This is a genomic window from Virgisporangium ochraceum, from assembly GCF_016863655.1.
GTDB classification, from domain to species: domain Bacteria; phylum Actinomycetota; class Actinomycetes; order Mycobacteriales; family Micromonosporaceae; genus Virgisporangium; species Virgisporangium ochraceum.
The window spans coordinates 1-57671 of record NZ_BOPH01000039.1 but is presented as its reverse complement, the minus strand read 5'-3'; the positions used below and the strand labels follow the sequence as shown (position 1 = coordinate 57671).

The window sequence follows — 57671 nt, the reverse complement described above, 5'->3', positions numbered from 1 at the left end:
TGATCGGCTTGACATGTTAGCGATAACAAGACCTTGGGGGAAGCCGTCTTGACGCTGTCCGACCTGTACCCGTCCCCGGTGCTGCAAGACATCGAGCGGCTTCGAGGCGAGGTCTGCCGCCTGCACGCCGAACTCGTCCGCTGGGGACTGGTCACGTGGACCAGCGGCAACGTCTCGGCCCGCGTCCCCGGCGCCGACCTCCTTGTGATCAAACCGTCGGGCGTGAGCTACGACGAGCTGACCCCGGAGACCATGGTCGTCACCGACCTCGAGGCCAACCTGGTCGACGGGCGGCACTCCCCGTCGAGCGACACGGCCGCGCACGCCTACGTGTACGCCCACATGCCCCACGTCGGCGGCGTCGTGCACACCCACAGCCCTTACGCCACCGCGTGGGCGGCCCGCGGCGAACCGGTCCCCTGTGTGATCACCGCGATGGCCGACGAGTTCGGCGGCGACATCCCGGTCGGTCCCTTCGCGCTCATCGGCGACGACTCGATCGGGCGCGGCATCGTCGAGACGCTGCGCGGCCACCGCTCGCCGGCGGTGCTGATGCGCCAGCACGGCCCGTTCACGATCGGCGCCTCCGCCCGGTCCGCCGTCAAGGCGGCGGTGATGTGCGAGGACGTGGCCCGCACCGTCCACTTCGCCCGCCAGCTCGGCCCGGTCCAGCGGCTGCCCGAGCAGGCCATCGACTCGTTGTTCGAGCGTTACCAGAACGTGTACGGCCAAAGGTGAACCGTGCTCCACAGACACCCCGAGATCCGGAAGGGACTGCCCGTATGAGTCTTCAGGACACCGCCGCCGAGGTGTGGTTCCTCACGGGAAGCCAAGGACTGTACGGTCCGCAGACCCTGGAGCAGGTGGCAGACCAGTCCCGGGAGATCGCCGCCCGGCTCGCCGACAGCGCCGACATCCCCGTCCGGATCGTGTGGAAGCCGGTTCTCACCAGCTCCGCCGAGATCCTGACGGTGGTGCGCGAGGCCAACGCCGACCCGGCCGTCGTCGGGGTGATCGCGTGGATGCACACGTTCTCGCCGGCGAAGATGTGGATCGCCGGGCTCGACGCGCTGCGGGAGCCGTTGCTGCACCTGCACACGCAGTCCAACGTCGAGCTGCCCTGGGCCGAGATCGACATGGACTTCATGAACCTCAACCAGGCCGCGCACGGCGACCGCGAGTTCGGGTACATGCAGACGCGCCTCGGCGTGGCCCGCAAGACCGTCGCCGGCCACGTCGTCGACCCCCGCGTCACCACGCGGATCGGCGCGTGGGCCCGGGCCGCGATCGGCTACGCCGCGATGCGCTCGCTCAAGCTCGCCCGGTTCGGCGACAACATGCGCGAGGTCGGGGTCACCGAGGGCGACAAGGTCGAGGCGCAGCTGCGGTTCGGGGTGTCGGTCAACAGCTACGGCGTCAACGACCTGGTCGACGCCGTCGACGCGGTCTCTGACGCGGCGATCGAGAAGCTCGTGGCCGAGTACGACGACCTCTACACGGTGGTCGATGCGATGGGTCCCGACGGCGCGCGCCGCGACTCGCTGCGGTACGCCGCCCGCATCGAGATCGGGCTGCGCGAGTTCCTGACGAACGGCGGCTTCAAAGCGTTCACGACGAACTTCGAGGACCTCGGCGGGCTGCGCCAGCTGCCCGGCCTCGCCGTGCAGCGGCTGATGGCCGACGGCTACGGGTTCGGGGGCGAGGGCGACTGGAAGACGTCGGTGCTCGTCCACACGCTCAAGGCGATGTCGGCCGGCAAGCCCGGCGGCACGTCGTTCATGGAGGACTACACCTACGACCTCACGCCGGGCCGCGAGCGCACGCTCGGCGCGCACATGCTCGAGGTCTGCCCGTCGATCGCCGCCGGCACGCCGTCGTGCGAGATCCACCCGCTGGGCATCGGCGGCCGGGAGGACCCGGTGCGGCTGGTGTTCGACGCCGAGCCCGGACCGGCGATCGTCGTCGGTCTCATGGACCTCGGCGACCGGTTCCGGCTGGTCGCCAACGAGATCGAGGTCGTGCCACCGGCGCAGCCACTGCCGAGGCTGCCCGTGGCCCGCGCGGTCTGGCGGCCCGAACCGGACCTCCCGACTGCCGCCGAGACCTGGCTGATGGCCGGCGGACCGCACCACACCGCGCTCTCGCGCGCGGTGACCACCGAGGAACTGCACGACCTCGCCGAGATGACCGGCACCGAACTGGTCGTCATCGATGCCGGCACCACCACCCGCCGCTTCGCCGACGAACTGCGTTGGAGCCAGGCGTACCACCGACTCGCGCGGGGGTTCTGACACCCTCATACAAGGAGAGGACATGCGATCCACCCGCAACCACGTCCTACGCTCCATCGTCGCCGTCCTGCTTGCCGCTGCTGCCGTTTCGGCGTGGTCGTCGCGATGATTCCCTGCGTGGTGCTGTACGTCGTACTGCAGCGCTTCTACGTCAGCGGCCTGGTCGCCGGCGCCATGCGGGGGTAAGGAGAACAGATGACAGCGGCACCCGTCGTCCCCCGGTCCACCGACCACACCGCGCTGCGGCCGCTCGGCCTCGGCGAGGTGCGGCTCACCGACGGTTGGTGGGCCCGGTGGCAGCGCGACAACCGCGACGCCACCACCCCGCACGCGCTCGCCTGGCTCGAACGCGACGGCTCGGTCGAGAACCTGCGCCGCGCCGGCGACGGCGCCACGGGCGGGAAGCACCGCGGCTTCTGGTTCAGCGACTCCGACGTGTACAAGACGCTGGAGGCGATCGCCTGGGAACTCGGTCGCGCGCCGTCGGAAGGGTTGAGCCGGTCGGTGGCCGAGCTTACGGCCGTCATGGGACGCGCACAGCAGGGCGACGGGTACATCAACTCCTACGTGCAGGGTGGCCACGAGAAGCGGTGGGAGGACCTCACCAACGGCCACGAGCTGTACTGCATCGGGCACCTGATCCAGGCCGGGGTCGCCGACCAGCGGGTCACCGGCGGCGGCGAGCTGTTCGAGGTCGCGAAGAGGGCCGCCGACGTGGTCGTGCGCGACTTCGCCGACCACCGGCGCCCCGACACCGACGGCCATCCCGAGATCGAGATGGCGCTCGTGGAGCTGTACCGGGTCACCGGCGACCGGGCCTACCTCGGCCTGGCGCAGCAGCTCGTCGACGTGCGCGGGCACGGCGTGCTGGAGCCGCACCACTTCGGTTCCGCGTACTTCCAGGACGCCACCCCGGTGCGCGAGGAGACCACGGTCGTCGGGCACGCCGTACGCGCCCTGTACCTGCTGTGCGGCGTGGTCGACGTCTATCTGGAGACCGGCGAGCGGGCCCTCCTCGACTCCGCCGTGCGCCAGTGGGAGTCGTTGCACGCCACCAAGATGTACCTCAACGGCGCGGTCGGCTCGCGCTTCGAGGGCGAGGCGTTCGGCGACGAGTACGAGCTGCCGCCCGACCTCGTGTACGGCGAGACGTGCGCGACGATCGGCAACGTCATGCTGTCGTGGCGGCTGCTGCTCGCCACCGGCGAGAGCCGTTACGCCGACTCGATCGAGCGCTCGCTGTTCAACCTGTTCGCGGCGAGCACGTCGGTCGACCGGTGCGGGTTCTTCTACAACAACCCGGCCCAGCGCCGGGTGAAGCGTCCCGCCGCACCCACCGACGGCGAGCGGCCCACGCGCGCCGACGCGCCCGGCACCCGGCCGCCGTGGTTCGCGTGCGCCTGCTGCCCGCCCAACGTGATGCGCACCGTGGCGAGCCTGGGCGCCTACCTGGCCACGGCCACCGGCGACGGCGTGCAGGTCCACCAGTACGTTCCGGCCACCGTCGACGCCGGCCCGGCCACGCTGGAGGTGCGCACCCGCTATCCCCTCGACGCCACGGTCGAGCTCCGGGTGGCCACAGTGGACAGTCCCGAGTGGACACTCGCGCTGCGCGTGCCGCGTTGGTGCGCCGGCGCGACGGTCACCGTCAACGGCGAGGCGGCGGAACCCCTTTTCCGCAAGGGATATCTGGAGCTGCGCCGGTCCTGGCGGGCCGGCGACACCGTGGTGCTCACGCTCCCGATGCCGCCCCGGCTCACGGTCGCGCACCCCGCGGCCGACGCGCTACGCGGCACGGTGGCGATCGAACGCGGCCCGGTCGTCTACTGCCTGGAGAGCACCGACCAGGAGGAGTGCGTCGACCTCAACCACGTCGAACTGCTGGTCTCCCGCCCGCTGGAGGAGCACCTGCGCACCGACCTCCCCGGCGGCGAGACCGTCACCATCACGGCGACCGGCCTCGCCCGCGACGACTCGGCCTGGTCGGCACAGGGCTGGGCCACGCTGGGCGACGAGCCGTCGGCGGAGGGCCGCGAGGTCACCCTGACCGCGGTCCCGTACCACCTGTGGGCCAACCGCGGCCCCTCGGTGATGCGCGTCTTCGTCCCCGCCCGGAAGCTCTAGCAGGAGCCCGGCCGTCGTGCCGATGTCACCGGCCGCACCCAGTCTCTCATGGGCGGGTGCGGCATGGTCAGCGCGAACGCGACCACCGCTTTCCTACTCTGCAGCCAGGGTGTCGAGGACCTGCTGGCCGAACTTGGCCAGCTTGTTCTCGCCCACACCGTTCACAGTGGACAGTTCCTGCAGGGTCGACGGGTTCAGCGCCGCGATCGCGCGCAGCGTGGCGTCGTGGAAGATGACGTACGGGGGCATGCCCTGTTCGCGGGCGACGCCCGTGCGCCAGGCGCGCAGCTTCTCGAACAGCGGCGCGGCCTCGGCCGGCAGGTCGACCGCCGGCGCGGCGCCCTTCGGCTTCGAGGTCTTCGCGGCGCCGGGACGGGTGACCTCGCGGCGCATCATCACCTTCGACTCGCCGCGGAGCACCGACGCGCTGCGGTCGGTGAGCACGAGCGTCCCGTAGTCGCCCTCGACGGACAGCAACCCCTGCGCGAGCAGCTGGCGCACGACGCCGCGCCACTCCGGCTCGCGCAGGTCGGCACCGACGCCGAACACGCTGAGCTGGTCGTGGCGGAACTGGGTGACCTTGTCGGTCGTCTTGCCCATCAGGATGTCGATCGACTGGCCGGCGCCGAACTTCTGACCGCGTTCGCGCTGCAGCCGCAGCACCGTCGACAGGAGTTTCTGCGCGGCGACCGTGCCGTCCCAGGCCTCGGGCGGCTGCAGGCAGGTGTCGCAGTTGCCGCACTTCTCGTCGGTCTGCTCGCCGAAGTAGCCGAGGATCTGCGCGCGCCGGCACTCGACGGTCTCGCACAGCGCGAGCATCGCGTCGAGGTGCGCCGACATGTTGCGGCGGTGCGCGAGGTCGCCCTCCGACGTGTCGATGAGGCGACGCTGCTGCACCACGTCCTGCAGCCCGTAGGCCAGCCACGCGGTCGAGGGCAGGCCGTCGCGCCCGGCGCGCCCGGTCTCCTGGTAGTAGCCCTCCACCGACTTGGGCAGGTCGAGGTGCGCCACGAACCGGACGTCGGGCTTGTCGATGCCCATGCCGAACGCGATCGTCGCGACCATGACGATGCCGTCTTCGCGCAGGAACCGCGACTGGTTGCGCGCACGCATGCCGGAGTCGAGGCCGGCGTGGTACGGCATCGCCCGGATGCCCTGCTGCACCAGGAACTCCGCGGTCTTCTCCACCGACGCCCGGGACAGGCAGTAGACGATGCCGGACTCGCCCGCGTGCTCGGCCTGCAGCAGCCCGAGCAGCTGCTTCTGCGGGCTGTTCTTCGGCACGATGCGGTACTGGATGTTGGGCCGGTCGAAGCTCGCCGTGAAGTGCCGGGCGTCGCCGAGGTTGAGCCGCTGCGCGATCTCGGTGCGCGTCGCGACGGTCGCCGTCGCGGTGAGCGCGATCCGCGGAACGTCGGGCCACCGCTCGTGCAGCATCGACAGCTGCAGGTAGTCGGGACGGAAGTCGTGGCCCCACTGCGACACGCAGTGCGCCTCGTCGATGGCGAAGAGCGCGATCTTCGCGCTGTCGAACAGCTCCTGGGTGGCCCGCACGCTGACCCGCTCGGGCGCCACGTACAGCAGGTCGAGCTCGCCGTTGCGGAACGCGTACTCCATCAGGCGCCGCTCGTCGGGGTCCTGCGTGGAGTTGAGGAAACCGGCGCGCACGCCGAGCGTGCGCAGCGCGTCGACCTGGTCCTGCATCAACGCGATCAAGGGTGAGACCACGACCGCGACGCCGGGACGCACGAGCGCCGGAATCTGGTAGCAGAGCGACTTGCCGCCGCCCGTGGGCATGAGGACGAGCGCGTCGCCGCCGCCGATCACATGGTCGATGATCTCGGCCTGCTGGCCACGGAAGCCGGCGTACCCCCAGACCCGGTTGAGGACCTCCACCGCGGTTTCCACCCGGCAGATCCTACGGCGCGCGCCGCCACCGCCGCGGGCCGCCGGGGGTCGGGCGACATTATTGGACGGACGAAAGCTCGCGAAGTACCCCAGGCAGGTCGGCGAGCATGTCGATCACGGGGCCGGACCAACCGGACAACGTGTCGCGGAACTCGACCGTCCGGAACACGGTCATGCCGACGCCCGCCGCACCCGGCAGCTCCCCGTCGGCGCCGTCGCCGACGAACACGCACTCCTCCGGCACGGCGCCGAGCCCGGCGGCGGCCAGCCGGTAGACCGCCGGGTCGGGCTTGGCCAACCCGACCACGCTGGAGAAGATCACCACGTCGAACCGGCTGGCCAGCGGCCCGGACGGCCACGCCTCGGCCGACTCCGCCGTCGCGTTGCTGAGCACGCCCAGCGGGTGCCCGTCGGCGCGCAGCCCGTCGAGCACGGCCAGGGTCTCGTCGGACACCAGCTCGAACAGCCGCCTCGGCAACGACCGCCGCAGCTCCGCGGCGGTCGCCACCTGCTGCGCCGTGGCGTCGATCCCGAGCCGGCCGGCCATGATCCGCACGGTCTCGGCGACGCCCCAGCCCACGAGCCGTTCCGGCCACGACTCGCGGTACACCCTCAGCAGGTCGGCGGGGGTGACCCCGAGGAGGGCGGCCATCTCCCGCAGCGCGCGGTCGCGCTCCTCGTCAGCGCCGTCGATCAACGTGTTGTACAGATCGAAGATCACGGGCTGTGGCATGCCGACCATGCTAACCGGGCCCGCACCTTAGGCTGGCGGCATGAGGTTCAGCGGCGAACTGCAGGCCACGGGCGGTAACACGACCGGGTTCCACCTTCCCGACGCGTTCGTCGGGGAGCTGGGTGGGGGCGGACGCCCGAAGGTCGTGGTGACGGTCAACGGGTTCACGTTCCGCAGCTCGATCGCCCGGATGGGCGGTGGGTACTGGCTGGGCGTCAGCGCCGAGCGACGCGCGGAGGCCGGTATCACGGCCGGCGACGTCCTCGACCTGGACATCGCCCTCGACGCCGCCCCGCGCGAGATCGAGGTACCCGGCGACCTGGCCGCCGCCCTCGACGCCGACCCGGCCGCCCGGGAGTTCTGGGCCACGATGTCGTACAGCAACCAGCGGTGGCACGCCGAACAGATCACCGGCGCGAAGAAACCGGAGACCCGGGCGGCGCGCGTGGCGAAGTCGGTGGCGATGCTCCGCGACGGCCGCGCCCGCTGACCGTCTGCCCTGTGCGCCGGCCCACCGCGTTCCGCGCGGAAGGCCGGCGCACGGACCTCAGCAGCCGGCCTGGGCTCCCCGCACCGTGTTCGGTGCGCCGAAGTCCTTCACCGATGCGCTGTTGCCCGAGCAGCTGAGGGCACCGGTGACCTGGTTGCCCACCATCACCGGACCGTACGGCCCGGCCAGACGCGAGTACCGCTCGTTCGCGGTGACCTGCGTGTTGCCGGTCAGCACGACCGCGCCGTTGAACCGGTTGCCGGCGAGGGTCACGTCACGTGACGTGCCGCTGACCGTGCTGTCGCGCATCACCAGCGACGCGCCGGGACGCACCGTCACCTGGCCGGTGACCTGCGCGTTGGTCAGGCACGTGACGCCCGTCGACACGGTGACCGAGGGCTGCCGGCCGGTGAGGGTCCGGGTGCACATGGGCGACGACCCGGGCAGCACGGTCGCCCGGTAGCTCGCCGCCGGCCCGAGGTTGCCGGCCGCGTCGATGGCCCGGTGCTCCACGGTGTGCGTCCCCGGCCTGGTTGTCGGCCGGGTCGAGCCACATGTCCCAGCCGCTGACCCGGCGTCGTGGCTCAGCCGGTGACGGCTTCGAGGTCGCGGATGATCTCGGACAGGACCAGCGGGTCGAGGCGGTCGGCGCCCGGGTACAGGCTCACGTGCGTGATCTTCTGTTCGGGCGCGAAGTTCACGTTGCCGACGATCATGCCCGGGTCCATGCCCAGCGTGGCCGTGGTGCCGTCGGGCAGGTCGAGCTGCCAGTAGCCCTGCCAGCCGGCGTCCTGCGGGTGCTGGCGTTCCCAGCCGCTGCGTTCGAGTTGCAGCAGGCGCACGGTCTCGACGACGCGGCCGGCGAAGCGGTCGAGGTCTCCGGACTCGTCTCCGGGCGCGAGCCGGTGCACCTCGCGTGCCAGTTGGGGGAACGGCGGCAGGATCTCGTAGTCGGCGAAGAGGTCGGCCCAGGCGGCCAGGTCGGCACCGAGCAGCATCGGATGGGCGACCGAGACGGTGGCCGTGTCGGGCAGGGTGACGGGCTCGTCGGCGACATCGGCGAAGGTGCGGTCCTCCGCCACACGGATGGCGCCCGTGACGGTGCCGGCGTCGGGGCCGGCCCCGTCGTGGACGAGCCAGACCAGGCGCCGGACCACGTGCACGAGGAGGGGGTGCGCGACGAACAGCTCGCGGAACTCCCGCACCGACCACCGCCGCCGCGTGACCATCGCCCGCTCGAGCCGGTGGATCTGGTCGGCGGCGACCGCGCGCACGTCCTTCTTCAGGGCCGAGAACCGTTGACGGGCCGCCGCCGCCAGGTCGGCGTCGTCGGAGGCGGCGGGCTTGGGCAGGTCCTTGCGGCGGTTGCCGGCGCCGTCGACGACGTACGGCTTGAGAAGCTCGTCGAAGCGCACGCTGAACTGCCGCGGACCGAAGTCGAGCGTGAGGCCGCCCGACCCGTCGAGACCCAGGTCGGGGACGAGGCGGTCGGCGAGCTGTTCGGCCGTGAGGCCCAGGGCCTCGGCCACCTCGTCGATCTTCTCGGCGGCACGGTCGCGCAGCGCGCGGAACTTCACTTTCTGCGCGATGCCGTTGAGGTGGATCAGGGCCACGTCGGTGCCGATCGCGGCCAGGACGTCGAGCCCGGCGACCGCGCGGGAGTGCCCGCCCTCGCCCGGCCACGCCCGGATCACCGGCGTGAACCGGCGGACCGTCTCGTCGTCGCCGAGCAGGCCGAGCGCGTCGAGCACCCAGCCGTCCTTCGCCGGCGACCCGGATGCCTGCCACAGCCGGAACAGCGCCCACGCGAAGCCGGCCAGGTCGTCGGGTTCGGCCGCAGCCCGCACCTGCTCGATGCCCGCGTACGGCTCGCTCAGCCGCGACATCGCCAGCATCGTGAGCAGGTGACCGGCGGCGGCGGCCGGCATCACCCCACCGGCACGCAGCCGGACGCGGGGAAGCGCCGCCGGATCGGCCCAGACCGGCACCACAGGCACCCGGGCCGGCAGGATGTCGACCGGATCGGTGCCGAGCAGCGTGTCGATCGCGGCGACCGCCTGCCCGCCGTGCGCCGCGGCCGCCGCGCGGACCCCGTCGCCGTGACCCGCCGCGGCCAGTGCCCGGAGCGCGTGCTCGGCCTGGCGCCGCCCGGTGCCCGGCTTCGCCAGCGCCGCCGGGACGAGCGTGCGCGCCGACACCCCCGCGTGCCGGACGAAGTAGGCGTGCCCGGTGGCCCGCACCGACTTCAGCCGGCCGAACCAGTCGGCCATGAGCAGCACGATCTCCGGTGACCCGAACGGCAGCAGCGCCGCCGCGCACGTGACCGGCTTGCGCTGGGCGAGGTCGAGCAGCACCGGCAGGGCGTCGACCTCGAACCGGGCCGCCAGCCGCGGTGTCCAGTCGCCGGCGCCCCACGTGTTCGGCACCCGCCACGCGCCGATCAGCGGCCGCGCCAGCTCCTCGGGCGCCCGCAGGAAGAACGCCTGCGCGTCGTACCAGCTGGCGGTGCCGGCCCGGACGTGCTCCGCCTGGGTCTCCCACGGCAGCCGCCGCCAGCTCTGGAACCGGTCGGTGGCGAGCCACTTGTCGCGCTCGCCGGGCAGCCACCGGACCGTGGTGGGCTCCACGGGCGCGGGGACCTCGACGACCACGGGCCTGACGGCGGAGCGCCGACGCAGCCAGGGCGGATCGGCCAGCACCGGCGGCAGGCTCGCGGCCGGAGCGTCGACCACCCCCTCGCCCTCCGCGAGGATCTTCTCGACCCGCGCCCGCGCGTCGGGTGGCAGCGTGGGCGCGAGCTCCGCGGCCAGCTCGGGGAACCCGGAGACGTGCGTGCGCAGCAGCTCGACGACCGGCCGGCGCCCGTCGGCGGCGAGCAGCCGCAGCCCGCGCCGCGGGAACCGACGGGCCGCGTCGAGCACCGCCGGCCGCACGAGCGTGTCGTCGGCCCGCTCGACCAGGTGCCGGAACGCCTCGTCGCCCGGCAGCACCGCGAGGGCCGACGTGAGCCGGCGGCGGAAGTCCGTACGCGAGTGCTCGTAGTCGAGCCATTCGGCCACGAGGCCGGCCGCCGCCGGTCCCATCGCCTCGACGACCGTGGGGAGCACCGGCTTGCGGTACTGCACCCACCAGGGCTGCACCAGGTCGTGGATGGACTCGACGTGGCCGGGCGTGGAGACCGCGTACATCAGGGTCGACGCGAGGTCGGCGGCGCCGGCGGCACCGACCGCCGCGCAGTCGTCGGAGACCCAGTCGACCCGGTCGGGCGCCAGACACGAGGTCGCGACCCGCCGCACCAGGCCGGCGCCGCGCGCCCCCTCGAGCGCGGCCACGACCCCGGCATATTCGGCCTCGGGCAGCCCGGCGAGGAGGACGCGCAGCCGGAGTGCCCCGCCGAGGATGAGCTCGGTGTACCAGTGGTTGGCCTGCGCACCGGGCACGTACCACCGCACCGGCTGATGGAAGGCGTTCTGCCGCGGCTGCCCCTGCGCCGGCGCCGCGACCTGCTCCAGCGACATCGACATCATCGCCGCGAACGCCTCGGCGGCGAACGCGGGCCCGGGCGCGGCGAACCACGCGTCGGCGAAGACGGTGAGCCGGTCGCGGTCCTTGTAGCTGGTGTACCGGATCGCCGCGACGGCCACGGCCGCCGCACCGAGCGGGCTGATCCGGCCGTCGAGGTACGCGAACCCGGCCTCGGCGATCTCGGGGTCGGTCTCGGGGAAGCCGAGCGTCTCGCGGAGAACCCGGTCGCTGCCGGCCAGCACCGCGGCGGCGCCGGCAGCGGCGGTGGGCGCCGGCCCGACCGGACGGACACCCGGGCTGCCGCGCCGCGGAACCCTGCTGCGGTACCAGGAACTGGGAACGACGAACGCGTCCTCATCGACCGCCATGGTCACCCTCCCCCGATTCGGTGTGCCGTCACGGTACTGAGAGCCACCGACAATTTCCGTCCCGCGCGGTGGCGTGGCCTACGCGCGCGACGGCGCCACGGTGTCGGCGCCGGGCTGACCGTTCTGCCGGCAGGTCGGCGCCCACACCCGTCGCCGACGAGCGCCAACCCGTGAGGACGCACCCAGCAGCCGGGCGGCCCGTCAGAACGCGCGTACCAGCAGGACCACCCCGACCGCGACCGCGAAGCATACGATGATCCAGCGCAGCACGTCGCTGCGCAGCCGCCGGGCCATGCGCGCACCGCTGTATCCGCCGACGATCGTCGCCGGTGCGACCACCGCAACGGCCAGCCAGTCGACCGGGCCGAAGATCGAGAACACGACCACCGTCGTCAGGCCGACCGTCGTCGAGATGACGTTCTTCAGGGCGCTGATCCGCGCCATCGTGTCGGCGATGACCAGGCCCAGACCGGCGACGGCCATCACGCCCATCGCCGCGCCGAAGTAGCCGCCGTAGATCGTCATGCCGGCGACGATGCCGTGCATCGCCAGCGTGCGGCGACGGGGTGACAGGTCCTGCGGGTGGCCGACCACGGCACGCAGCCGGTTCTGGAACGCCAGGATCGCCGCCGCCCCGAGCACCAGGAACGGCACGATGTAGTCGAACGCCCGGGCCGGAGCGAGGAGCAGCAGCGCGCAGCCGACGACCCCGCCGGCCACCGCCGTCGGGATCAGCCGCCAGACCGCCCCACGCCGGTCGCCCATCAGCTCGGCCAGGTCTTTGCGGGTCCCATATGCACTTGCCGCATATCCGGGGACCACCGACAGCGAGTTCGTGACGTTAGCGCTCACCGGCGACAGGCCGGTGGCGATGAGCGCCGGGAACGTGATCAGTGACCCGCCGCCGGCGAAGCCGTTGACGATGCCGGCCGCAACGCCGGCGACGATGAGCAGGACGACGTCGGTGGGTTCCATCGCCCGCCGACGTTACCCGTAGACCTTTACAATGATCCGGCGACGGACGAGTTGGCCGGGCGACCGCGTCGGTGCCGCGAGGTGCCGCCGAGGAACGTCCGGGCTCCACAGGGCAGGGTGGTTGTTAACGGCAACCCGGGGCGACCCGCGGGACAGTGCCACAGAGAACAGACCGCCGTCCCTGCCTGGCGGGGGCGGTAAGGGTGAAACGGTGGGGTAAGAGCCCACCAGCACCCCGGGCGACCGGGGTGGCTAGGTAAACCCCACCCGGAGCAAGGCCAAGAGGACCGCAAGGTCTGCGCAGGCGATCGAGGGCTGCCCGCCCGAGTCTGCGGGTAGGCCGCTGGAGCCTGTCGGCAACGGCAGGCCGAGATGGATGGTCGCCAGCCCACGGGAGTGGGCGACAGAACCCGGCGTACAGGCCAACTCGTCCGTCGCTCTCCTGGCCTTGGGGTTGTGACGGTGCTTGACCTGCGGGTATGGGCTTTCGTCGTTGGCTGACGTTGGTCACTGTCGGTCCTCCTGGGACGTCCTGAGCGCGTCCTGACGTCCTGGAGACGTCCTGATCTCGGGGCTTCTCGGACTCCTCCGCATCCCCCGATCGATGCCGGCTCCTGCGGTGGCCGGTCGGGGTCAAGGGTGGCCGCAGGCCATCGGCGTGCCGACGCGTAGCGCCCTTGACGCTGGCTGGTCGCCGTGGACGATTCGGCTTCGGGGGATGCCTTTCGGCGGCCTGGTCCTCGTCGACCTCGACGGTGGTCGACCCAATCGTCTCGGCGGCAAGCCGCGGAGCGGTGCGGCAGCGATCGCCCCGAGCTCGTCGTGGGCCGCCGATCCTCGCGATCGACACGGCCCTGCCAAGTGGGGCCGGGCGGCCGGCGCGTGCGCGGCGGGCCGAAGGTCCAGAGCGCGGCGCGCCGAGCCGGTTCCGGCCGCGCCGCGCTTGCGCGGCGCCTTGATTCTGAAGAGGCAGATTCGGCAGTTTCCAGACCCACGAACGGCCTTGACGTCGTCCGCAGTTAGCCCCCGAATCGTATGGCGGGCTTCGGAGCCCTGTAACCTCGCGAGTATTCTGGAATTCGTTGATAACGAATTTACGAAGTTGCGAGATCAGCTGTCCGCACATAAACGCGAGGTAGAAGACGCGGTCAATAACAATGAGCTAGCAGTTGAAATTGACCAGGATTCACTAGCTTCGTACGTGCTGAATTCAAAGACCTTGTTGCGTATAGAGAGTCGAATTGCAAAGGCGACCAAGCAGCGACTCCGTAGCAGAGTGCTTCTGTACTACATCTCCGATCGCGTCGACGAGCTGCGAATGATCGATCTCCATCAGATTATCGACCTCGATGCTACTCTTGCTGCCGAGGGGGAGCTGCTGTGGCGGTTCGCGCGGAACTGGATGCTAAGAGCGGACTTTCAGCAGTACCTTGCTGAGGAGGGCGATGATTTGGTCGCTCGCGGAATCGGGCTTTTTTATCTTTTTCTCCTGAGGATCACTCAAATGCCCGATAAGCCGGCACTCGCACAGCTGCTTGAGTCGAAAATGAACTTCAACTTGAACGAGTTGCGGGATGCACGCATAGCAGCAGAGTCCGAAGTAACGTCACCAAGTTGACAACGGCTACCCACATGCTGACTCGAAGCCTGGGTGCATGGTGCGACGCTGCCGACGTGGCGATGGTCGGCGAGTTCGTGTCGCGTGGGGATGCCGGATTGGACCGAGTCCTGAAGATACACTTCACGCGGCTGCCCGAATCGAGTGGCACATCTTGGCGGAGCCGGAAGGTCCGGGTGCGTTGACGCTTCGGTCGCTGCGTCTCGACGGCAACCCTCGTAAGGAGTACACCGTCGCGAAATTCGGCGAGACGCTGACGTGAATCAACCCTTTCCGATCGCGATCGATACCCAGCGTTGCTCAGCCGTCGGCAGGACATGACGTCCTGGCGACGTCCTACGGCACTGCCGGGAGTAAGTTTTCGCAGGCAAAGCCGATCTACTCGGGAGAACCCGGCGTACACGCCGACTCGTCCGTCGCGCCCTTCGAGGGCGGCGTTGACGGGGGCCGGCTGTGGGAGCATGGTCGAGGAGGTGAACCGCCGATGAGTGTCGCCGTACTGGATCCGCACCCGGGGCCATGGACCGAGGCCGAGTATTTTGCGCTCGGCGAGACGCCCAACCGGATCGAACTCTTCGACGGGAGTCTGGTCGTGAGCCCCGCGCCGAGTAAGCGGCACCAGCGGCTGTCCATGGTCCTCGCGTACACGCTCGACCGGGCCGCCGAAGCGGCCGGCCTCCTGGCGTTTGAGGCGGTCAACCTCCGGCTCGGCCCCGACCGCATCGTCATCCCGGACCTGGTGGTGGCCGACACCGACACCGAGGGCACATTCATCGAAGCGGCCGAGGTCGTGCTGGTCGGCGAGATCGTGTCACCGGGCAACGCGGGGAACGACCGGCTGCTGAAGATGCAGCTCTACGCCGCCGCGAAAATCGAGTGGTACCTGCTCGTCGAACCCGGCCAGACCGGCGCGGCCACGTTGCGGCTGCTGCGACTCGACGGCGACCACTACGTCGAGCACGTCACCGCCGGGGCCGGCGAGACGCTAGCGGTCGACTCGCCGTTCGCCTTCCTGGTCGAGGTCGACGACCTACCGTCCTGACGTCCTGGCCGCGTCCTACGGCGGCCGTCGGCGGAAGTATCCGCAGGTCAGCACGCTTGAGCCCGGGAGAACCCGGCGTACAGGCCAACTCGTCCGTCGCTCACCTGGTCCCGGCTTCTCCTGGTCCCTCGATCTGCGGGTATGGCTCTCCGTTGTCGGCTGAGGTGGTCGATTTCAGTCGTCATTCGACGGCCCACCGACGGCCCGACGGCCCAGAGACGGCCCAGAGACGGCCCCATGATCGCTTTCCATACCCCTCCGCATCCCCCGATAGATGCCGGGTCCTGCGGTGACCGGTCGGAGTCAAGGGTGGCCGTAGGCCATCGGCGTGCCGACGCGCAGCGCCCTTGACGCCGACTGGGCGCCGTGGACGATCGCGGCGTCGGGGGATGCTGTCGTCGGCCCGGTCCTCGTGGACGTCGACGGCGATCAACCCGTCGATTCGGGGGCAAACCGCGGAGCGGTGACCTCGGGCCCTAGCTTCCGGAACGTGCCGTAGGCCCGGCGCTGCTGGTAAGACCGGCTGATCACGATGACCGTCTTCGGCTCGATGCCCTTCGCCGCGAGCAGCTCGCGCGTGAGCGTGACGTTCCCGGCCGTCGTCCGGGAGGCGGTCTCGTTCAGGATCTTGCCGTCGGGCACGCCGTGCTCCAAGGCGTACTCGCGGTAGCTGACCGCCTCGTACACCCACAGGTCGGCCGCGATCACACTCGACGTGGACGCTCTCCAGCGTCGTAGGTAGGCCCGACGGCCCAGCGACGGCCCAGCAAAGATCAACAGTGACGTCGCGGCAGGTCTGTGCCGGTCGGAAGGGCAGGACCCGGCGTACACGCTGGCTCGTCCATCGCCCATCCGCCACGGATCCGTGCGATCCGTGGCGGGATCCCGGATGTGGGACGCTTGTGTGAGCATCCGTCTGGAGGTGGGGAGCCGATGACCGCAGCCGTACTGGACCATGTGGGGCCGTGGAGTGAGGAAGAGTATTTCGCGCTCGGCGAGACCTCCGATCGGATCGAACTCTTCGACGGGAGTCTCCTGGTGAGCCCGGCACCGACCATGCGCCACCAGCACGTCTCACGCCGGCTGGCGCACCTGCTCGACGCCGGTGCCGACAGCGCCGGGCTATGGGTGTTCGAGGCGATCAACGTGCGGCTTCAGAGCGGACGAATCTTCATTCCGGATATCGTGGTCACTCCGGTCGAAGAAGGCACAATGGTCGACGCAGCGGACGTGGCGTTGGTCGGAGAGGTCGTGTCGCGCGGGAACGCCGGGTCAGACCGGGTACTGAAGATGCAGCTCTACGCGGCGGCCCGGATCGGGTGGTACCTCCTCGCCGAGCCCGAGGGTCCAGGCGCGGTAACGCTTCGATTGCTCCATCTCGACGGCAACAACTATGACGAGCACGCCGTTGCGAAGTACGGCGAGACGCTGACCGTCGATCAGCCCTTCCCGATCGAGATCGACACCCGGGCCCTGCTCCGCCGTCGGTAGAGCTCGACGTCCTGGCGACGCCGTACGGCGGATCCGGCTGGTAGCAATGATGTTCTTCGGCACCGCCATCTGGCGCCGGTGGGTCGACGAAGACCCGGCACTGTTTGCTCATGAGCCTCGCCCACCACGCAAATAGACGGGCATCTGTGATCTTGTGGTCACGGCCGTGGTCACAGAGATCCCCTCACGTATGGACATCTCAGCTGTCGTGCGACCACCACCGTAGGTCCGTTCTGCGGTGACCAGGGCGGCGAACCGGCTGCGAGGGTGTCCCACCAGGCCGTGTCGACGTCCTGGTCACCGGTGGGGCGGTAGGTTCTGGAGTCCCTCGGCAACGTTGATCCGTTGGCGGCGGAGTCCGGCGACTTCGGCGTGGATGGCGCGGATCCGCTGGTCTTCGCGCTCCTCTCGTTGCTCTCGCTCACGCCGCACCGGCGCACGACTGGTGACCTTCGCCGACCGCGGACTCGCCGCGCCCGACGTGGCCCGCCGAACCGAGGTCGTCGTACAGGAGGAATGGGCCCGCCATCTCGGCCGCCACAACACCGCCCGCCTGCACCAGATCCTCACCCACCTCCGTGTCCAGCGCGGCGCCGAGACGCCATCGCGGGTCCGCTTCCCGTTGCCGCAGGGTGCCGTCGGGTTGCGGCGGACCGCGCGACGGGCGTCGCATCCGCATCGGCCTCAGGTCGGCGTGGGCTGCGGCCGATGAGTGGCCTGACGCCGACCGGCGTCTGAACGATGTCCCCGATTGGAGCCAGGGTGAGGTGGACCCGTGCCGGTGCCGGCGGGGGCCCGGGTGGCACGAGGCGGGCCGGGTGCGATCCAATCCTGCTGGTGCTGCTGGGGCTGGCGCTCGCCACGGTGCCGTTCTTCCTGGCCGGCCTGGGCAGCAACCGGTCGTCGTGGCTCATCCAGACCGGTCTTGACACCGCGATCGTCGCTTTCTCCCTCCGGCTGATGCCGCTGGGCCGGGAGCCGGCCGGACGCCGGTTCTGGCGGTCGCTGGCCCTCGCGGGCGCGCTGTGCGCCACCGGTGACGGGTACCAGACGGTGCTCGTGCTGCACGACCCGCAGCACGTGAACGCCAGCCTGGTTCAGACGGCGTTCGTCGTCGTGGCAATGGGCGTCATGGTCGTGACGATGCTGCGCCATCCGCTCGGCACGGTGGGCCGGCAGCGGCTGCGGGTGTTGCTGGACGCCGCGACCGTCCTCGTCGCGGTCGGGGTGTTCCTGTGGTACTTCCTGCTCGCCGGCCGGCTGCACAGTGACCGCATGACCGACCGGTACGTGGCCGCGGCGACGTCGATCATCATGCTGATCACCGTGTTCGGTCTGCTGAAGCTGATCTTGAGCGGCACCGCGCCGTTCACCAGGGTGGCGGGCCTTGCCGGCGGCATCGGCGTGTCCGGAAGCGCGCTCGCCACGTCGATCGGCCCCGTCCTCACCGGCGGTTCGAACCCGCGGCTGATGTTCGTCATCCAGCTCCTGCCGTGCATCCTGACCGTGGCGAGCCTGCGCATGCAGGAGTTGCACATGCGGCGGCGGGACGGGCGGCCGGAGTCCCGGCGCCGCCGGTACAGCCGCCTGCCGTACCTCGCGGTCGTCGCCACACAGATCCTGATGGTCGTGGCGCTCTTCGCCGCCGAGCCGGGCGCCCGGGTGTGGGGTGTGGCCATCGGCGTCCTGATCATCACCGGGCTCGTCCTGAGCCGTCAGCTGACCGCCTTCCAGGACAACGACCGGCTGCTCACCAGCCTGGACCAGAGCATGCTGGAGCTGCACAGCCAGAAGGAGTGGTTCCGCTCGGTGGTGCAGCACGCGTCCGACGTGACGCTTGTGGTCGACGACCGGGGCGCCGTCTCGTACGCAAGCCCGTCCGTCGCAAAGGTGCTCGGCACAACGCCCGAGGACGCTGTCGGCATGCTCGTCCACGAGCGTGTGCATCGAGATGACCTGCCCGTCATCGGCGAACTGGGCGAGCGTTTGGCGGCCGAACCGGGCTCGGACGCCTCCGCGCGGGTCCGGCTGCGCCACATCGACGGCACGTACCGTTGGCTCGACATCGTCGGCGTCGACCTGCGGGACAACGCGAGCGTGCGCGGCTTCCTCTACAGCGCGCGCGACGTCACCGAGGCACACGAGTTGCAGGAGGAACTGCGCCACCGGGCGACCCACGACGCGCTGACCGGCCTGGCGAACCGCGCCCTGCTCGGCGAGCGGCTCCGCGCGGCCGCCGGTACCGAAGAGGTCAGTGTCCTCATCATCGACCTGGACGGGTTCAAGCAGGTCAACGACATCTATGGTCACCACGTGGGCGACGAGCTGCTGATCGCCGTCGCGCGGCGGCTGACCGCGTGCACCGTCAGCACCAGTCCCGGCGGCACGGTCGCCCGACTCGGCGGCGACGAGTTCGCGGTCCTCCTGCCCGAGGGCTCGGCCGCGCAGGCGCTGCGGCTCGCCGCCACCGTCAGGGACAATATCGGCGACCCGGTCGAGGTGGCCGGCGAGCGGCTGCTCGTCGGCGCCAGCGTCGGCATCTCGACCGGACCGGCCGACGACATGGAGCGCCTGCTACGCGACGCCGACGCCGCCATGTACGCCGCGAAGAACGACCGCAAGGCGGCGGCCTCCGCTTGACCGGGCGCCGCCGCAAGCCGCCCGTTACCGAACCGACCGGATCAGGGCGGTAACCGCGTCAAGATTCCGGAAGTTTCGATCGGCAGTGGGTGAGTGGGTCGGATGCGGTCCGAACAGCTCCGTCGTTCCTGGCTGGGGGTGTCGGTGGAGGGCTGCGGGCGGGCACGGCGTCTCTAGGCTGGCGGTGGGGGTGGCCGATGCGGCATGCACGGAGGACGAGGGTGGCGCGGTGGCGAGAGTCGCAGGCGTTGCGGTTTTCCCTTCTGGGCCGGCACGCGTGGGCGATCGCGGACGCGGACGAGGCGGTTGCGTTGTGGCGGCCGGTCGCCGGGCAGCACCCAGCGGCAATGGCGCGGGCGGTTGCGGTTCGGGCGTGGTGTCTGCATGTCAGGGGACGTACGGCCGAGGCGGCACGCGATGTCGAGGAGTGTCTGGCGTTCTGCGATCGTGCCGGCGCCGGTGCCGACGCTGTCGACCTCGCCAAGGTCGTGTCGCTGCTCGATCGGGTGGATCGTGCCGAGGCCGCGTTGGCGCTGGCCGACCGGTTGCTGGCCGACGCCCTGAGGGTTGCCCAGCCGGCGTCGACGGAGCCGATGCTGGCCTACGGCGAGCTGATGCTCCGGCATGGTCGCCCGGTGCAGGCTCTGGATGCGTTGCGCCAGGCGTACGCCGCGGCCGCCTGGTGGTCGTCGCCACGGCTACGGGCGAGCGCGATGCTCTTCGAAGCCCTCGCTGCAGCTGGACGCATCGAGGAACTGGAGGAGCACACGCGACGTGATCTGCCGCTGATGGCGGGTAACGCCCTGGTCAGCCTTTCAGGTCGGCGCCTGTACATCCGGGTGCTCGAACTGTTGGAGCACCACCACGTCACCGTGGTCGCGGCCATACCGGCGAAGCTTGCGAAGCAGCGACGCAAACTGCTTCACCAGCGGCGCCGCTGGTGGGTACTCACGGCGGCCCTCGCGGTGGTCACCGGCAACCCGCGGGCGGTGCCGGATCGGCCGTGAGAGACCCGGCCGACGGACACCGGTCGCGGCGGGCGCCCTCGCCCGCCTGGCGCGGGCCGAGGCCGACGTGGAGCAGCACCGCGGATCCGATGACGCACGCACGCTGTCACAGGCGTGGGGCGAACCGGCCCGCAGGGCGACGACCGCGGTCCGCGACGCCGACCTCAACCTCCGCCCGGCCCTCGCCGCCGTGCCCGCGCGGTGCGTCAGAGCAGGCCGCGCCTGGGGTTGTCGGGCTCGACCGTCCCGCTGCCGGAGTAGCGGTCGTCGACCGTGTACGTGACGTCGGCGGTCTGGTTGTTGTCGACATCCTCGTAGACGGTATGCGTGTGGGTGGTCGAGTCCAGCACGACCCGGTCCATGTCGCCGTCGCCGTCGGTGTCCACCGCGTAGCCCAGATTCGGCTCAGGGTCGCCGAACGCACCGCTGGCTTCCGTCACGACGACCGGATGCCCCTCCTCGAGCGGGTAGGTCGTGATCCGGTCGATGTCACCGTCACGGTCGACATCCTCGATCACCATGTCGATCCGACCATCGTGATCGCGATCGACGTACATCTCATCCGGGTCGGCGTACCGGTGCGCAGCGTCGTCGCCGGGATCGAACTCACCGGACGGCTCCGCGAAAAAGTCGGTCACGCGATCAAGGTAGGAGGTGCCGGCACCAGTATCGGCCAACGGTCCAGAACCCGACGGAGCGGGCCGACCCCGAGCAGGCCAGCGCCGCCACGTCATAACGCGCGACGCCGCCGGGCTCCAGGCTGTACGCGGCGGACGGCTACTGGCGCGGGCCGATCTGGGCCCCGGCCACGCTGCCGAGCGAGGACGGTCTCCACCGGGCCGGCGAGACGGGTCCCGCCGATGACATCAGTACCCGGCGCCCAGTTACGCATCCACCGACACGACCGGCTGGGCGGCCTCTTCCACGGATACCACCATGCCGCCCGAACTGTCCGCATCACATCTTCCGCACCCGCAGGGCTGGCGACCGGCCCACAGCTTGGCGGCCTCGTCCGCCGGCACCGGCGGCGAGAAGAGATAGCCCTGCGCGTACCGGTAGCCCAGACCCCGGAGCAGCGCGGCCTGCTCGACGGTCTCGACACCCTCTGCCACCGCGTTCAACGCCAGTGCGTTGGCCATCTGGATGACCGCCATGGCCACAGCCTCCTGGCGAGCCACCGTCGTGATCGACTCCACGAACGACCGGTCCAGCTTCAGGGTGGTCACCGGGCAGGTCAGTAGCAGGCCGAGCGACGAGGACGCGGTACCGAAGTCGTCCAGCGCCAGCATCACCCCGAGGTCGCGCAGTGCGTGCAGGGCCGCGATCGCCCTCTCGTCGTCGAAGACAGCGGTCTCGGTGACCTCGATGCTCAGACAACGTGCGGGCAGTCCCGACTCGGCCAGCGCAGCGGCGACGTCGGCCACGAAGCCCGGCTCCCGCAGTTGGCGACCGGCGACGTTCACCGCCATCACGAGATCATGGCCGGCCAGCTGATCCCGCCACCATTCGGCGGCCCGACGGCACGCCTCGCCCAGCACCCAGCGCCCGATCGGCACGATCAGACCGGTCTCCTCGGCCAGCGGGATGAAATCGGCCGGCGAGATCAGCCCGCGCCGCGGATGCCGCCACCGCACGAGTGCCTCGGTACCGAGGAGCCGGCCGGTACCGAGGCGCACGATCGGCTGGTAGACCACGGACAACTCGGCGTTGTCGACCGCCGCGGCGAGCTGTGTGGCCAGGTCGGCGGCGTCCTGGATGCGCTGCCCCATGTCAGCGGTGTAGCAGACGTAGTGTCCCTTGCCACGGTCCTTCGCGGCGTACATCGCGATGTCGGCGTCGCGCAGCAGTGAGTCCCGATCGTCGTGCTCGTCGGCGCTGGCCACCCCGATGCTGGCCTGAACCATCAGGTCGTGCCGGAAGACGTGCACCGGGCGGGCCAGCGCGCTCAGGATCCGCTGCGCGACCTGCTGGGCCTCGGTGCCGGAAGCGCCCCGGAGCAGGACCGCGAACTCGTCGCCACCGAGCCGGGCGACCAGGTCACCGTCGCGTGCCGCCTCGCGGATGCGATTGGCGACGGACACCAGCAGCGCGTCGCCGGCGGCATGCCCGAGCGTGTCGTTCACGATCTTGAAGTCGTCGAGGTCGATCAGGAGCAGCGCGACCTCGACCGGGCGCCGGGCCGCGCCGAGTGCCGCCGTCAGCTGCTCGGCCAGCACCGTCCGGTTCGCCAACCGGGTCAAGCCGTCGAAGGACGCCTGGTCGCGCAGCTTGTTCTCATGTCGGCGCAGCTCGCTCAGGGCACCGTCCAGCCGATTGATCAAACTGACGTTGTCATGGAAGGCGACCAGTTGCCGGGCGGCCACCAGGCCGGTCAGCACGATCGTGCCGAGGACCACTCCCCACAGCCGGGTGGTCACGCCCTGCGGCAGGATGGCGATCAGAGCGCCGAAGGTGACCGCGATGACCCCGTAGGGCAGAAGGCTGTACGGCTTTCGCGGCCGCGGCGCCAAGTTGCCCGCATCGGCCCGCGCCCGCAGGTCCTGAATGCGCACGCCGACGACCAGCAGCGCCGCCGGCAGCATCCGGACGGCGAAGGCACTGGCCGAGATGAACGGATTGGGATCTTCGGAGCGCAGGAATGCGGCCAGGCCCTGGATCAGCGTCGCGGCGGCCATCGGCGCGGCGGCCGCGGCGACCATCGGCGCCGATCCGGTCAGCACCATCTTGACGGCACCGAACGCGGCGACCAGCACCACACTCGATCCGATCAGCGGCACGACCAGGTCGCCGTTGTCGGCCTGCGCAGGCCCGATCGCGAAGCACCAGACGAGCACCACGCCGCCGACGAACACCACCGCGCCGTCGAGCCAGAACGCCAACCGCTCCCGCCCAACCGCCGACCCGTGCGCGTTGATCGGGTAGCGCAGCATGTTGATCACGATCGCGGCGAGCGCGACGATGAACAGGCCCGTCTGCGCCGCGCCGCCGTCGAGCGTCCGGACATCCGGATGCAGCGCGGTCAAGAAGGTCTGGATGACATCGCCCACCGTCCACATGACGGTGGCGACGGCGAATACCGTCCAGAATCCCCGGGCCGGGCCGGTGGCGACGGCCCGGACCCGCCAGGCGGACCAGCACAGTACGACATCGAGCGGCACCTGCAGCGCCCACAGGAGCAGGACGCGCGGGTGCAGGCCACCGCCGCCGAGCATGAACCAGGCGGAGGATGCGGCGACGAGCGCGCTCACGCCGAGCAGGACCGGATCGCGATACAGCCTCGACCCGTACGCATGCCCGGTGGAAGACGGCGCCTGAGGCTCGCGCGGCGCAAACACGCGCACGATCACCTCCTGACCGTCAGCCGGCGCTCGCGGCAGCGCATGTACCGACCAATCGGCCCTGGCGCCGCCGCGTTGAGGAGAACCGCGCAGAACTGTCGGCGACCGGGACCGCCCGGCCGATACACCGGCAGATGTGGGCTGGAACCCGCGGGATGGGCGGAAGATGCCCGTTCAGGCCAGTCTGCGTCGAACAAGGCTTCCGGTTGCGGAATGTACGGTCCTGGACCGGCCCCCGGCCGGTGGCCCGCCGGTGCGGGCTTGTACTTGACACACGTCAATGGGCGCGCGCATGCTCCGCTAAATCAGTTTAGCGAACGGCGAAGGGGAAGGCGATGGCGCTTGCTGGGCGGCTTGTGGCGGTTGTTACGGCCTTGACATTGGCGACATCGGGCGTTGCCTACGGCAGCGGTCGCGACGACGCAGGCGCGAATGAGGGGATCCGGAGTATCACCCCGATCACGACGGTCTACACGTACGGCCAGAAGGTATCCGCGGTCGCGGTCGAGTACGGGGACGTGGTCAACCCGCGGGAGTTGGACAACTCCACGTTCTCCGTGCAGGACACCCTCTACAACTTCCGGTTCAACCCCATCGAGGACCTACCCGAGCTGACCGACCGGCCGGTCGTCCGTACGTACGTCAACACCACGGCCGCCACCCGCGCGGACCATCGCTCGGTGCCGGGGCGGTACGTCATCGTCGAACTCGATCCGAACCAGAACGCCGGCTGGACGGTCATCGTCTCCAAGTGCCCGACCTTCCTGTGCACGGTGAAGGTGAACCCGGACCTGCCGACCCGCGTGGTGCAGCGCAGGAACGTATACGGCCAGCCGCGCTACGGCGCCGGCAGGGGTCCGGTGCTGGCCAAGGCGGCGCCGGGCACGTCTCGCAGGGCGACCGGGAAGGCCGTCAATCAACTCGTCGACGAGTTCCGGTACGGCTCGTACCTGTCCGGCGGCATGGTGCTTCCCTACCACTACCACCTGCCGAAGAACTACGACCCGGCGAAGAAGTACCCGCTGATGCTCGTGCTGCCCGGACACGGCATGGGCTGGGACGGCGACAACCTCCTCGTCCAGGTGGCCGCCGACATCCCCGCGACGGCATGGCTGCAGCCGAAGTGGACCGGCGGCAACGAGGACGTCATCGTGCTGGCACCGCAGAACCAGCGTGTGGGCGGCCCGGCCGAGGCGGACCTGCTGGTCAAGATGCTCGACCAGTTCCTCACGGACTTCGCCGTCGACAGGCGGCGGGTCTACGCCACGACCGTCTCGTACGGCTCGCAGTTGGCGTGGAACGCGTTCGCCAAGCGGCCCGACCTCTTCGCCGGCGGCCTGGTCACGGGCGGCTTCGCCGTCAACGCCGGGCAGGCGGCCGCGATCGCGGCGGCGGAGATCCCACTGTGGGTGACGCACGGGGTGCACGACCACCTGCTGAACATCAGCCTGGCCCGCAACACGCGGACGCTGTTGACCGACGCGTACGCCGCGCGGGGCAAGACACCGGAACAGATCGGGACGCTGCTGCACTACACCGAGTACGAGGACGCGGCGTTCTCGTTGCCGGACTACCACGCCGCCTACGGACCGACCTACGAGGACGGGGCCGCCCTCCGGTGGCTGCTGGGCCGGAGCAGGCCTCAGGCCTGACTATCCACACTGGACAGAGTGCGCCCGCCCGGCGTGCGGGCGACAAGACCCGCCGCCGGGTGGTAGCGAACGGGTACCGGATCGCTGAGCTCACCGACGAACGCGCCGTCGACCCCGTCGAGAAAGCCGATGACCGACCAGCCTCCGTCGACGTCGGTCACCAGGCGGGGCGCGTAGAGGTGCGGATCCGCGAAGGGCCGGGCGGCGCCGACGTCCCAGGGCCCGGTGACGGCCGGACCAGGTGCGACCCAGATGCGGTGTGGCGAACTCCCGGCATTGGTACAGAAGAGCAGAATCGGCTCGCCGTCGACGACGGCGACCTGCGGGACCTCCAGGTGGCCGAAGCCGGCCGGCGCGGAGACCGGTGGCCCGACGGTCCAGTGGAGCAGGTCGTGGGAGGTGGCGTGGCCGACGACGCCGCGACCGGCGGCGGCACCGGCGGCGGCCCGGGCGGTGAGGACCATGTGCCAGCCGTCGCCACCCGGATCCGGAAACACCCACGGGTCCCGCCACGCCTGTTCGTACCAGACGCTCGGATCGAACAGCTCGTACCAGGCCGGGTCGGCTTCGACCAGCGGCTGGCTGCCGTAGCGGTGCCAGACGACGAGATCGTCGGAGATGGCCAGCCCGATCCGTTGCACGAGGCCCCGCTCGGCCCGGCTGATCCCGGTGTAGAACATGTACCAGCGGCCGTCGGGGCCGTTGACGGTGCAGCCGGTCCAGACCGCCAGGTCGTCCCAACTCGGCGAGTCGGCGGTCGTGAGCGCGTCGGGCAGCAGCCGCCAGGAGCGCAGGTCGGTGGAGATCGCGTGCCCGATCGTGGCGCGGTGGTGGCGGCGCTGCGGGTCGAGCAGCGCCCGCGACGCGCGCAGGAAGAACGCATGCGAGGCGCCGTCGCGGTCGCGGGTGTACCAGCTGTCCCACACCCAGTGGTCCGGCAGTCGGAGCATACGCGGAAGGTACCAATTAAATCGGTTTAGCGCGATGACGGAGGCCGGTCAGGCCGGCGCGGCGACGGACCTGCGGCGCCGCAGTGACATCGGCACGAGGGTGGTGCCGGTGGTCTGCCCGTCCAGAAGCAGGTCGACGGCGCGTCTGCCCATCGTCTCGTGGGGCAGCGCCACGGTTGACAGGCCGGGGCGCAGCCACGCCGCGATCGGGTCGTCGTCGAAGGAGACGACCGAGATGTCGTCGGGCACGATGAGCCCCGCGTCGGCGAGTGCCTGGTAGGCGCCGAAGGCGAGGCGGTCGTTCATGCAGACGACTGCGGTGGGGCGCACCGCCCTGCGCAGGAGGGATCGCATGGCGGTATAGCCGTGTTCGGGCAGCCACTCCGGACAGGACGCCGCGCGCAGGAGCTTGGCGCCGACGTCGGCGAGCGCAGCACGGATGCCGTTGAGCCGGGCGTCGGCGGCGAGCGACACCTCCGGGTCGGTCTCCTTGAGCTGGTTGCGGCCGATGACCGCGATGCGGTCGCGGTGACCCTGGGACAGCAGGGCGGTGGCCGCGGTGCGCCCGCCCCGTTCGTCGTCGGGCAGCACGCAGGGCAGGCCGTCGGCGCTGGTCGCGTTGAGCAGCACCACCGGGCCGGCGTGCAGGGCCGCCGGGACGGTGAGCCGGCGGGTGGCCATCGCGGCGTAGATGACGCCGTCGACCTGGCGGTCGAGCATGGCGTCGATCGCGTGTTTCTCGAAGGTGGCGTCGCCCTGTGTCTCGGCGATGAGCAGGACGTGGTCGTGCTCGCGGGCGGCGTCGAGCGCGCCCCGGATCATCCCGCCCGCGAAGCGGGTGGTGGCCACGATGTCGGATACGAACGCGATGGTGGCGGTCTTGCGGGTACGCAGGCTGCGCGCGGCCACGTTGGGGCGGTAGCCGAGTTCCTCGGCGGCGGCGAAGACCCGCTGGTGCGCCTCGGCCGAGAGGCGGGTGCCCTCCCGGCCGTTCAGCACCAGCGAAACGGTGGTCTTGGACAGCCCTGCGCGGTGCGCCACGTCCGCCAGCGTCACCCTGTCGTGTGCCATCGATCCTCCGATCAGCGGCAGCCGCCCCGCCGTCCGCTCCCATCATGATGCGGTGCGGGCGCGGGGTGAAAGCCGCGACAGCACGGTACGCGGCCCACCACCCGTGGCGCCGGGTCGGTGCCGTGTGAAGCGGCCGTTTCCGGTCCGTTGCCAAAATGCTCCTTGACACCGGTGAATGCCGCGACCATGCTCGTGCTAAATCAGTTTAGCGACCCTAGCCCCTCGTTGGGCGGCACCGCGACAGGATGCTGGCGATCCGGTCCGGCAGGTTCATCGTGCGACGACCGTCGACGCTGTCGAGCGCGGATCAGGCATCCGGAGTCAAGCGCCGTGGGTGAGTCGGCGGGGTGCGGCACAAGCAAGGAGCCATAGATGCCTGGATACAGAGCAAGGCGGGGCTTGGCGCTGGCCGCGCCGCTGGTCGCCCTGGCGATGGTCGCGGCGTGCAGCGCGCCCGGTGCGGACAGTTCGCCGTCGGATCAGGCCGACGGCGCGGTGAGCACCGAGCTCGGCAGCGAGCAGGTCACGCTCGAGATGTACGCCGAGACCGGCTTCCCCTTGGCGAAGGCCCTGGCGGACGAGTTCACCAGGCAGCACCCGAACGTGAAGTTCAACGTCCGCGAGGACCAGTTCACGGTCATCGTGGAGAACGCGCCGCGGGTGATGGCCTCGGACAACGCGCCCGACATCATCCGGCTGCCCACGATGGTCGACCTGGTCAAGGACGGCCTGCTGAAGAACCTGGACCCCTACTTCACGGCCTACAAGTGGTCGACGTTCCCCGCGTCGCAGCTTGAACAGCTGCGGGTCGGCGAGGGTGGGCGGCCGCGTGGCACCGGGTCGTTGTACGCGATGGGGCTGGGTTACAGCGTCACGGGCGTGTTCTACAACAAGCAGCTGGCACAACGCGTGGGCATGACGCAGCCGCCGGCCACCGTCGCGGAGTTCGAGGAGCTGCTGGCCGAGGCCAAGACAGCCGGTGTGCAACCGATCATGCAGTTCAACAAGAACACCGCCGGCATCAACTTCCCGCACCAGGCGCTGCAGAACCAGTTCGGCGACCCGGCCCAGATCGCCGACTGGATCTTCCAGAAGCCGGGCGCCACGTTCAACACCCCGGCCGCGCTGAAGGCCACCCAGACGATTCAGAAGTGGGCCCAGTCCGGCTACTTCCCCAAGGACGCGAACGCCATCGACTACACGGCGATGATGGGCGAGTTCCAGAAGGGCAACGGGCTGTTCATGTTCAACGGCGACTGGGAGTCGGCCAACCTCGACAAGGCGATGGCGGGCAACGTCGGTTTCTTCCTCTTCCCCGGCGAGTCGGCGGGCGCCAAGCACGTCGCGATGTCGGCTCCGAACACGTTTGGCATCAGTGCCAAGGCCAAGAATCCCGACGCGGCGGCGTTCTTCCTCAACTGGGTGCACACCGACGCCAAGGCCCGCGAGATCACCGTGAAGGTCGGCGGTTCCAGCCCGGGCGGCCCGTCACAGCTGACCATTCCCCCGGCCGCCGATGGCACCGTGCTGGCCGCGACGCTCAAGGCCTCACAACAGCTCGCCGCGGAGAACGGCGCGGTCGACTTCACGGCCAACGCGACCGGTGCCATCTTCGCCTCCGCGATCACGCCGGAGATGCAGAAGCTCATCGCCGGGCAGCAGACCCCCGAGGGGTATGTGAAGGCGGTGCAGTCCGAGTACGAGAAGGAACTCTCCCGGTGACCTCACCCGTCGTGCGGGTCCGCCGTCGCCGGTGGACCCGCACGGTCCGGTGGAGCGGATGGCTCTGGGTGCTGCCCGCGTTGCTGATGTACGCGGTCTTCGTGCTGCGTCCACTGGCGCTCACATTCCAGTACTCGCTCTACCACTGGAACGGCATCGGCGTGGCCCGCTGGGCGGGCCTGGACAACTACGTCACCGTCTTCACCGACCGCGACCTCCTGAAGATCATCGGCAACGCGTTCGTCCTGATCGTCTTCTTCAGCCTCATCCCGGTCGGTATCGGCCTGGTGGTGGCCACGCTGGTGCGGCGGATCACCAGCGGCCCGTTCGGCACGCTCGTCCGCACGGTGCTGTTCCTGCCGCAGGTGATTCCGCTCGTCGCGGCGGGCATCGCGTGGAGCTGGCTGCTGTCCACGTCCGGTCTGGTCAACCAGGTGCTCGGGGCGGTCGGCCTGGGCGGGCTGGCGCGGGCGTGGCTGGGCGATTTCGACACCGCCCTGTCCTCGGTCGGAGTGATCGGTGCGTGGGTGCTGACCGGCCTGTGCACGATCCTGCTCGTCACCGGCATGGCCAAGATCGAGCCGTCACTCTACGAGGCGGCCCGCATCGACGGCGCCGGCCCGGTACGCGAGTTCCTCGCGGTCACGCTGCCCGGCCTGCGTCAGGAGATCGGCGTCTGCCTCACCGTCACGGTGATCGCGGCGCTGGCCACCTTCGACATCGTGTACATCGCGACCGGCGGCGGCCCCGGCCTGCAGACCACGGTGCCCGGCCTGGAGATCTACCGCCTCGCCTTCGCCCAGCGCCAGGTCGGCCTCGCATCGGCCCTCGGCGTCGTGCTGATGGTGCTCGTTCTCGTGTGTGTGCTTCCGATCGTGCGGCTCACCCGGGAGGACAGGGGATGAACCTGAGCCGTCGCGAACAGTTCACCGGCCGCGTGTTCCTGATCGCGCTGGTCGTGGTGACGCTGCTCCCGTTCCTCAGCATGCTGTCGGCCGCGCTGCAACCGCGCGGCACCGTGCCCACCGGGCTGGCCTGGCCGAGCGACCCGCAGTGGGGCAACTTCGTCGACGCGTTCACCGTCGCGAACATGTCGGCACTGCTGCGTTCCAGCCTGCTCATCGTCGCCGGCGTCGTACCGGTCTCCGTGCTCATCGCCACCATGGCCGGCTTCGGCCTCGGCCACCTGCGCCTACCCGGCGGCCAGTTCGTCTTCCTGCTCTTCCTGCTCGGCCTCACCCTCCCCTTCGAAGCCGTCATCACCCCCATCTACTACCAGGTCGACGCCATGGGCCTGCTCAACACCCGATGGGCGATCATCCTGCCGCTGATCGGCCTGTACATGCCCTTCGCCGTCTTCTGGATGCGCGCCCACTTCATCAACGTCCCCCAGGAACTGTCCGACGCCGGCCGCGTCGACGGCGGCACCACCTGGCAGCTGTTCTGGCGCGTCCAGATCCCCCTCGCCCGGCCCGCGATCGCCTCACTGACCATCCTGCTGTTCCTCTGGACCTGGAACCAGTTCCTGCTCGCCATCGTCCTCGTCGACGACCCGGCCAAACGCACCATGGCCGGCGCCCTCGGCGCCTTCCAGGGCCAATGGGGCACCGACCAGGTCCTACTCTGCGCCGGATCCCTGCTCATCCTCACCCCGACACTCATCGTCTTCCTCATCTTCCAGCGCCAGTTCATCAAGGCGCTGCTCCAAGGATCGGTGAAGGGATGAGCACATCGACCGACGCGGGTACAGCCGTTAGCCGATCCCACCCCCACGTGCGGAGGAGTGTGTCCAGATGAGACAGGCGACCGGAAGGCGCTGGCTCAGGCGTGCGATCTCGTTGCTCACGGCCGTATCACTCGGTGCCGCGGTCACCTCGCCGGCCGCTGTGGCCGGCAAGCCACGAACGGTGGAAGGCCCCACCGTCAAGGCGGACCGCCGTTCACCGACCGGATACACCGTGACGTTCGTCTACCGCAATCCCCACGCCACGCGGGTCCGCCTCGCCGGAGACCTGACCCTGCTCGACCTCGCCACCGCCAACACGCGCTACCAGCCGGAGGAGTGGCAGCCCGGGCGCTACCACTCCGGCGGTACCGAGTTCCTCAGAGACATGACCAGAGACCCGAAGGGATACTGGTCGGTCGCGGTACCGCTGCACGCCGGAGGTCTCAGCTACTGGTACCGGGTCTGGGACCCGACCCGGGGCTGGGCGAACAAGCGCATCTGGGACCCGGCCTCGGCCAACCCGCGCCCTCCGGGCGAGTCCTCGTTCCGCGTCCGGAACAACGATGTTCTCGATGCCGTATACGTGCCGTACGCCAGGAAACAGAACGATCCGGTGCTGAAGGCCCGCGCGGACTACGAGCTTCCGACCGCGGACCGCTCGAAACGTGGCAAGGTCACCTACATCCCCTACACCACGATTCTGGGTGACAGCGGACACTACCTCGGCGTCTACCTACCGGCCCGCTACGACGCCCACCGCGCGGAGCCCTACAAGGTCGTGTACCTCGCCCACGGCATCTTCGGTGACGAGACCGACTTCATGGTGCCCGCGAATGTCCCGAACATTCTCGACAACATGACAGCGAGGGGCGAGATCGAGCCCACGGTGGTTGTCACCATGGGCAACCACTTCACGGGTACGGGCCTGGACTTCGCCTCCTACAACCAGGCCAACGCGGCCGACAACCTGGTCCGGACGATCCTTCCCCTCATCGAACAGACCTACAACGTCTCGACCACGCGTGAGGGGCGCGCCTACGGCGGGTTCTCCTACGGCGGGATGACCGGAGGCGTCGTCATCCGGAACTACCCGACCACGTTCGGGTACTTCGGCCACTTCTCCGGCAACCCTTCCCTCACGTCGCAGGACTACGACAACGTCGCGGACGCGATCGGTTCGGACAAGCTGTTCGTCTTCCTCGGCAACGGGGTCTTCGAAGGAGCCCCCGAGGCCCAGAACGCCATCGCGAACAACTTCAGGTCCCGGGGCATCGGTGCCGGGACGGCCCAGGTCCGCGGCGCTCACGACGGGATGACGGCGGGCCAGTTGTTCACCATCTTCGCCCGGGACTACCTGTGGTCGGGGTCGGCCCCGTGCCGGTGACGCCCGCCCGCGCTCGTATTCACCACGCCGCTTTCGAGACCCGGGCACTCCTAGGCTCCCCCTGGAACGACGGGGATGGGGGCAGGCATGGTCGGAGTGCGCGCGATCCTCGCGATGCTCCTTGCCATCGCGTTGCTCACGGCCTGCTCACCTGGAAGCGACGAGCCGGGCAACGACGGGCCTGCCGAGGGACCCGACCCTCCAGTTCACCGTCATCCGGCTGGACGGGGGCTACGGCCCCATGTGCCCGTCGTGCACCGAGGTTGTCAAACGGCTCGGTAAGCAGGCCGCCTGGTCGGATCATTCGGAACAGCTCGACGTTCTCATGGACGGCCGGATGGTCGTGGTCTTCGTCGCGTTCGGCGGGCCGGACGTGGACAGCAAGGCACTGGCGATCCGGATCCTCACGCTCGTGGAGCCGCGAACCTAGAATTCGGTGGTCGAGCAGCCGTTGCGTCGGGTGCTGCCTCAGCAGAGCGTCGATGTCCTCCGGGAAGTGCTCGCACGTCGGGCCGTGGTCCGGTGCCGCGGCCGCCTGCAGGCGTTCGCTCAGCAGGTTGCGGTTGGGCAGACAGGCCCTGCAGGGCGGCGGTGTCGGTCACCCAGGGCGACGCCACGAAGAACAGAACCCGGTCGAGGTCGTCGTAGAGCATCTGGCCGCGCAACGTCACCTCGGGACCGGAGACGCCGCGCAACAGGAACATCGCCCGCGACCGGCTCGCCATGGCCTCGAACGTGGCCGCCCGGAGATCGCTGTCGATCACCAGATGGGGTTCGGCCTGACACCGTCGAACGTGACGACCGCCCGGCTGACCGGTACGCAGCAGAACTTCAACACCGCCGCGCCCGCCGGGGGTCCGGCGGTGCTGAAGACGACGGTCACGATCCCGGCCGGTACCAAGGTCGGCAGGTTCGCCACGTTCGACTCGCAGTATCCGGCGGGCACCGACCTCGACCTGTTCGTGTACGCGCCCGGAACCAGCACGCTGCTCGCGGCGAGCGCCGGGGCCACGGCCGAAGAGGTGATCAACGGGGTGCCGGCCGGAACGTACGACGTCTACGTCGTGCAGTTCGCGACGGCCGTGGCCGGTGACACGCAGGACGTGCACCTGCACACCTTCGCGGTACCGGGTTCCGGACCGACCAGCCTCACCGTGACGCCCGCCAGCCAGTCACCCGAGAAGGCGCCGCGGCCCTGTCACACGTGCGAGGTGTCGTTGACCGACCGCACCGACACGGCCCCGTCCGGCCACATGTCCACAGTGGACATTCCGGCCGGGTCGAGGTGGCAACGGTACAGGAACGCGTCCCCCGCGGCGAGGGCCTCGCGCAGGATCAGCTTCAGCGGCGACACGTGGCTCACCACCACGACCACCCCGGACCCGTGGGCCCGCAGGCGCTCCACGGCACGATCCACCCGCACCGCCACCGCGTCGAGCGATTCGCCGCCCGGCGGAGCCACCGCCGTCGATCCCAGCCACGTCTCGAGTTCCGTGGGGTACCGTTCGCGGACGTCGCGGAACGTCAGGCCCTCCCACTCGCCGAAGTCGCACTCGACGAGGTCCTCGTCGACCACGATCGGCGCCCGCTCCGCGAGAGCGATCACCTCGGCGGTTCGCACACACCGTTCCAGCGGCGAGGTCACCACCGCCGCGAGCGGCACGCCCGCCAGCCGCGCCGCCACCGCGCGCGCCTGGGCCAGGCCGCGTTCGGTGAGCGGCACGTCACCGCGTCCCGAGTAGCGCCGTTCGGCCGTCCGCGTGGTTTCGCCGTGCCGCACGAGAAGCAGCCGCAACGGCGTCCCACCGCGGGGTTCCCACGACCGGATCGCCCCGGCGGCGCCGCGCGCGAGCAGCGCGGCGTCCGCCGCCACCTTGCGCGCCGCGATCCGCCCGGCGGAGTCCGGACCGGCGAGCGGTGGTCGCGGAAGGTCACCCTCCGCGTCGTTTTCTTGAGGTGACGCACGTTCCGGCCGCACGATCCCGGCGGCCGAATCCATCGCCCGGTTAGCGAGGGCGTCGGCCCGCGTGTTGCGTTCCCGCGGGATCCACGAGTACGACACCGCGGTGAACCGGCGCGCCAGGTCGGCCGCCTGCGCCGCCAGCGGGCGCAGACCCGCGTTCTTGATCTGCCACCGGCCCGACATCTGCTCGACGACGAGCTTCGAGTCCATGCGGACCTCGACGTGCGTGGCACCCAGCTCGGCGGCGGCCCGCAGGCCCGCGATCAGCCCGCCGTACTCGGCGACGTTGTTCGTCGCCGTGCCGATCGACTCGGACCGCTCGGCCAGCACCTGGCTGTCGGCGGGGTCGAGCACCACCGCGCCGTAGCCGGCCGGCCCCGGGTTGCCGCGCGACCCGCCGTCGGCCTCCACGATCACGCGCAAGGGCTACAGCCCCGATTCCGCGGTACGCACGAGGATGCGCCGGCACTCGTCGCAGCGCACGACCTCGTCCTTGTCGGCGGCGCGGACCCGGGACTTCTCCATGCCGCTGAGCTCGAGCCGGCAGCCCTCGCAGCGGCCGGCCCGCAGCAGGGCCGCGCCCATGCCGGTGTTCTCGCGGATTTGCTCGTACAGCTTCACCAGGTCGGCCGGCAGGTCGGCGACCAGCGGCGCCCGCCCGGAGCGGCGGAACTCCTCGTCCCTGGCGATGCCGGTGAGCAGGTCCTCGCGGCGACGCTCGACCTCGCCCTGCTCGGTGCGTGCCGCGGTGAGCCGGCCGTCGACCTCGGCGAGCACCGCCTCGGCCTCCTCCTTCTTCTCCATCAGCTCCAGCTCGACGTCCTCCAGCTCGCGCTGGCGCCGGCCGAGCGTCTCCAGCTCGTGCTGCAACGCCTCGAGCTGCTTCGCCGGGCCGGTGCCGGCCTTGAGGCGGTCCCTGTTCCGGTCGGCGCGGGTACGCACCTGCTCGACGTCGCGCTCGATGCGGTCGATGTCGCGGTCGAGGTCGTCGACGGCCACCTGGGCGCTGGCCCGCTCGTCGGCGAGGGTCTGCACCTCCTTGCCCAGCCGCTCCAGCTCGGCGTTCTCGGGCAGCGTGCGCCGCTTGTGGGCGAGCTGCCCCAGCGCCGTGTCGAGGGCCTGCAGGTCGAGCAGTCGCCGTTGGGCCTCGGGGTCGGCCTTCACCGGACCTCCTCCTGTGATGGAAAGTGCTCCGACGGGAAATGCATGGTCCACGGGTCGGTGTCGAGGTCGGAGACGACCGTGCGCACCGGCAGCGCCGCCGCCACCTCGGCCGCCACGGCGTCGAGCCAGGGCCGCTCGGTGGCCCAGTGCGCGGCGTCGAGCAGCACCGGGCCGCCGTTCGCCACGTGCTCGCTGGCCGGGTGGTGCCGCAGGTCGGAGGTCAGGTAGGCGTCGGCGCCGGCGGCCACCGCGTCGCCCAGGAACGGGTCACCCGCTCCCCCGCAGACCGCGACCGTCTCGATCACGCGGTCCCGGTCACCCGAGCCCCTGACCCCCCACGCGGTCGGCGGCAGCGCGCGGGCCGCGAACTCGACGAGCGCCGCGCCCGTGAGCTTCTGCGGCAGCGTGCCGATGCGGCCGGTGCCGCGCGCGGGATCGCCCACGGCGGGCCGCAGCGGGCGCGTGTCGCGCAGGCCCAGCCGCGCCGCGAGCGCGTCGGAGACGCCGGGCGCCGCCACGTCGGCGTTCGTGTGCGCGGTGAACAGCCCGATGCCGGCCCGGATCAGCCGGTGCACGATGCGGCCCTTGTACGTGGTGGGCGCGAGCGTCGACACCCCGCGCAGCAGCAGCGGATGGTGCGCGACGATCAGCTGCGCCCCGACCGCGACGGCCTCCTCGACCGTCTCCGGCACGCAGTCGACCACGAACAGCACGGTGTCGACGTCCGCTTCGGGCTCGCCCAGTACGAGGCCCACGCGGTCCCACGACTCCGCCCAGGCCGGCGGGTACCGCTCGTCGAGGGTGGCGACGACGTCGCCGAGGAGTGTCACGGCGGCAAAGTTACCAGTGATCGGCGTTCTCGGACCGCCACGCCCGGTGCTTCACCGCGTCGACGGCGAGCCGCCAGGGGAACTCGTCCACATAGGACTCTCCCGTGCCCGGCGCGAAGGGCGGCAGCTCGCCCTCGCCGAACAGCACCGTGACCCCCCACTCGCGGAGCGATTCGATGCTGCGGGGGAATGCCGGATGCCGCGCCATCGCCTCGTTCGTGAACGGCATCGCCACGATCGGCAGGTTCTTGCCGACCGCCTCGACGATCAGCCCGAGGGCCAACGTGTCCGCGATCCCGGCGGCCCACTTGTTGATCGTGTTGACGGTGGCCGGCGCGACCAGGATCGCGTCGGCACCGGGCAGCACGTCGAGGTCGCCCGGGTACTTGTACCGGTGCCGCACCGGGTGGCCGGTGAGCTCCACGATCCCGGGGACGTCGATCCACTTCAACCCGTCGGGGCTGGTGACGACGCAGACCTCCCAGCCGTCGGCGAGGGCGAGCCGGACCCCGTCGGCCACGCCCCGCGCGGCGGGTGAACCACAAACGATGATGTACAGCACCAGCTTCCGCGTTGGACCCGCGGCAGCCGTCATACTCCCACTCCCATGTGCTCGGCCAGCTCCGCCACCGGGGGTGGAGGTGCGCCCCGGGTCCGGCGCAGGATGTCGCTGAGAACCTCGCGGGCGAGCGGCCGGCACCGGATCTCCGACGGCGCGAGACGATCACCCTCCAGCAGCATCTCACTGGCCTTGGACACCTCGCCCACCAGGGCATATCCGCGGGCCACGTCGAGGTAGTGGTGCGCGCGCCGCTCGGGCATCAGCGCCCCGAACGCCTCGACGTCGAGGTTCTCGTGGACGTCGACCGCGAGCCGCCCCTCGCCCATCTCCACGGCCGTGGCGACCCGGTGCAGCTGCACGTTCGTGGGCCCGAACGAGGTCCAGTAGTGGTTCTGGTCGCCACCGATCTGCACCGCCGCCTCCTCGGCACCGGCGAGCAGGTCACGCACCGTGGCCATGTCGCCGATCCGCGCCGCGGCCATCGAGCCCTGCAGCAGCAGCGCGCCGTAGACGCTCAGCCGCTCGGGCTCGGTGGCCTCGCCGGACTCGCCACCCGACGCGAGCCGGTTCGCGATGTTGACGTTGACCTCGAGCGCCGGCCGGGCGCGGCCCATCGACATGAGCGACAGCGCGACGCGGTAGGTGGCGGTCGCGGCGAGCAGCGGGTCGTCGGCGCGCTGCGCGACGGCGATCCCCCGGTCGCCGGCCAGCCAGGCCAGCTCGTGCTCGCCGAGCTTGCGCAGCGCCGACGACGCGATCTGGTAGACCTCGCCCAGCAGGTGCGCGGCACCGGCCGAGTGGGGGCTGTTCGCGAGCGCGGTGTCGGCGGCCTGCGCCTCGCGCAGCAGCTTCGGCAGCGCGCGGGCCAGCACGCCGTACTTGGCGTGCTGGTAGGTCAGCCAGGCGTGGCCGACGGCCTTCTTCATCTCCGGCAGCGACGGCGGCTCCGGCGGCGCGTGGAAGAAAGCGCTGATCTGGTCGTAGCGTTCGAGCGCGGCACGGATCTCCTCGACCTCGACCTGGTCGATGCAGTTGATGCTGTCGGGCCGGCGCTGCGGATCCTTGCCGAGCAGGAGCTGCACGTCGAGCTGCAGCACGTCGGCGATCTCGTAGACGACCGAGAACTTGTCGAGGCGGCGTACCCCGCGCTCGACCTTGTCGACCCAGCTCTTCGACTTGCCGAGGCGGTCGGCGAAGACCTGCTGGGACATCTTCCGGCGGGTACGCCAGTACGCCACGCGGCGGCCGATGGGCAGCTCGTCCACGGTGGTTACCCCCTGGTTCCTCTGAAGCTCCGGCCAGGTGACGCCGTTGGCGTGACGTCGCACGCGCTGTGCGGGCGGGTTGGGTACCGCGTCCTACGTTTGTTCATGCAAGTTGCAGAAACCTTGATCGGTCAAACGAGTGGTGCCACCGAAGGTGACGCGGCTTTGCAAAAGTCGTCGCGAGAAGGGCTCGCCTCATGTTCCAGCGACTCCGCCTCCAGCGGGCGGCCCGCCGGTACGCCGACCATGACTGGCCGGTGGTACCGGGTGCCCGCCTCAGCGGCGGCCGGTTCGACTGCGACCAGATCGGCTGCCCGACCGTGACCTGCCACCCGGCGGTGCCGGACTGGGAGCGGGAGGCCCTGCTCGACCCGGACCGCATCGCCGACTGGTGGCAGCGGGCCGGCTACGGTGTCCTGCTCGCCACCGGGCACACGTTCGACGTGCTGGAGGTGGCCGGGCCGGTCGGTCGCAGGCTGGCCGGGGAGGTGCGCGGCCCGGTGGCCGTGGCGCCCCCGCACCGGTGGATGTTCCTGATGCGCGGCGGCACCGACCTGCTGCCGCCGCTGACCGGGAACTCGGCCGTGGTGCTGCACCGGGCCGGCTCGTGGATCCCGGCACCGCCCACCCCGCTGCCCACCGGCGCCGTGCGCTGGGTGACCAGTCCGTGCTCGCTCGACTGGGAACCGGCCGATCCGGCGACGGTGCAGCGGACCGCGGCCCGGCTGCTGCGCGCGGCGATGCGCTGGCCGGACCACAAGTCACGGCAGGTGTGGCACGTGAACCGCACCGCACGCCGCGCACCCGCTGAGTGATCATCCCACCACGCATCGCCCCCAACGTAACCGGGACATCTGCGCTGGTCGACCCCCACGCGGGTGCATCCGTTCGTCGATTTGGTCACGCCTGAGTGGCTTGACCGAATCGGGCGACTAGCCGATCGGTGTCCGCGATCCGGTCGGTTCGCCCTCCGGGTTCCGGCTGATCACCGGTGGATCGTCCGACGGGCTGGGCGAGGTGCTGGTCGGCGGCGGGTTCGACGACGTCGGCGGCTGGGTCGGCGGCGTGGTCTGCGTGTTCGGCGGCGGGTTGTTCGGCGGGTTCGTGGTCGGCCGCGCCGTCCGCGTCTGGGTGGGCGTGGTGGTCTCGCTGGCGCTCTCGCTCGCCGATGACGACGACGAGTCGCTCGGCGACAGCGACGGCAGCGACGGCGTGTCGATCACGGACGTCGGCGGCTCCCGGCTCGCGTCCTGGCCGGTCGGCAGCGACGTGCCGTCGCCGCACGCGGGCGGCGGCCCACCGGCCGGCAGGCCGGCGCCGTTCAGCGTCGCGGCGCCGGTGGACACCTTCGCCGCGTTCGACTCGACGGCCAGCTCCACCGCCCCGCTGGTGACCAGCGGACCGGCCTGGGTCTGCACAGTCATCGCCAGCGGGCGGAAGGCGCCCGTCGCGCTCGACGTGTCGGCGAGCATCCGCCCGGTGTTGATCGTCATCGCCGCCGTCGGCGAGATCGGGTGCCCGGAGCTCAGCAGGTCGCCGAGCGTCACGGCGGTGTCGGCGCACAGCACGCTCACCCCGCCGCCGCGGAACACCAGCCGCACCACGGAGTCCTTCCCGGTGGCGATGCGGGCGCCGGCCCCGAGATACCGGTCGGCACCGTTGTCGAGCCGGATCTCCTCGCCGTCGACGGTCACCAGGGCGCTGCCGCTGGTGACCGTGAGCATCGCCCGGTCGGCCGGCATCTCGGCCCACGCCGGCGCCGGCCAGAAGTTGGTGCCGGTGAGCAGCAGGCCGAGCAGCAGGAAGACCAGGACCAGCCACCACATGCGCCGTTCGAACCGGCCGTCGACGTCAGGATCCAGGTCGGCCGGCGGCGGGCCGGGCGGCACGGCGAGCGGCGGGTAGGCGCCGGTGCCGTGCACGCCGGCGATCGGCGGCACCCGGCCGGCGTTGTTGCCACTGACCGGCGCGTCGGAGCCGGGCAGCGGGGTGAGCGTTGCCAGCCGCGGCAGCAGCCACACCCGGGCCGGGGTGCGGGCGACGGCGGCCTCGCCGGGCTCCTCGTTCCCGAACGGGCCGAGGACGTTGCCCCGCCGGACCTCCTCGCCGTCGAAGCGCGTGAGGGCGCCGGACGCGACGACGACCGCGTCACCCGGGCCGTCGAGCACCACGGCGTCGCCGGGCGGCACCTGCACCGGCTGGGCGCGGGCGGTGAGGCCGAGGTAGGCCTCGGCCGACAGCGTCGAGAACTGCGGGGACTCGTCGAGCAGGTCCTCCAGCTCGGCCAGCTCGGCCGGCGGCGGGGCGGGCAGCTCGCCGACCGCGTCGATCAGCGTCGTGGCGGGGATCGCCAGCAGCGTGGCGCCGATCGCGTACCAGTTCAGGCTCGACGGGTTGCCGGTGATCACGTTGGCGAACCCGACCACGCCGCCGGTGCCGACCCGCTGGCGGATGATGCCGCCCGGGTCACCCGGCCGGCGCGCCTCGGCGACTCCGGCCGCCACCACGTAGACCTGCGGCATCGACGCGCCGCGGTCGATCAGCGGGCGGCCGTCGACCGGACGCACCCAGGTGGCGTTGTAGGCGAGGTCGGCGAGCGCGTCGGCGGCGAGCGCACCGAGAGCCGACGAGCGGAGAACGTCGAGCCGGTGCGGGAAGTCCTTGTTGTGGTTGGCCTCGGCGGTCTTGCGCCGCCACGACCGGTAGAGCCGCAGCACCCGGCCGGCGAGCAGGTAGAAGACCGGTGCCGTGAGGACCACGACGATGATCAGGAGCAGCAGCTTGCCGCCGATGCCGGCATGCCACAGCCCGGTACCGGCGCCGGCGATCCGGTCGACGTACAGCCGCCAGAACAGGTTCACCGCGATGAGCAGCCAGACCATCGACAGCATCCCGTAGAGGGCGATGATGCGCCCTTCCCGGTCGAGCTGGCCGAACGCCGGTGGCCTGCGGCGGAGCCGGGCGCCGACCCAGGCCAGCGCGCGGGCGCGCAGGTTCGGCACCTCCAGCCAGTCCATCAGCAGGTAGTAGCCGTCGAGCGCGAGGAACGGGTTCAGGTTGAACAGCGTGTGCAGGTACCACGCGAACGCGAGCTTGAACGCCAGCGGCGCGAGCGGCGGGATCGCGAGCCCGACCAGCGACATGAGGCCGGCCAGCACGAGCCCGGTCGCCGGACCCGCCGCGGTGGTGATGATCCGCTGCCGGCGGCCGGCCATCCAGACGTCGGTGGTGTCGACGAACACCGACGGGATGCCGAAGTAGATGAGGAACCCGGCGGCCGGCACCCGCCTGCCGGCGTGCTTGACCGCGAGCGCGTGCCCGAGCTCGTGGAACGCCAGCGCCACCACGTTGAGCAGCACCAGGACGACCGCGCCGAGCAGGTACGAGTCGCCGACGAGGAACAGCGAGTTGTCGGCCCGGAACCACAGCACGACGAACGCGCCGAGCCCGGCGAGCCCGAGCACGCCGAGGATCGCGGCGCACACGCGCGTGAACGCCAACCGCCCGCCGGCGACGTACAGCGCGTTGACCAGCGGGTCGATGCCGGCGAGCACCACCCGCCGCCCCTGGGCGAACGCGAGCGCGGTTTTGGCGATCTTCAGCGCCGGCGGCACCTGGCGGACCTGCTCGAGCGGCCGGAACGCGTCGACCGGCAGCTCCTCGAGCATGCGGTTGCCGGCGAGGTCGGCGACGACGCGGGTGACCTGCTCCGGCGCCAGCCGGCCGGTGATGCGGGCGAACTCGCCCACCAGCCGGGCCACGGAGAGCTCGCCGTCCATCAGCTCGGCGAGCTTCCACTCCTCCGGCGTGAGCCGCACGTAGCAGGGGGTGCGGGTGTCGGGCGAGCGCAGCATGACGTAGGTGGCGCCGCGCGCGCTGACCAGCTCGGCGACCTCCAGGCCGTCGCGCAGGCGCGGCGTGGCGCGGGCCGGGTTGAGGCGGTCGCTGACGGCGTGCCACAGCCCCGGGTCGGCCGGACCGACCGGGCTGCCGGGCGCGCGACCCGCCAACACCTCCCATACGCTGGGGTTGGCGTCGACGACCGTCACTCTTGGCCTCCCTTACTCACTGCCGGTCGGCAGCCTAGAGCGCGTGGTCGAGTCCGCGCTACCTGCGCTGCTGTGAGCTATCCGATCGACTACCGTGCGTGGCCACTTGCACTCCGACCACCGTTGTAATAGAAATGGTTACGATGGCGGGCAACAGCAGGTTGACGATCGCGGCGCACGCGCTGGCATGGCTCGCGCTCGCCCACCGCCGCGGGCGTGAGGTGCTGACCTCCGAGGAGGTCGCGGCGAGCATCAACACCAACCCGGTGATCGTCCGGCGCAGCCTGGGCGACCTGCAGCGGGCCGGCCTGGCGGTCGCGCGGCGCGGCACCGGCGCCGGGTGGCGCCTGTCGCGGCCGCCCGGGGAGATCACGCTGCTGGACGTGTACGCGGCGGTGTCACCGGAGCCGCTGGTCGCCCTGCACCACACCGAGCCGAACCTGCTCTGCCCCGTCGGCAACGGCATCCGGCCGGCGCTGACCGAGGTCTACGACGAGGCGACCGACGCGTTCCGCGCGGCGCTGGCCCGGCGCACCGTCGCCGGCCTGCTGGAGAGGATCATGAATGATCGTTGAGCTGCGGCAGTACCTCCTGCACCCCGGCCGGCGCGACGTGCTGATCGACCTGTTCGACCGCGAGTTCGTCGAGTCGCAGGAGGACCTGGGGATGGCCGTGCTCGGCCAGTTCCGCGACCTCGACCGCCCCGACCATTTCGTGTGGCTGCGCGGCTTCGCCGACATGCCGGCGCGCCGGGCCGGGCTGGAGGCCTTCTACGGCGGTCCCGTCTGGAAGGAACACGCGGCGGCGGCCAACGCCACCATGATCGACTCAGACGACGTGCTCCTGCTGCGGTCGGACCCGCTTCCGCTCGGTCCGCGCACCGGGTCCCGGTCGCCCTACGATCTTCTGGTCTTCTACCGCGACCGCCCGTGGCCGGCGGACCTCGCCCTCGACGGCGCCCTCGCCACGCTGCACACCGAGTACGCGGTGAACGACTTCCCCGCGCTGCCGGTGCGCGCCGGCGAGCACGCGCTGGTGGCGCTGACACGCTCCGGCTGTGCGGTGCCCGACCTGGACGGCCTGACCCGCACCGACCACCTCAGGCTGATGCCGACGGAGCGCTCGGCCCTGCGCTGAGGTCGCGGAGCAGCCCGTCGATGACGGCGTGCGTGCCGAGCGCCTGCCGGCGGGCGATGGCGTAGAGGTCCGCGACCCGCTCGTACAGGCCGGCCGCGCGCGCGATGTCGACCCGCTCGACCAGCCGATCGCGCGCGTCCCGGATGGTGAGCACGTACGGATCCCGCCCGTCCCGGTCCCGACTGAACAGGACGACGGCGCCGGACCGGGTGCCGTAGGTGAACGCGTCGTCGCGGTCCTCGGCGAGCTCCCACCGGACGTGGCCGGCCCGGGTGAGCCCGTACAACCGGTCGACCAGGTGGGCGAGCCGCTCGTCCTCGGGCATCGGGGCACCTCCACTGCTCGGTTGGACGCCAGTGTCCCGGCCTACTTCAACCCCACGCCCCTTCCACCGCGATCTTGGACACTTGTGCATCGAAATCGATGTAGAAGTGTCCAAGATCTGCTGGGGGTGGGAGTTCGGCCGTGTGGGCGGCCGCTCGTCGGCTGAGGGCGGGGGTCGCGGGGTCGTCGGATCGGGTCCGGCACAATGGGGGCGATGGAATCCGAGGTCATCACCGTGCGTACCGGGTCTTCGCCGGTGGTGCGCGACATCACCGGCGAGGCCGCCTCCTTCGTTTCCGGGAAGGGCGACGGGCTGCTGCACGTGTTCGTGCCGCACGCCACCGCCGGCATCGCCATCATCGAGACCGGCGCGGGCAGCGACGACGACCTGCTCACCGCGCTCGACGACGTGCTGCCGACCGACGACCGGTGGCGGCACCGGCACGGATCGCCCGGCCACGGCCGCGACCACGTGATGCCGGCGTTCGTGGCGCCGTACGCCACGCTGCCCGTGCTCGGCGGGCGGATCGCGCTCGGGACGTGGCAGTCGATCTGCCTCGTCGACCCGAACGGAGACAATCCGACGCGTCAGATCCGCCTGTCGTTTCTCGCGGGGTGACACTATCCGGCAGCATGTGAAGGCGTGATCGAACGACGCGTCGCCGTGGTGCTCCTGGTCGACCCGCAGGGCCGGATCCTGATGCAGCACCGGGACTCCAAAGCCAGGGTCGCCGCCAACCAGTGGGCGTTCCCGGGCGGGGCCATCGAGCCCGGCGAGGAGCCGATCGAGGCCGCCCACCGCGAACTGCTCGAGGAGACCGGCCTCACCGTGGCCGAGCTGACCCCGTACGGCGTGCACCACCGGCCGTCGGTGCTCAACGCCGACAACACCGTGGAGATCCACGCCTACTACGGGGCCACCGACGCCACCCAGGACGACGTGGTGCTCGGCGAAGGCCAGGCGATGGTGTTCCTCACCCCGGAGGAGGCCGTCGAGCGCGACCTCGGGGTGACCGCTGTGCTCCTACTGCCGACGTTTCTCGCCTCCGACGAGTACTCGGCGCTGCGAAACCGATACTGACCGTGCGTCAGGCTGGCAGCGGGCCGCCTCTTTCGGACATGCTGTCACGCGTGACGACACCGCAGGACCTCGACGAGCGGTTCCACGCCGAGCTGGCCCCCCTGACCCCACCCGAGTCGCCGACGGACCCCGACGAGCCGGTGCGCGCCGGGTCCGGCCTCACCGGAGCGCTCGCCCGCGACCTGTTCCGCGCGCAGCTCACCAGCCGTCACCTCGACCTGGCCGCCCGCTGGCTGCGCAGCTTCGACGAGGGCTTCTACACGATCGGCTCGGCCGGCCACGAGGGCAACGCGGCGGTCGCGGCGGCGCTGAACCCCGGCGACCCGGCGCTGCTGCACTACCGGTCGGGCGCGTTCTACTGCACCCGCGCCGGCCAGGTGCCCGGCACCGACCCCATGCGCGACGTGCTGCGCGGGCTGGTCGCGTCGGCCAACGAGCCCATCGCCGGCGGGCGGCACAAGGTGTTCGGCAGCGCCGACCTGCGGATCATCCCCACCACCTCCACGGTCGGCTCCCACCTGCCGCGCGCCGTAGGACTGGCGTACGCGATCCGCGCCCACGCCCGTCTCATAAACTCCGACGGCGGCGCGGAAGCGGCCGACGGCGGTGACGACCGCGAGCGCCGCGCCTCCGACTACGCCCCCGACGCCATCGTGGTGGCCTCCTTCGGCGACGCCACCGTCAACCACGCCACCGCCACCGCGGCGCTCAACACCGCCGGCTGGTTCGACCACCGCGGCGAGAAGCTGCCGCTGCTGCTGGTGTGCGAGGACAACGGCCTGGGGATCAGCGTCGCGTCGCCGGAGGGGTGGGTGCCGGCCGTGCTGCAGTCGCGGCCCGGGCTGACGTACTTCGAGGCCGACGGCTGCGACCTCGCCGCCGCCTACGACGCCGCCGCCGAGGCCGCCGCGTTCGTCCGCACCGAGCGGCGCCCGGCCGTGCTGCGGCTGACGATGGTGCGGCTCATGGGCCACGCCGGCGCCGACGCCGAGGTGGCCTACCGCACCCCCGCGCAGATCGCCGCCGACCTCGGCCGCGACCCGCTGGTCGCGTCGGCGAAGCTGCTCGTCGCCGCCGGTGTCGCGACGCCCGACGAGCTGCGCGCCCAGTACGACCAGGTCGGCTGGGAGGTCCGCCGCATCGCCGAGGAGGTGCTCGCCGAGCCCAAGCTGGCCAGCGCCGCCGAGATCACCGCGCCGCTGGCGCCCCGGCGGCCCGTACGCGTGGCGCGCGCGATCGGCGCGTCCGCCGCGGTGCTGGAAGGCGCGGGCGAGGAGCGGGCCCGCGGCAGTGTCGGAAAGCTGCCAGAACAGGCCGGCGGGCTCACGCTCGCGCAGACGATCAACTCCGTCCTCGCGGACGCGCTCATCTCCGTCGAGGGCGCCGTCGTCTTCGGCGAGGACGTCGCGGTCAAGGGCGGCGTCTACGGGGTCACGAAAGGGCTACGGGACCGGTTCGGGGCGGCGCGCGTGTTCGACACGCTGCTCGACGAGACGTCGATCATCGGGCTGGGCCTCGGAGCCGGGCTCGGCGGCATGGTGCCGGTGCCGGAGGTCCAGTACCTGGCCTACCTGCACAACGCGCTCGACCAGCTGCGCGGCGAGGCCGCGACCATGCAGTTCTTCTCCGTCGGCGCGTTCCGCAACCCGCTGGTGCTGCGCATCGCCGGGCTCGGCTACCAGCAGGGGTTCGGCGGGCACTTCCACAACGACAACGCGCTCGCCGCGCTCCGCGACATCCCCGGGCTGGTCGTCGCCGTGCCGGCCCGCGCCGAGGACGCCGGCCCGATGCTGCGCACCTGCCTCGCCGCCGCCCAGGTCGACGGCAGCGTGTGCGTGTTCCTGGAGCCGATCGCGCTCTACCACACCAAGGACCTCTACGAGGACGGCGACGGGCTGTGGCTCGGCGAGTACGACCCGCCGGCCGAGTGGACCACCCGGCACGTCCCGATCGGGCGGGCCCGGGTCTACCCGGGCCCCGCCGGCTCCTCCGACGACGTCACGATCATCACCTTCGGCAACGGGGTGCGGCTCTCGCTGCGGGCGGCCGCCCGGCTGGCCGACGAGGGCATCGGCTGCCGCGTGCTCGACCTGCGCTGGATCGGCCCGCTGCCGGTCGCGGACATCATCCGCGAGTCCGCCGCCACCGGCCGGGTCCTCGTCGTCGACGAGACCCGCCGCTCCGGCGGCGTGGGCGAAGGCGTGCTGGCGGCCCTGGTCGACGCCGGGTACGTCGGGGTGGCGCGCCGGATCGCCGCGGTCGACTCGTTCATCCCGCTCGGACCGGCCGCCAGGCACGTCCTGGTGTCGGAGGAGCAGATTCTGCAGGGCGTCCGGTCGCTGCTGGCGCGGTAATGTCCGCCGTGTGGATTGCGCCGGGCGGCCGTACTGTGTGGACTGGCCGTCAGCAGGCGCGGTGTACGTGGATACTGCTGGGAAGAACTGTTCGAGATTAGGAGGCAAGACACGGTGAACGCGACCGCGGGCCAGGCCGAGGGACGAAGCCTGGCGGACCGGTTCGGGATTGAGCCGGGCATGGTCGTTATGGAGATGGGCTACGACGACGACGTAGACGAGGATCTCCGCGACGCCCTGATCGACCGCTGCGGGGAGCTGGTCGACGAGGACACCGACGAGGTGGTCGACACGGTGCTGCTCTGGTGGCGCGACGGCGACGGCGACCTGGTCGACACGCTCGTCGACGCCCTGGGCCCGCTGGCCGACAGCGGTGTCGTGTGGCTGCTGACCCCGAAGTCGGGCCGGCCCGGCCACGTCGAGCCGAGCGAGGTCAACGAGTCGGCACCCACGGCCGGGCTGCAGCAGACGTCCACCATCAACGCCGGCAAGGACTGGACCGGTGCCCGGCTGGTGGCCCGGCGGGCGGCCTCCTCCCGGCGGTGATCGACTCTCTGGCACCGGACTTCTCGCTGCGCGACCAGAACAACCAGGAAGTCGCCCTGTCGGGCTTCCGTGGCTCTCCCGTGCTGCTGGTCTTCTACCCGTTCGCCTTCACCGGCATCTGCCAGGGCGAGCTGACGTGGGTGCGCGACAACCTGCCCCCGGCCGCGGAGGTCCTGGCCATCAGCGTCGACTCGGTGTTCGCGCACAAGGTCTGGGCCGACCGGGAAGGCTACGAGTTCCCGCTGCTGGCCGACTTCTGGCCGCACGGCGAGGTGGCCCGCAGCTACGGCGTCTTCAACGAGAAGATCGGCGCGGCCAACCGGGGCACCTTCCTCGTCGACCGGGACGGGATCATCCGGTACGCACAGATGAACGGGCCCGGCGAGCCACGAGACGACAACGTGTGGCGGGAGGCCCTCAGCTTCGCGTGATCTTGGGCTCCGGGGACGCCCGGAGTCCAAGATCGACCGCCCCGGGTACCATGGCCGGACTTGGGCGCGTAGCTCAGCGGAAGAGCACCCGCCTTACAAGCGGGGGGTCGCAAGTTCGAACCTTGCCGCGCCCACCATCCCCACGGCCCGCAGCGCCTACGCCTTGCCGGCCGCCCACGGCGGCCCGGACCCCGGCGGGCACCTCCTGGCGGATGCCGTACCCATCCAGCGGGAGTGGGGCGCACCGGACGTCGACCCCGGGCCAGAGCTTGCGGAAGGTGCCATAGCCGCGGCGCTGCCGAAGTGGCGCCGGCGAGCACCGGCAGCGGGTACATCCCCTGGTGAACAGGCTCGGCGGCGACGCCGGAGGCGGAAGGTAGTGCGGACCGCGTCGGCGATGGTGGTGCCGCCACCCCGGCACCACCATCGCCCTCCGGGCGCGGGCTCCCACCACCCCCTGGGTGGGAGCCCGGCCCCCGCTATCCCCCGCCACCTCCGCCGCAGCCGCCACCGCCACCGCAGCTGCTTCCGCCACCGCCGCAGCTGCTTCCGCCGCTGCTTCCCCCGCTGTCGCCGCCCGAGCTGCTTCCCGAGCCGCAACTGCCCCCGCTCGAACCGCAGCCACCCCCGCTCGCACCGCCGGCCCCCGCGGCCGACCAGCCGGCCCGCCGGCCCCGAGCCCGGCGGGCCGGACCGCGCCGAGCCCGGTTCCGGCTGTTCGCCATGGCGACGAACGACAGGAAGAGAACGAACACCACCGCTACTACGCCGATCCCGACGATGATTTCCATACGGAAACGCTAGGGAGTTCGCGGGCGTTGATGTGACGCCCGCCACGAACGCTTAAGCAAACTTGAGGCCGGTGAAATCGACGTGAGGTGATCAGTCACCGCCGCCTCCGCCACCGCCGCACGAGCCGGAGTCATGGGAGCCGGAGGAGTCGCCGCCGTCCCAGTCGGACTCGCGGCGTAGGCGCCGGCGGTAGGACGGGTCGCGGCGGTAGATCGGTGCGCCGGCCGAGCCGGGCCGGCGGCGGCCGCCACCGCCGCGACGGGTCATGAACGCGATGAAGATCACCAGGGTCAGGCAGAGGAGCCCTCCCACGATGCCACCGGGGTCGAGATTCATGAATTGACGCTAGGTAGTTGGCCCGCGACCGGCCCGGGCGCGGCGGGGAGCTTGGTCGAAACTTGAGCCCGGTGAGTTCCGTGTGAAGCTCCCGTTACCGGCCGGTATCACGACTGGGGTGGGTTCGAGGTGACGCCGCCACCCCGCACGGGGCAGGATGGGGTGAACACGACAGGAAACGCCATCTCGAGAAGGAACGCCTGTGGCCAGCGAACGCAAGCGCCCGGTGATCAGCGACGGCCTACCCAGCCAGCTGCCTGACATAGACCCGGAAGAAACCAACGAATGGGTCGAGTCGCTCGACGGTGTGATCGACTCCGCGGGCTCGAAGCGCGCCCGGTACATCATGCTGCGCCTGCTCGAGCGGGCCCGGGAGCGCCAGGTCGGCGTCCCGCCGCTCACCACGACCGACTACATCAACACGATCCCGCCGGAGCGGGAGCCGTGGTTCCCCGGCGACGAGCACATCGAGCGCCGCATCCGCGCCTACATCCGGTGGAACGCGGCGATGCTGGTGCACCGCGCGCAGCGCCCCGAGATCGGCGTCGGCGGTCACATCTCGACGTACGCCAGCGCCGCCAGCCTGTACGAGGTCGGCTACAACCACTTCTTCCGCGGCCGCAACCACCCCGGTGGCGGAGACCACATCTTCTTCCAGGGCCACGCCTCCCCCGGCATGTACGCCCGGGCGTACATGGAAGGCCGCCTGAGCGAGAAGCAGCTCGACGGGTTCCGGCAGGAGCTGTCACACCCCGACGGCGGCCTGCCCAGCTACCCGCACCCGCGGCTGATGCCCGACTTCTGGGAGTTCCCGACGGTCTCCATGGGCCTCGGCGGCATCAACGCGATCCAGCAGGCCCGGTTCAACCGCTACCTGCACCACCGCGGCATCAAGGACACCAGCGACCAGCAGGTGTGGGCGTTCCTCGGCGACGGCGAGATGGACGAGCCGGAGACGCTGGGCGCGATCGGCATCGCCGCCCGCGAGGAGCTCGACAACCTCACGTTCGTCATCAACTGCAACCTGCAGCGGCTCGACGGACCGGTACGCGGCAACGGCAAGGTGATCCAGGAGCTGGAGGCGTTCTTCCGGGGCGCCGGCTGGAACGTCATCAAGGTGGTCTGGGGCCGGGAGTGGGACCAGCTGCTCGCCGCCGACACCGACGGCGCGCTGGTCAACCTGATGAACGTGACGCCCGACGGCGACTACCAGACGTACAAGGCCGAGTCCGGCGCGTACGTCCGCGAGCACTTCTTCGGCCGCGACCCGCGCACCCGCAAGATGGTCGAGGGCCTGAGCGACGACGAGATCTGGAACCTCAAGCGCGGCGGCCACGACTACCGCAAGGTGTACGCGGCCTACCGGGCGGCGGTCGAGCACACCGGCCAGCCCACGGTGATCCTGGCCAAGACCATCAAGGGCTGGACGCTCGGCTCGCACTTCGAGGGCCGCAACGCCACCCACCAGATGAAGAAGCTCACGCCGGCCGACCTCAAGGAGTTCCGCGACCGGCTGTACCTCGAGATCCCCGACAAGGCGCTCGAGGACAACCCCTACCTGCCGCCGTATTACCACCCCGGCCGGAACAGCGCCGAGATGGAGTACCTGCACGAGCGCCGCCGCCAGCTCGGCGGGTTCGTGCCGGGACGCAGCACCACGGTCGTCCCGTTGAACCTGCCGCCGACCGACGCCTACAAGGACCTCAAGAAGGGCTCGGGCAAGCAGAAGGTCGCGAGCACCATGGCGATCGTGCGGCTCATCAAGGACCTCATGAAGAACAAGGAGACCGGCGCGCGTTGGGTGCCGATCATCCCCGACGAGGCCCGCACGTTCGGCATGGACGCCATGTTCCCGACGTCGAAGATCTACTCGCCGCACGGGCAGAACTACACGCCCGTCGACCGGGAGCTGTTCCTGTCGTACAAGGAGTCGACGAAGGGCCAGATCCTGCACGAGGGCATCAACGAGGTCGGCTCGGTGGCGAGCTTCACGGCCGCCGGCACCAGCTACGCCACCCACGGCGAGCCGATGATCCCCGTCTACATCTTCTACTCGATGTTCGGGTTCCAGCGCACCGCCGACGGGCTGTGGGCCGCGGCCGACCAGATGGCCCGGGGCTTCCTCCTCGGCGCCACGGCCGGGCGCACCACGCTCAACGGCGAGGGGCTGCAGCACGAGGACGGGCATTCGCTGCTGATCGCGGCGACCAACCCGGCCGTCGTGGCGTACGACCCGGCGTTCGCGTTCGAGATCGCGTACATCGTGGAGGACGCGCTCAAGCGCATGTACGGCGAGAAGCCGGAGAACATCTTCTACTACCTCACGATCTACAACGAGCCGATCCACCAGCCGGCGCAGCCGGACGACCTCGACGTCGACGGGCTGCTCAAGGGCCTGTACAAGTACTCGCCGGCCACCAACGAGGGTCCGCGCCTGACGCTCCTGGCCTCCGGCACCGGCATGCAGTGGGCGCTCAAGGCGCAGAAGCTGCTCGCCGAGGAGTGGGACGTCGCGGCCGACGTCTGGTCGGCCACCTCCTGGACGGAGCTGCGCCGCGACGCGGTGCAGACCGAGGAGTGGAACCTCATGCACCCCGACCGGGAGGCGCGCCTGCCGTACGTCACGAAGGCGCTGTCGGAGTCGGCCGGGCCGGTCGTCGCGGTCAGCGACTTCATGCGGGCCGTGCCGGACCTCATCTCCCGCTGGGTACCCGGGCCGTACACGAGCCTCGGCACCGACGGGTTCGGCATGAGCGACACCCGGCACGCGCTGCGGCGGCACTTCCACGTCGACGCCGAGACGATCGTGGTCGCGGCGCTGCGTCAGCTGGCCCGCAACGGCGACGTGCGCGCGAGCGCGCCGGCCGAGGCGGCCAAGAAGTACGCGATCGACGACGTGAGCGCGGCTCCGGTCGGCGAAACCGGCGGAGACACGTGAGCGACCTGCCGTTACCGGTGTTCCCACCGGGCTTCACCTGGGGCGTCTCCACCGCCTCGTACCAGATCGAGGGTGCCGTGGCCGAGGGCGGTCGCGGCACCTCCGTCTGGGACACGTTCGCGCACACGCCGGGTCGCACGAAGGACGGCGACACCGGCGACGTCGCCTGCGACCACTACCACCGGTATCCGGAAGACGTGCGGCTCATGGCCGACCTCGGCGTGGGCGCGTACCGGTTCTCGGTCGCGTGGCCGCGCGTCCAGCCGACCGGCGGGGGCAAGGCCAACGCCGACGGCCTGGACTTCTACGACCGGCTCGTCGACGCGCTGGCAGCACGAGGGATCAGCCCGCTGGTCACGCTGTTCCACTGGGACCTGCCGCAGCCGCTGGAGGACGCCGGCGGCTGGCTGAACCGCGACACCGCCGCCCGGTTCGCCGAGTACGCCGACCTCGTCGCCGAGCGGCTGAAAGACCGCGTCGGGCTGTGGATCACCCTCAACGAGCCGGTGATCGTCACCTCGCTCGGGTACGTGCTCGGGGTCCACGCGCCGGGACGCGCGGGTGCGGAGAACGCGCTCCCCTCGGTCCACCATCAGTTGCTCGCGCACGGCCTGGCCACCGCCGCGATCCGCCGGCACTCGGCGGCGCCCGTGGCGATCGCGAACAACTACACGCCGGCGTGGGCGGTGGGCCCCGACGGGCGGCCGGAGAGCGCGACCGACGACGACCGCGCCGCCGCCCAGCTCTACGACCTGTTCCACAACCGGCTGTTCACCGACCCGCTGCTCGATGGCCGCTACCCCGACGGCGTCGAGGCGTTCGGGCCCGCCGACGGCCTCGTGCTCGACGGCGACCTCGAGGTGATCTCGCAGCCGCTCGACGCGCTCGGCGTGAACTACTACAACCCCACGGCCGTGCGGACCCCCACCGGGGACCTGCCGTTCGACATCGCCAGGCTCGAAGGCTACGAGCGGACCGGGTTCGACTGGCCGGTCGTTCCCGGCGGACTGAGAGAGACGCTGGTCGATCTCCTGCACCAGCGTTACGCGGGGCTGCCGCCGGTCTGGATCACCGAGAGCGGCTGCGCGTACCCGCGCGCGACCGACGACCCCGAGCGGATCGCCTACCTCGACTCGCACGTCCGCGCGGTGCACGAGGCGATCGCGGCCGGGGTCGACGTGCGCGGCTACTGCGTCTGGTCGCTCCTGGACAACTTCGAATGGGCGGAGGGCTACAGCCAGCGGTTCGGCCTGGTCGACGTCGACTTCGACACGCTGGAACGCACGCCGCGCGCGTCGTTCCACTGGTACCGGGACCTGATCCGCTGAGCGTGCGACGCCTGGTCGGCTGGGCGCGGCGGGTCGGCGGCAACGCCGCGTGCGGGCCGGTCGCCGTGCTCTCCGGCCGCACCGAGGAGCTCGTGGTGGGAGCCGGGTCGCTGGTGGTCAAGCAGCACCCGCAACCCGTGCCGCGCGCCACGCTGCTGCTCGCCGACCGGCGCCGGGACATCTTCGTGCCGCCGCTCGCCGCGTCGGAGGTGGGCGGGTGGCCGGTGACGCTGTGGCCGCGCGGGGTGCCGGTCCGCGAGGCCGACCTGCACGGTCCCGGCCCGTGGGCGGCCGCCGGCGGCCTGCTCGCGACGCTGCACCGCACGCCGGCGCCGCCCGGCACCCCGCCGTGCGGAGCGCCGGCGCGCGTCGAGCGCGCGCTCGATCGGTTGGCCGCCGGGCCACCCGGCTTCCGGTCGAAGATCATATGTGACGCGCTGGGCACGGTCCGGGTACCGCACGCGCGACCGACGACCCTCGTGCACGGCGACTTCCACCTGGGCCAGGTGGTCTCCCTCGGCGGCGCCCGGCGGCTGATCGACCTCGACACCGTCGGCCTCGGCGACCCGGCCTGGGACCTGGCCCGGATGGCCGCCTGGTACCTGGCCGGGGTCGTCCCCGCCGAGGCCTGGACGGTGTTCCTCACCGCGTACGGCGCCGCCGGCGGGCCGGCCGTCGTGCCCGGCGCCGACCCGTGGCCGGTCCTCGACCAATACGCCCGGACGCTGGCGGCGCAGACCGCCGCGCTGGCCGTCGTCAATCAGGATCTCGACACGGCCGAGACGTTCGTGGCGGCCTGTCGGCGCATGCTCACCATGGCCGGGGACCGCTAAGCTGCCTCCCGTGAACCAGTTCATGCAGTGCCCCAAGTGCCGGGGCACCATGCGCACCTACAACCGCAGCGGCGTACAGATCGAGCAGTGCGACCACTGCCGCGGCATCTTCCTCGACTACGGCGAGCTCGAGGCGCTCACCCGCCTGGAGTCGCAGTGGGGCGGCGGCGCGGTGCCGCCGGCGCCACCGGCCGCGCACGGCCAGCCCGGCTGGGGTGCTCCGGCGTACGGCCATGGGCACGGGCACGGTCACCGCAGCTTCGGCCGGGTGCTCTTCTCCTCGTAACAGCTCTCCTCGTAAACCGCTTCCGAGGCTCCGATAGGCTGGCAGGGTGACTGTTCGCGTACGGTTCGCCCCGTCCCCGACCGGAATGTTCCACGTCGGCGGTGCCCGCTCGGCGCTGCACAACTGGCTGTTCGCCAAGCAGCAGGGCGGTGTCTTCGTGCTGCGGATCGAAGACACCGACGCGGCCCGCAACCGTCCCGAGTGGACGGAGGGGATCCTCGCCGCGCTCGACTGGATCGGCATCGAGCGCGGCGGCTACGAGGGTCCGCTGTTCCAGTCGCACAACGCCGAGCAGCACCGGGCGGCGGCCGAGAAGCTGCACGCCGCCGGTAGGGCGTACTACTGCGACTGCACCCGCGAAGCGGTGCAGGAGCGCACGGGGTCCCAGCATCAGGGCTACGACGGGTTCTGCCGCGAGCGCGGCCTCGGCCCCGGCCCCGGTCGGGCGCTGCGCTTCCGCACGCCCGATACCGGAAACACGGTGGTCAAGGACCTGGTGCGCGGCGAGCCGACGTTCGAGAACGCCAAGCTCGAAGACTTCGTGATCGCCCGCGGCGACGGGTCACCCGTGTTCCTGCTGGCCAACGTCGTCGACGACACGATCCAGGGCATCACGCACGTCATCCGGGCCGAGGAGCACCTGCCCAACACGCCCAAGCAGCAGCTGCTGTGGGAGGCGCTCGGCCACGAGCCGCCCATCTGGGCGCACGTGCCGGTGGTGGTCAACGAGCAGCGGAAGAAGCTGTCGAAGCGGCGCGACAAGGTCGCCCTGGAGCAGTACCGCGACGAGGGCTACCTCGCCGCCACGATGAAGAACTACCTCATGCTGCTCGGCTGGGCGCCCTCGGGTGACCGCGAGATCGTGCCGTGGAGCGTCATCGAGGAAGAGTTCCGCATCGAAGACGTGAACCCGTCGCCGGCGTTCTTCGACCAGAAGAAGCTGCGGGCCTTCAACGGCGAGTACATCCGGGCGCTCAGCGAGGCCGAGTTCATCGCGGTCTGCCAGCCGTGGCTCACCGGCACGCCGACGATCCCCGCACCGCCGTGGGAGAAGGGCGACTTCGACCCGGGCGTGTTCGCCGCCGTGGCGCCGCTGGCGCAGACGCGCATCGGCATCCTCAGCGAGATCGTGCCCAACGTCGACTTCCTGTTCCTCGCGGAGCCGGCGATCGACGAGGCCGCCTGGGCGAAGGCGATGAAGGACGGCGCGGCCGACCTCCTGAACGCCACCATCGGGGCCTACCGGCAGACGCCGTGGAACGCCGAGGCCCTGAAGGCCGCCCTGGAGGCGGTCGGCGCCGAGCGCGGGCTCAAGCTGGGCAAGGCGCAGGCGCCGGTGCGCGTGGCCGTCACCGGCCGGTCGGTGGGCCTGCCGCTGTTCGAGTCGCTCGAGGTGCTCGGCCGCGAGCGCACGCTGGCCCGCCTGGAGGCGGCCGCCGCGAAGCTGTAGGTCGGAAAATGTGGGGACCGGTGACAACCGGTCCCCTTTTCCATGTGCACCTATCACCATGAGCGACGAGCAGGCCGAGTTCGCGGCGTACTTCCGCGCCCGCCGTGACGTGGTGCGCCGCACGGCCTACCTGCTCTGCGGAGACTGGCACTTCGCGGAGGATCTCGCGCAGCTGGCGTTCCTGCGGCTGGCGTCGGCGTGGCGCAAGGTCCGCGACCACGGTGCGCTCGACGCGTACGTCCACACCATCCTGATCCGCACCTACGTCGCCGAGAACCGGCGCTGGTTCCGCCGCCGGGAGCGTCTGACCGGCGACTTCGGTGCCGCCTCCGCCGGCGCGGTAGGCCTCGACACCGACCACGACGTGAGCGAGCGGATGGCGATGGTGGAGGCGTTGCGACGGCTGCCGCCCCGCCAGCGGGCCGTGGTGGTCGCCCGGTACTACGCCGACCTCGACGTGTCGGCCACCGCCGACGCGCTGCGGTGCTCGACCGGCACCGTCAAGAGCCAGACGTCGCGGGCCCTGCGGGCGCTCAAGGACCACGTCACCATCGACGAGGAGGTGCCCGATGCGGCTCCACGACCTGCTTGACCACGTCGCGACCGCCGACGAGCCGCCGGGCCGCCCGGTCGACGGCGCCGACCTCTACGCCACGGCCATGAGGCGCCGCCGGGTCACGATGGGCGCCCGGGCCGCCGGTGCGGCCGTTCTCGGGGTCGCGCTGATCGGGTCGGTCCTGGTCGCGGTGACGCCCGACGACCGGCGCGACGCGACGACGACGCCCGGCGCCAGCCACAGCACGTCACCGGGCGTCGAGCCCAGCGTTCCCGCGCAGAGCGCGGAGGCGACGCCGGCAGGAATGCCGCCCGGGCCGTGGCCCGTCGGCTCCGTCGGCGGCCACGGGCAGCACCTGTACGCGTTCACCGGACCGGTCTGCGCGTGCGTCAACCACCTGTGGGGCTCCAACGACGGCGGGAAGACCTGGACGTTCCGCCAGACCGACGTCATCGGTGGCGACGACATCTTCGTGTCGCCGTCGGGCACGGTGATGAGCGCCGGCCTCGACCCCGGGAAGGGCCCGAGCATCAGCGTCGACGGCGGCCGCACCTCGACGCCCGCGAAGGAGGTCACGGACATCGAGGGCGCGCCGGACGACCAGGTGACGTACTGCGACCGCCGCCGCGGTGACGGGCCGCAGAACAGCCCGGCCGCGTACACGTGCGAGGTGGTGGCCGTGGACCTGCGGGCCGGCGGGTACGGACCGCTGCGCAATCAGCCCGACCTCGAGCCGAACCTGTTGCGGACCGGCGACAACGTGCTGTGGGTGGCCGGCAGCGTGCGCACCGGCGACCGCCGCGTGATGGCGGTGACCCGCAGCACCGACGGCGGGCGCACCTGGCAGCGGCAGGAGTTCGCCGAGACCGGGTTCGCCGAGCCCGGCGGCACGGTCGGCGTCTACCCCGAGCTCCTGATCGGCAGAGACGGCACCGTCGTCGCGGACTTCGTCTACGACACCCCGGCCGGGCAGCGGCGCTACATCGCCCGCACCACCGGCGGTGCCTGGCAGCGCCTGACCGGGCTGGACGAGCTCGACGCCAACCCGCTCAGCGGCCGGCTCACCAGGTACTCCTACGTCGACGCCGACGGCACCCACGTCGTGAGCGCCGCGGGTCCGAAGGGCTGGGACCTCGTGTTCCGGGCCGCCCGCCGCGGCGAGACCGTGTACCGCCCGATCGCCCGTCCGGCCGGTCTGCCGACCGTCACCGGGGAGCCGTGGTCGTACGTGACCTACCTGCCCGGCAACGGCTACGCCCTGTTCAGCGCGGGCGTGGGGCTGTGGCTGTCCCCCGACGCCAGGACCTGGCGGCAGGTGAAGCTCGGCGGCTAGTGTCCTGAGTCGCAGGTTCGCGCGCAGTCATGGATTGGGCAAAGCCGGCATTTAACCC

At 71.1% G+C, this 57671-nt stretch carries 49 protein-coding genes, 1 tRNA gene and 1 other RNA gene; 31 read left to right on the top strand and 20 right to left on the bottom strand.

Features of this window, described 5'->3' with window-relative positions; all coding sequences use genetic code 11:
* Positions 1–54 precede the first annotated feature (54 nt).
* The 3 genes from Voc01_RS16295 to Voc01_RS16285 all read left to right on the top strand — a co-directional run bounded on the left by Voc01_RS16295 (position 55) and on the right by Voc01_RS16285 (position 4415).
* Positions 55–738 carry an L-ribulose-5-phosphate 4-epimerase gene (locus Voc01_RS16295; RefSeq protein WP_373873826.1) on the top strand — a complete coding sequence of 228 codons (684 nt, stop codon included), beginning with the start codon at positions 55–57 and terminating at the stop codon, positions 736–738.
* 44 nt (positions 739–782) lie between these two features.
* The gene (gene araA, locus Voc01_RS16290; protein WP_203928272.1) at positions 783–2291 is read left to right on the top strand and encodes an L-arabinose isomerase; all 1509 of its coding nucleotides are present in this window, start codon (positions 783–785) and stop codon (positions 2289–2291) included.
* A 195-nt stretch (positions 2292–2486) separates the two neighbouring features.
* Positions 2487–4415 (top strand): glycoside hydrolase family 127 protein, encoded by a 1929-nt coding sequence (locus tag Voc01_RS16285; RefSeq protein ID WP_203928271.1) that lies wholly within the window; start codon positions 2487–2489, stop codon positions 4413–4415.
* Between the two features lie 93 nt (positions 4416–4508).
* Here the strand turns inward: Voc01_RS16285 and recQ are convergent, their stop codons facing one another.
* Complete coding sequence (recQ, locus tag Voc01_RS16280; protein ID WP_239160237.1) at positions 4509–6323, bottom strand: DNA helicase RecQ; 1815 nt, start codon at positions 6321–6323, stop codon at positions 4509–4511.
* Between the two features lie 58 nt (positions 6324–6381).
* Positions 6382–7056 (bottom strand): HAD family hydrolase, encoded by a 675-nt coding sequence (locus Voc01_RS16275; protein ID WP_203928270.1) that lies wholly within the window; start codon positions 7054–7056, stop codon positions 6382–6384.
* Positions 7057–7096: 40 nt separating this feature from the next.
* Between Voc01_RS16275 and Voc01_RS16270 the strand changes: the two genes are divergently transcribed.
* Positions 7097–7546, top strand: a complete 450-nt coding sequence (locus Voc01_RS16270; RefSeq protein WP_203928269.1) for a YdeI/OmpD-associated family protein — start codon at positions 7097–7099, stop codon at positions 7544–7546.
* Positions 7547–7603: 57 nt separating this feature from the next.
* Here the strand turns inward: Voc01_RS16270 and Voc01_RS16265 are convergent, their stop codons facing one another.
* From Voc01_RS16265 to Voc01_RS16255, 3 genes are all read right to left on the bottom strand, one after another.
* Positions 7604–8059, bottom strand: a complete 456-nt coding sequence (locus tag Voc01_RS16265) for a hypothetical protein (protein WP_203928268.1) — start codon at positions 8057–8059, stop codon at positions 7604–7606.
* A 71-nt stretch (positions 8060–8130) separates the two neighbouring features.
* The gene (locus Voc01_RS54075; RefSeq protein ID WP_203928267.1) at positions 8131–11439 is read right to left on the bottom strand and encodes a DUF4132 domain-containing protein; all 3309 of its coding nucleotides are present in this window, start codon (positions 11437–11439) and stop codon (positions 8131–8133) included.
* A 201-nt stretch (positions 11440–11640) separates the two neighbouring features.
* Positions 11641–12414 carry a sulfite exporter TauE/SafE family protein gene (locus Voc01_RS16255; RefSeq protein ID WP_203928266.1) on the bottom strand — a complete coding sequence of 258 codons (774 nt, stop codon included), beginning with the start codon at positions 12412–12414 and terminating at the stop codon, positions 11641–11643.
* Positions 12415–12461: 47 nt separating this feature from the next.
* Here Voc01_RS16255 and rnpB point away from each other — a divergent pair.
* The 3 genes from rnpB (at position 12462) to Voc01_RS16240 (ending at position 15074) form a co-directional block, all read left to right on the top strand.
* Positions 12462–12848, top strand: an RNA gene (rnpB, locus tag Voc01_RS16250) — RNase P RNA component class A.
* A gap of 842 nt (positions 12849–13690) precedes the next feature.
* Positions 13691–14032, top strand: coding sequence for a hypothetical protein (locus Voc01_RS16245; RefSeq protein ID WP_203928265.1), 342 nt, complete (start codon positions 13691–13693; stop codon positions 14030–14032).
* A gap of 484 nt (positions 14033–14516) precedes the next feature.
* The gene (locus Voc01_RS16240) at positions 14517–15074 is read left to right on the top strand and encodes a Uma2 family endonuclease (RefSeq protein WP_203928264.1); all 558 of its coding nucleotides are present in this window, start codon (positions 14517–14519) and stop codon (positions 15072–15074) included.
* Positions 15075–15503: 429 nt separating this feature from the next.
* On the opposite strand, the gene Voc01_RS16235 is transcribed toward Voc01_RS16240, so the two are convergent.
* Positions 15504–15782 (bottom strand): YdcF family protein, encoded by a 279-nt coding sequence (locus Voc01_RS16235; RefSeq protein ID WP_203928263.1) that lies wholly within the window; start codon positions 15780–15782, stop codon positions 15504–15506.
* Positions 15783–16007: 225 nt separating this feature from the next.
* Here Voc01_RS16235 and Voc01_RS16230 point away from each other — a divergent pair, with 225 nt between their 5' ends.
* A complete protein-coding gene (locus tag Voc01_RS16230) occupies positions 16008–16565 on the top strand; it encodes a Uma2 family endonuclease (RefSeq protein ID WP_203928262.1) in 558 nt (185 codons plus the stop codon).
* 421 nt (positions 16566–16986) lie between these two features.
* Here the strand turns inward: Voc01_RS16230 and Voc01_RS16225 are convergent, their stop codons facing one another.
* On the bottom strand, positions 16987–17244 hold the full coding sequence (locus tag Voc01_RS16225; protein WP_203928261.1) for a hypothetical protein: 258 nt from the start codon (positions 17242–17244) through the stop codon (positions 16987–16989).
* An 83-nt stretch (positions 17245–17327) separates the two neighbouring features.
* On the opposite strand from Voc01_RS16225, the gene Voc01_RS16220 reads away from it, so the two are divergent.
* Together Voc01_RS16220 and Voc01_RS16215 are read left to right on the top strand one after the other, a co-directional pair.
* On the top strand, positions 17328–19205 hold the full coding sequence (locus Voc01_RS16220; RefSeq protein ID WP_203928260.1) for a sensor domain-containing diguanylate cyclase: 1878 nt from the start codon (positions 17328–17330) through the stop codon (positions 19203–19205).
* 221 nt (positions 19206–19426) lie between these two features.
* A complete protein-coding gene (locus tag Voc01_RS16215; protein WP_203928259.1) occupies positions 19427–20212 on the top strand; it encodes a hypothetical protein in 786 nt (261 codons plus the stop codon).
* 206 nt (positions 20213–20418) lie between these two features.
* Here the strand turns inward: Voc01_RS16215 and Voc01_RS16210 are convergent, their stop codons facing one another.
* Both Voc01_RS16210 and Voc01_RS16205 read right to left on the bottom strand, forming a co-directional pair.
* Positions 20419–20946 (bottom strand): hypothetical protein, encoded by a 528-nt coding sequence (locus Voc01_RS16210; RefSeq protein WP_203928258.1) that lies wholly within the window; start codon positions 20944–20946, stop codon positions 20419–20421.
* Between the two features lie 150 nt (positions 20947–21096).
* A complete protein-coding gene (locus Voc01_RS16205; RefSeq protein ID WP_203928257.1) occupies positions 21097–23559 on the bottom strand; it encodes a putative bifunctional diguanylate cyclase/phosphodiesterase in 2463 nt (820 codons plus the stop codon).
* Positions 23560–23930: 371 nt separating this feature from the next.
* Between Voc01_RS16205 and Voc01_RS16200 the strand changes: the two genes are divergently transcribed.
* Positions 23931–25202 carry a hypothetical protein gene (locus Voc01_RS16200; RefSeq protein WP_203928256.1) on the top strand — a complete coding sequence of 424 codons (1272 nt, stop codon included), beginning with the start codon at positions 23931–23933 and terminating at the stop codon, positions 25200–25202.
* On the opposite strand, the gene Voc01_RS16195 is transcribed toward Voc01_RS16200, so the two are convergent.
* Positions 25193–26152: a glycoside hydrolase family 68 protein gene (locus Voc01_RS16195; RefSeq protein WP_203928255.1), complete on the bottom strand. Its 960-nt coding sequence runs from the start codon at positions 26150–26152 to the stop codon at positions 25193–25195. The two genes, Voc01_RS16200 and Voc01_RS16195, sit on opposite strands and share 10 nt — an antisense overlap.
* 48 nt (positions 26153–26200) lie before the next feature.
* On the bottom strand, positions 26201–27223 hold the full coding sequence (locus Voc01_RS16190) for a LacI family DNA-binding transcriptional regulator (protein WP_203928254.1): 1023 nt from the start codon (positions 27221–27223) through the stop codon (positions 26201–26203).
* 372 nt (positions 27224–27595) lie between these two features.
* Here Voc01_RS16190 and Voc01_RS16185 point away from each other — a divergent pair, with 372 nt between their 5' ends.
* The 4 genes from Voc01_RS16185 (at position 27596) to Voc01_RS16170 (ending at position 32055) form a co-directional block, all read left to right on the top strand.
* On the top strand, positions 27596–28945 hold the full coding sequence (locus Voc01_RS16185; RefSeq protein ID WP_203928253.1) for an ABC transporter substrate-binding protein: 1350 nt from the start codon (positions 27596–27598) through the stop codon (positions 28943–28945).
* Positions 28942–29850, top strand: a complete 909-nt coding sequence (locus Voc01_RS16180; protein WP_239160236.1) for a carbohydrate ABC transporter permease — start codon at positions 28942–28944, stop codon at positions 29848–29850. Before Voc01_RS16185 ends, Voc01_RS16180 begins: the two co-directional genes overlap by 4 nt.
* Positions 29847–30671 (top strand): carbohydrate ABC transporter permease, encoded by an 825-nt coding sequence (locus tag Voc01_RS16175; protein ID WP_203928252.1) that lies wholly within the window; start codon positions 29847–29849, stop codon positions 30669–30671. Before Voc01_RS16180 ends, Voc01_RS16175 begins: the two co-directional genes overlap by 4 nt.
* Positions 30672–30903: 232 nt before the next feature.
* The gene (locus tag Voc01_RS16170; protein WP_203928251.1) at positions 30904–32055 is read left to right on the top strand and encodes an alpha/beta hydrolase-fold protein; all 1152 of its coding nucleotides are present in this window, start codon (positions 30904–30906) and stop codon (positions 32053–32055) included.
* Between the two features lie 760 nt (positions 32056–32815).
* Here the strand turns inward: Voc01_RS16170 and Voc01_RS16165 are convergent.
* From Voc01_RS16165 to Voc01_RS16140, 6 genes are all read right to left on the bottom strand, one after another.
* The gene (locus tag Voc01_RS16165; RefSeq protein WP_203928250.1) at positions 32816–33067 is read right to left on the bottom strand and encodes a hypothetical protein; all 252 of its coding nucleotides are present in this window, start codon (positions 33065–33067) and stop codon (positions 32816–32818) included.
* 186 nt (positions 33068–33253) lie between these two features.
* Entirely contained in the window at positions 33254–34435 is a 1182-nt protein-coding gene (locus Voc01_RS16160; RefSeq protein WP_203928249.1) for a bifunctional RNase H/acid phosphatase, read from the bottom strand.
* A 9-nt stretch (positions 34436–34444) separates the two neighbouring features.
* Positions 34445–35182 (bottom strand): zinc ribbon domain-containing protein, encoded by a 738-nt coding sequence (locus Voc01_RS16155; protein ID WP_203928248.1) that lies wholly within the window; start codon positions 35180–35182, stop codon positions 34445–34447.
* Complete coding sequence (locus Voc01_RS16150) at positions 35179–36012, bottom strand: Nif3-like dinuclear metal center hexameric protein (RefSeq protein WP_203928247.1); 834 nt, start codon at positions 36010–36012, stop codon at positions 35179–35181. Before Voc01_RS16150 ends, Voc01_RS16155 begins: the two co-directional genes overlap by 4 nt.
* Before the next feature lie 10 nt (positions 36013–36022).
* Positions 36023–36607, bottom strand: a complete 585-nt coding sequence (locus tag Voc01_RS16145; RefSeq protein ID WP_203928246.1) for a flavoprotein — start codon at positions 36605–36607, stop codon at positions 36023–36025.
* Positions 36604–37839 carry a helix-turn-helix domain-containing protein gene (locus tag Voc01_RS16140; RefSeq protein WP_203928245.1) on the bottom strand — a complete coding sequence of 412 codons (1236 nt, stop codon included), beginning with the start codon at positions 37837–37839 and terminating at the stop codon, positions 36604–36606. Before Voc01_RS16140 ends, Voc01_RS16145 begins: the two co-directional genes overlap by 4 nt.
* A 197-nt stretch (positions 37840–38036) precedes the next feature.
* Between Voc01_RS16140 and Voc01_RS16135 the strand changes: the two genes are divergently transcribed.
* On the top strand, positions 38037–38654 hold the full coding sequence (locus tag Voc01_RS16135) for a bifunctional DNA primase/polymerase (protein ID WP_203928244.1): 618 nt from the start codon (positions 38037–38039) through the stop codon (positions 38652–38654).
* 117 nt (positions 38655–38771) lie between these two features.
* On the opposite strand, the gene Voc01_RS16130 is transcribed toward Voc01_RS16135, so the two are convergent.
* Complete coding sequence (locus Voc01_RS16130; RefSeq protein WP_203928243.1) at positions 38772–41888, bottom strand: cyclic nucleotide-binding protein; 3117 nt, start codon at positions 41886–41888, stop codon at positions 38772–38774.
* 143 nt (positions 41889–42031) lie between these two features.
* Here Voc01_RS16130 and Voc01_RS16125 point away from each other — a divergent pair, with 143 nt between their 5' ends.
* Together Voc01_RS16125 and Voc01_RS16120 are read left to right on the top strand one after the other, a co-directional pair.
* Entirely contained in the window at positions 42032–42463 is a 432-nt protein-coding gene (locus Voc01_RS16125; RefSeq protein ID WP_203928242.1) for an Rrf2 family transcriptional regulator, read from the top strand.
* The gene (locus tag Voc01_RS16120) at positions 42453–43025 is read left to right on the top strand and encodes an NIPSNAP family protein (protein ID WP_203928241.1); all 573 of its coding nucleotides are present in this window, start codon (positions 42453–42455) and stop codon (positions 43023–43025) included. Before Voc01_RS16125 ends, Voc01_RS16120 begins: the two co-directional genes overlap by 11 nt.
* Here the strand turns inward: Voc01_RS16120 and Voc01_RS16115 are convergent.
* A complete protein-coding gene (locus Voc01_RS16115) occupies positions 42988–43350 on the bottom strand; it encodes a hypothetical protein (protein WP_203928240.1) in 363 nt (120 codons plus the stop codon). The two genes, Voc01_RS16120 and Voc01_RS16115, sit on opposite strands and share 38 nt — an antisense overlap.
* A gap of 213 nt (positions 43351–43563) precedes the next feature.
* Here Voc01_RS16115 and Voc01_RS16110 point away from each other — a divergent pair, with 213 nt between their 5' ends.
* From Voc01_RS16110 to Voc01_RS16085, 6 genes are all read left to right on the top strand, one after another.
* On the top strand, positions 43564–43968 hold the full coding sequence (locus Voc01_RS16110) for a YjbQ family protein (protein WP_203928239.1): 405 nt from the start codon (positions 43564–43566) through the stop codon (positions 43966–43968).
* Positions 43969–43992: 24 nt separating this feature from the next.
* Complete coding sequence (locus Voc01_RS16105; RefSeq protein WP_203928238.1) at positions 43993–44430, top strand: NUDIX hydrolase; 438 nt, start codon at positions 43993–43995, stop codon at positions 44428–44430.
* A 38-nt stretch (positions 44431–44468) separates the two neighbouring features.
* Positions 44469–46784, top strand: coding sequence for a thiamine pyrophosphate-dependent enzyme (locus Voc01_RS16100; RefSeq protein WP_203928237.1), 2316 nt, complete (start codon positions 44469–44471; stop codon positions 46782–46784).
* A 114-nt stretch (positions 46785–46898) separates the two neighbouring features.
* The gene (locus Voc01_RS16095; protein WP_203928236.1) at positions 46899–47330 is read left to right on the top strand and encodes a DUF3052 domain-containing protein; all 432 of its coding nucleotides are present in this window, start codon (positions 46899–46901) and stop codon (positions 47328–47330) included.
* Positions 47327–47761, top strand: a complete 435-nt coding sequence (locus Voc01_RS16090) for a peroxiredoxin (protein WP_203928235.1) — start codon at positions 47327–47329, stop codon at positions 47759–47761. Before Voc01_RS16095 ends, Voc01_RS16090 begins: the two co-directional genes overlap by 4 nt.
* 62 nt (positions 47762–47823) lie before the next feature.
* Positions 47824–47898 (top strand) — tRNA-Val (locus Voc01_RS16085).
* Between the two features lie 745 nt (positions 47899–48643).
* On the opposite strand, the gene Voc01_RS16080 is transcribed toward Voc01_RS16085, so the two are convergent.
* Positions 48644–48889 carry a hypothetical protein gene (locus Voc01_RS16080; protein WP_203928234.1) on the bottom strand — a complete coding sequence of 82 codons (246 nt, stop codon included), beginning with the start codon at positions 48887–48889 and terminating at the stop codon, positions 48644–48646.
* A gap of 202 nt (positions 48890–49091) precedes the next feature.
* Between Voc01_RS16080 and aceE the strand changes: the two genes are divergently transcribed.
* From aceE to Voc01_RS16045, 7 genes are read left to right on the top strand one after another with little or no spacing between them, the layout of a single operon-like run.
* Positions 49092–51827, top strand: coding sequence for a pyruvate dehydrogenase (acetyl-transferring), homodimeric type (gene aceE, locus Voc01_RS16075; protein WP_203928233.1), 2736 nt, complete (start codon positions 49092–49094; stop codon positions 51825–51827).
* Positions 51824–53155 carry a GH1 family beta-glucosidase gene (locus tag Voc01_RS16070; RefSeq protein WP_203928232.1) on the top strand — a complete coding sequence of 444 codons (1332 nt, stop codon included), beginning with the start codon at positions 51824–51826 and terminating at the stop codon, positions 53153–53155. The genes aceE and Voc01_RS16070 overlap by 4 nt, the downstream gene beginning before the upstream one ends.
* 2 nt (positions 53156–53157) lie before the next feature.
* The gene (locus Voc01_RS16065) at positions 53158–53988 is read left to right on the top strand and encodes a phosphotransferase family protein (RefSeq protein WP_203928231.1); all 831 of its coding nucleotides are present in this window, start codon (positions 53158–53160) and stop codon (positions 53986–53988) included.
* 22 nt (positions 53989–54010) lie between these two features.
* Complete coding sequence (locus tag Voc01_RS16060; RefSeq protein WP_203928326.1) at positions 54011–54274, top strand: TFIIB-type zinc ribbon-containing protein; 264 nt, start codon at positions 54011–54013, stop codon at positions 54272–54274.
* A 46-nt stretch (positions 54275–54320) separates the two neighbouring features.
* Entirely contained in the window at positions 54321–55724 is a 1404-nt protein-coding gene (gene gltX, locus Voc01_RS16055; RefSeq protein WP_203928230.1) for a glutamate--tRNA ligase, read from the top strand.
* 58 nt (positions 55725–55782) lie between these two features.
* Positions 55783–56316 (top strand): SigE family RNA polymerase sigma factor, encoded by a 534-nt coding sequence (locus Voc01_RS16050; protein ID WP_239160234.1) that lies wholly within the window; start codon positions 55783–55785, stop codon positions 56314–56316.
* Positions 56294–57613 (top strand): hypothetical protein, encoded by a 1320-nt coding sequence (locus tag Voc01_RS16045; RefSeq protein ID WP_203928229.1) that lies wholly within the window; start codon positions 56294–56296, stop codon positions 57611–57613. Before Voc01_RS16050 ends, Voc01_RS16045 begins: the two co-directional genes overlap by 23 nt.
* Positions 57614–57671 lie beyond the last annotated feature (58 nt).

Excerpts from the sequence above, each read along its gene's own strand:
- araA (WP_203928272.1), top strand. The coding sequence starts at position 783 with ATGAGTCTTCAGGACACCGCCGCCGAGGTGTGGTTCCTCACGGGAAGC.
- Voc01_RS16285 (WP_203928271.1), top strand. The coding sequence starts at position 2,487 with ATGACAGCGGCACCCGTCGTCCCCCGGTCCACCGACCACACCGCGCTG.
- Voc01_RS16275 (WP_203928270.1), bottom strand. The coding sequence starts at position 7,056 with ATGCCACAGCCCGTGATCTTCGATCTGTACAACACGTTGATCGACGGC.
- Voc01_RS16270 (WP_203928269.1), top strand. The coding sequence starts at position 7,097 with ATGAGGTTCAGCGGCGAACTGCAGGCCACGGGCGGTAACACGACCGGG.
- Voc01_RS54075 (WP_203928267.1), bottom strand. The coding sequence starts at position 11,439 with ATGGCGGTCGATGAGGACGCGTTCGTCGTTCCCAGTTCCTGGTACCGC.
- Voc01_RS16255 (WP_203928266.1), bottom strand. The coding sequence starts at position 12,414 with ATGGAACCCACCGACGTCGTCCTGCTCATCGTCGCCGGCGTTGCGGCC.
- Voc01_RS16240 (WP_203928264.1), top strand. The coding sequence starts at position 14,517 with ATGAGTGTCGCCGTACTGGATCCGCACCCGGGGCCATGGACCGAGGCC.
- Voc01_RS16230 (WP_203928262.1), top strand. The coding sequence starts at position 16,008 with ATGACCGCAGCCGTACTGGACCATGTGGGGCCGTGGAGTGAGGAAGAG.
- Voc01_RS16225 (WP_203928261.1), bottom strand. The coding sequence starts at position 17,244 with ATGCGGATGCGACGCCCGTCGCGCGGTCCGCCGCAACCCGACGGCACC.
- Voc01_RS16210 (WP_203928258.1), bottom strand. The coding sequence starts at position 20,946 with ATGACGTGGCGGCGCTGGCCTGCTCGGGGTCGGCCCGCTCCGTCGGGT.
- Voc01_RS16195 (WP_203928255.1), bottom strand. The coding sequence starts at position 26,152 with ATGCTCCGACTGCCGGACCACTGGGTGTGGGACAGCTGGTACACCCGC.
- Voc01_RS16190 (WP_203928254.1), bottom strand. The coding sequence starts at position 27,223 with ATGGCACACGACAGGGTGACGCTGGCGGACGTGGCGCACCGCGCAGGG.
- Voc01_RS16185 (WP_203928253.1), top strand. The coding sequence starts at position 27,596 with ATGCCTGGATACAGAGCAAGGCGGGGCTTGGCGCTGGCCGCGCCGCTG.
- Voc01_RS16175 (WP_203928252.1), top strand. The coding sequence starts at position 29,847 with ATGAACCTGAGCCGTCGCGAACAGTTCACCGGCCGCGTGTTCCTGATC.
- Voc01_RS16145 (WP_203928246.1), bottom strand. The coding sequence starts at position 36,607 with ATGACGGCTGCCGCGGGTCCAACGCGGAAGCTGGTGCTGTACATCATC.
- Voc01_RS16135 (WP_203928244.1), top strand. The coding sequence starts at position 38,037 with ATGTTCCAGCGACTCCGCCTCCAGCGGGCGGCCCGCCGGTACGCCGAC.
- Voc01_RS16125 (WP_203928242.1), top strand. The coding sequence starts at position 42,032 with ATGGCGGGCAACAGCAGGTTGACGATCGCGGCGCACGCGCTGGCATGG.
- Voc01_RS16120 (WP_203928241.1), top strand. The coding sequence starts at position 42,453 with ATGATCGTTGAGCTGCGGCAGTACCTCCTGCACCCCGGCCGGCGCGAC.
- Voc01_RS16115 (WP_203928240.1), bottom strand. The coding sequence starts at position 43,350 with ATGCCCGAGGACGAGCGGCTCGCCCACCTGGTCGACCGGTTGTACGGG.
- Voc01_RS16110 (WP_203928239.1), top strand. The coding sequence starts at position 43,564 with ATGGAATCCGAGGTCATCACCGTGCGTACCGGGTCTTCGCCGGTGGTG.
- Voc01_RS16100 (WP_203928237.1), top strand. The coding sequence starts at position 44,469 with ATGCTGTCACGCGTGACGACACCGCAGGACCTCGACGAGCGGTTCCAC.
- Voc01_RS16080 (WP_203928234.1), bottom strand. The coding sequence starts at position 48,889 with ATGAATCTCGACCCCGGTGGCATCGTGGGAGGGCTCCTCTGCCTGACC.
- Voc01_RS16060 (WP_203928326.1), top strand. The coding sequence starts at position 54,011 with ATGCAGTGCCCCAAGTGCCGGGGCACCATGCGCACCTACAACCGCAGC.
- Voc01_RS16050 (WP_239160234.1), top strand. The coding sequence starts at position 55,783 with ATGAGCGACGAGCAGGCCGAGTTCGCGGCGTACTTCCGCGCCCGCCGT.
- Voc01_RS16045 (WP_203928229.1), top strand. The coding sequence starts at position 56,294 with ATGCGGCTCCACGACCTGCTTGACCACGTCGCGACCGCCGACGAGCCG.